Origin of the sequence: Silanimonas sp., from assembly GCF_027531545.1 — a bacterium.
In the GTDB taxonomy this organism is placed as follows: domain Bacteria; phylum Pseudomonadota; class Gammaproteobacteria; order Xanthomonadales; family Xanthomonadaceae; genus Silanimonas.
The window spans coordinates 113,591-171,261 of the sequence record NZ_JAPZSC010000001.1 but is presented as its reverse complement, the minus strand read 5'-3'; the positions used below and the strand labels follow the sequence as shown (position 1 = coordinate 171,261).

The 57,671-nt window shown below is 70.0% G+C and carries 45 protein-coding genes, 1 tRNA gene and 1 pseudogene (2 of these 47 running past the window's edge); 34 read left to right on the top strand and 13 right to left on the bottom strand.

Features of this window, described 5'->3' with window-relative positions:
• Positions 1-3,732: the 5' portion of a glutamate synthase large subunit gene (gene gltB / locus O9280_RS00755; RefSeq protein ID WP_298337575.1), read on the bottom strand. The gene continues 741 nt to the left of window position 1, outside the view; the window shows 3,732 of its 4,473 coding nt (coding positions 1-3,732); it begins with the start codon at positions 3,730-3,732; its stop codon lies beyond the left edge, outside the window.
• A gap of 194 nt (positions 3,733-3,926) precedes the next feature.
• Between gltB and O9280_RS00750 the strand changes: the two genes are divergently transcribed.
• Together O9280_RS00750 and O9280_RS00745 are read left to right on the top strand one after the other, a co-directional pair.
• Complete coding sequence (locus O9280_RS00750; RefSeq protein ID WP_298337572.1) at positions 3,927-4,493, top strand: GNAT family N-acetyltransferase; 567 nt, start codon at positions 3,927-3,929, stop codon at positions 4,491-4,493.
• A 284-nt stretch (positions 4,494-4,777) separates the two neighbouring features.
• Positions 4,778-8,920, top strand: a complete 4,143-nt coding sequence (locus O9280_RS00745; protein WP_298337569.1) for an Ig-like domain-containing protein — start codon at positions 4,778-4,780, stop codon at positions 8,918-8,920.
• Positions 8,921-8,959: 39 nt separating this feature from the next.
• On the opposite strand, the gene O9280_RS00740 is transcribed toward O9280_RS00745, so the two are convergent.
• Positions 8,960-9,574 (bottom strand): GDSL-type esterase/lipase family protein, encoded by a 615-nt coding sequence (locus O9280_RS00740; RefSeq protein ID WP_298337566.1) that lies wholly within the window; start codon positions 9,572-9,574, stop codon positions 8,960-8,962.
• Positions 9,575-9,578: 4 nt separating this feature from the next.
• Positions 9,579-10,823: an aminotransferase class I/II-fold pyridoxal phosphate-dependent enzyme gene (locus O9280_RS00735; RefSeq protein WP_298337563.1), complete on the bottom strand. Its 1,245-nt coding sequence runs from the start codon at positions 10,821-10,823 to the stop codon at positions 9,579-9,581.
• A gap of 227 nt (positions 10,824-11,050) precedes the next feature.
• Here O9280_RS00735 and O9280_RS00730 point away from each other — a divergent pair, with 227 nt between their 5' ends.
• Positions 11,051-11,569 (top strand): hypothetical protein, encoded by a 519-nt coding sequence (locus O9280_RS00730; protein WP_298337560.1) that lies wholly within the window; start codon positions 11,051-11,053, stop codon positions 11,567-11,569.
• Entirely contained in the window at positions 11,560-12,459 is a 900-nt protein-coding gene (locus O9280_RS00725) for a hypothetical protein (protein ID WP_298337558.1), read from the top strand. The genes O9280_RS00730 and O9280_RS00725 overlap by 10 nt, the downstream gene beginning before the upstream one ends.
• Positions 12,460-12,461: 2 nt before the next feature.
• Here the strand turns inward: O9280_RS00725 and O9280_RS00720 are convergent, their stop codons facing one another.
• Positions 12,462-12,878: a DUF4345 domain-containing protein gene (locus O9280_RS00720; protein ID WP_298337555.1), complete on the bottom strand. Its 417-nt coding sequence runs from the start codon at positions 12,876-12,878 to the stop codon at positions 12,462-12,464.
• A 37-nt stretch (positions 12,879-12,915) separates the two neighbouring features.
• On the opposite strand from O9280_RS00720, the gene rsgA reads away from it, so the two are divergent.
• The 9 genes from rsgA (at position 12,916) to ruvA (ending at position 21,676) form a co-directional block, all read left to right on the top strand.
• Positions 12,916-13,998, top strand: a complete 1,083-nt coding sequence (gene rsgA / locus O9280_RS00715) for a ribosome small subunit-dependent GTPase A (RefSeq protein ID WP_298337552.1) — start codon at positions 12,916-12,918, stop codon at positions 13,996-13,998.
• A 36-nt stretch (positions 13,999-14,034) separates the two neighbouring features.
• Positions 14,035-15,957: an ABC-F family ATP-binding cassette domain-containing protein gene (locus O9280_RS00710; RefSeq protein ID WP_298337549.1), complete on the top strand. Its 1,923-nt coding sequence runs from the start codon at positions 14,035-14,037 to the stop codon at positions 15,955-15,957.
• Between the two features lie 80 nt (positions 15,958-16,037).
• A complete protein-coding gene (locus tag O9280_RS00705) occupies positions 16,038-16,322 on the top strand; it encodes a zinc ribbon domain-containing protein (RefSeq protein WP_298337546.1) in 285 nt (94 codons plus the stop codon).
• Positions 16,319-16,873, top strand: a complete 555-nt coding sequence (locus O9280_RS00700) for a hypothetical protein (protein ID WP_298337543.1) — start codon at positions 16,319-16,321, stop codon at positions 16,871-16,873. The genes O9280_RS00705 and O9280_RS00700 overlap by 4 nt, the downstream gene beginning before the upstream one ends.
• Positions 16,874-16,941: 68 nt before the next feature.
• Positions 16,942-18,708: an aspartate--tRNA ligase gene (gene aspS / locus O9280_RS00695; protein ID WP_298337540.1), complete on the top strand. Its 1,767-nt coding sequence runs from the start codon at positions 16,942-16,944 to the stop codon at positions 18,706-18,708.
• A gap of 19 nt (positions 18,709-18,727) precedes the next feature.
• Positions 18,728-19,351 carry an alpha/beta fold hydrolase gene (locus O9280_RS00690; RefSeq protein ID WP_298337537.1) on the top strand — a complete coding sequence of 208 codons (624 nt, stop codon included), beginning with the start codon at positions 18,728-18,730 and terminating at the stop codon, positions 19,349-19,351.
• Between the two features lie 421 nt (positions 19,352-19,772).
• On the top strand, positions 19,773-20,501 hold the full coding sequence (locus O9280_RS00685) for a YebC/PmpR family DNA-binding transcriptional regulator (protein WP_298337534.1): 729 nt from the start codon (positions 19,773-19,775) through the stop codon (positions 20,499-20,501).
• Between the two features lie 10 nt (positions 20,502-20,511).
• On the top strand, positions 20,512-21,039 hold the full coding sequence (gene ruvC, locus O9280_RS00680) for a crossover junction endodeoxyribonuclease RuvC (RefSeq protein ID WP_297876638.1): 528 nt from the start codon (positions 20,512-20,514) through the stop codon (positions 21,037-21,039).
• 40 nt (positions 21,040-21,079) lie between these two features.
• Positions 21,080-21,676 (top strand): Holliday junction branch migration protein RuvA, encoded by a 597-nt coding sequence (ruvA, locus tag O9280_RS00675; RefSeq protein ID WP_298337531.1) that lies wholly within the window; start codon positions 21,080-21,082, stop codon positions 21,674-21,676.
• A 4-nt stretch (positions 21,677-21,680) separates the two neighbouring features.
• Here the strand turns inward: ruvA and O9280_RS00670 are convergent, their stop codons facing one another.
• Entirely contained in the window at positions 21,681-22,508 is an 828-nt protein-coding gene (locus tag O9280_RS00670; RefSeq protein WP_298337525.1) for a hypothetical protein, read from the bottom strand.
• Positions 22,509-22,573: 65 nt separating this feature from the next.
• Here O9280_RS00670 and ruvB point away from each other — a divergent pair, with 65 nt between their 5' ends.
• From ruvB to O9280_RS00615, 11 genes are all read left to right on the top strand, one after another.
• Positions 22,574-23,611 carry a Holliday junction branch migration DNA helicase RuvB gene (gene ruvB, locus O9280_RS00665; protein WP_298337522.1) on the top strand — a complete coding sequence of 346 codons (1,038 nt, stop codon included), beginning with the start codon at positions 22,574-22,576 and terminating at the stop codon, positions 23,609-23,611.
• Positions 23,601-24,029 (top strand): tol-pal system-associated acyl-CoA thioesterase, encoded by a 429-nt coding sequence (gene ybgC / locus O9280_RS00660; RefSeq protein ID WP_298337519.1) that lies wholly within the window; start codon positions 23,601-23,603, stop codon positions 24,027-24,029. The genes ruvB and ybgC overlap by 11 nt, the downstream gene beginning before the upstream one ends.
• Positions 24,023-24,802, top strand: a complete 780-nt coding sequence (tolQ, locus tag O9280_RS00655; RefSeq protein WP_297865816.1) for a protein TolQ — start codon at positions 24,023-24,025, stop codon at positions 24,800-24,802. Before ybgC ends, tolQ begins: the two co-directional genes overlap by 7 nt.
• 33 nt (positions 24,803-24,835) lie before the next feature.
• The gene (gene tolR / locus O9280_RS00650) at positions 24,836-25,273 is read left to right on the top strand and encodes a protein TolR (RefSeq protein ID WP_297865817.1); all 438 of its coding nucleotides are present in this window, start codon (positions 24,836-24,838) and stop codon (positions 25,271-25,273) included.
• Complete coding sequence (locus O9280_RS00645; RefSeq protein WP_298337514.1) at positions 25,273-26,229, top strand: protein TolA; 957 nt, start codon at positions 25,273-25,275, stop codon at positions 26,227-26,229. Before tolR ends, O9280_RS00645 begins: the two co-directional genes overlap by 1 nt.
• A gap of 92 nt (positions 26,230-26,321) precedes the next feature.
• The gene (tolB, locus tag O9280_RS00640) at positions 26,322-27,638 is read left to right on the top strand and encodes a Tol-Pal system beta propeller repeat protein TolB (RefSeq protein WP_298337511.1); all 1,317 of its coding nucleotides are present in this window, start codon (positions 26,322-26,324) and stop codon (positions 27,636-27,638) included.
• A 71-nt stretch (positions 27,639-27,709) separates the two neighbouring features.
• The gene (gene pal / locus O9280_RS00635; protein ID WP_298337509.1) at positions 27,710-28,216 is read left to right on the top strand and encodes a peptidoglycan-associated lipoprotein Pal; all 507 of its coding nucleotides are present in this window, start codon (positions 27,710-27,712) and stop codon (positions 28,214-28,216) included.
• A gap of 12 nt (positions 28,217-28,228) precedes the next feature.
• Complete coding sequence (gene ybgF / locus O9280_RS00630; protein WP_298337505.1) at positions 28,229-29,083, top strand: tol-pal system protein YbgF; 855 nt, start codon at positions 28,229-28,231, stop codon at positions 29,081-29,083.
• A 7-nt stretch (positions 29,084-29,090) separates the two neighbouring features.
• The gene (queE, locus tag O9280_RS00625; RefSeq protein ID WP_298337502.1) at positions 29,091-29,795 is read left to right on the top strand and encodes a 7-carboxy-7-deazaguanine synthase QueE; all 705 of its coding nucleotides are present in this window, start codon (positions 29,091-29,093) and stop codon (positions 29,793-29,795) included.
• Positions 29,796-29,843: 48 nt separating this feature from the next.
• Entirely contained in the window at positions 29,844-30,533 is a 690-nt protein-coding gene (queC, locus tag O9280_RS00620; protein WP_298338351.1) for a 7-cyano-7-deazaguanine synthase QueC, read from the top strand.
• 82 nt (positions 30,534-30,615) lie between these two features.
• A tRNA-Lys gene (locus O9280_RS00615) sits at positions 30,616-30,691 on the top strand.
• Positions 30,692-31,158: 467 nt separating this feature from the next.
• Here the strand turns inward: O9280_RS00615 and O9280_RS00610 are convergent.
• Positions 31,159-31,899: a DUF4386 family protein gene (locus tag O9280_RS00610; protein ID WP_298337499.1), complete on the bottom strand. Its 741-nt coding sequence runs from the start codon at positions 31,897-31,899 to the stop codon at positions 31,159-31,161.
• A 105-nt stretch (positions 31,900-32,004) separates the two neighbouring features.
• Complete coding sequence (locus O9280_RS00605; RefSeq protein ID WP_298337496.1) at positions 32,005-33,339, bottom strand: alpha/beta fold hydrolase; 1,335 nt, start codon at positions 33,337-33,339, stop codon at positions 32,005-32,007.
• 128 nt (positions 33,340-33,467) lie between these two features.
• Here O9280_RS00605 and O9280_RS00600 point away from each other — a divergent pair, with 128 nt between their 5' ends.
• The 3 genes from O9280_RS00600 to O9280_RS00590 all read left to right on the top strand — a co-directional run bounded on the left by O9280_RS00600 (position 33,468) and on the right by O9280_RS00590 (position 36,297).
• Entirely contained in the window at positions 33,468-34,370 is a 903-nt protein-coding gene (locus O9280_RS00600; RefSeq protein ID WP_298337493.1) for a LysR family transcriptional regulator, read from the top strand.
• Between the two features lie 109 nt (positions 34,371-34,479).
• Positions 34,480-35,298: a DUF3313 family protein gene (locus O9280_RS00595; protein ID WP_298337490.1), complete on the top strand. Its 819-nt coding sequence runs from the start codon at positions 34,480-34,482 to the stop codon at positions 35,296-35,298.
• A 120-nt stretch (positions 35,299-35,418) separates the two neighbouring features.
• On the top strand, positions 35,419-36,297 hold the full coding sequence (locus O9280_RS00590) for a LytTR family DNA-binding domain-containing protein (protein WP_298337487.1): 879 nt from the start codon (positions 35,419-35,421) through the stop codon (positions 36,295-36,297).
• A gap of 33 nt (positions 36,298-36,330) precedes the next feature.
• On the opposite strand, the gene O9280_RS00585 is transcribed toward O9280_RS00590, so the two are convergent.
• Positions 36,331-38,112, bottom strand: a complete 1,782-nt coding sequence (locus tag O9280_RS00585; protein ID WP_298337485.1) for a CocE/NonD family hydrolase — start codon at positions 38,110-38,112, stop codon at positions 36,331-36,333.
• Positions 38,113-38,352: 240 nt separating this feature from the next.
• Between O9280_RS00585 and hrpA the strand changes: the two genes are divergently transcribed.
• Positions 38,353-42,276 (top strand): ATP-dependent RNA helicase HrpA, encoded by a 3,924-nt coding sequence (gene hrpA, locus O9280_RS00580; RefSeq protein ID WP_298337482.1) that lies wholly within the window; start codon positions 38,353-38,355, stop codon positions 42,274-42,276.
• Between the two features lie 3 nt (positions 42,277-42,279).
• Here the strand turns inward: hrpA and O9280_RS00575 are convergent, their stop codons facing one another.
• Positions 42,280-42,723: a hypothetical protein gene (locus O9280_RS00575; RefSeq protein WP_298337479.1), complete on the bottom strand. Its 444-nt coding sequence runs from the start codon at positions 42,721-42,723 to the stop codon at positions 42,280-42,282.
• Between the two features lie 122 nt (positions 42,724-42,845).
• On the opposite strand from O9280_RS00575, the gene O9280_RS00570 reads away from it, so the two are divergent.
• A complete protein-coding gene (locus tag O9280_RS00570; protein ID WP_298337476.1) occupies positions 42,846-44,924 on the top strand; it encodes a bifunctional (p)ppGpp synthetase/guanosine-3',5'-bis(diphosphate) 3'-pyrophosphohydrolase in 2,079 nt (692 codons plus the stop codon).
• Positions 44,924-45,823: a hypothetical protein gene (locus O9280_RS00565; RefSeq protein WP_298337473.1), complete on the top strand. Its 900-nt coding sequence runs from the start codon at positions 44,924-44,926 to the stop codon at positions 45,821-45,823. Before O9280_RS00570 ends, O9280_RS00565 begins: the two co-directional genes overlap by 1 nt.
• A 5-nt stretch (positions 45,824-45,828) precedes the next feature.
• Here O9280_RS00565 and O9280_RS00560 read toward each other — a convergent pair whose 3' ends face one another.
• A complete protein-coding gene (locus O9280_RS00560) occupies positions 45,829-47,907 on the bottom strand; it encodes a glycosyltransferase (protein WP_298338350.1) in 2,079 nt (692 codons plus the stop codon).
• Positions 47,908-48,492: 585 nt separating this feature from the next.
• Positions 48,493-49,497, bottom strand: a pseudogene (locus tag O9280_RS00555) (glycosyltransferase); the annotation flags it as partial.
• Between the two features lie 677 nt (positions 49,498-50,174).
• Here O9280_RS00555 and mrcB point away from each other — a divergent pair.
• Genes mrcB through tsaB form a run of 4 tightly spaced genes read left to right on the top strand, consistent with a single transcriptional unit; the run spans position 50,175 to position 55,852 of the window.
• On the top strand, positions 50,175-52,475 hold the full coding sequence (gene mrcB / locus O9280_RS00550; RefSeq protein ID WP_298337470.1) for a penicillin-binding protein 1B: 2,301 nt from the start codon (positions 50,175-50,177) through the stop codon (positions 52,473-52,475).
• A gap of 8 nt (positions 52,476-52,483) precedes the next feature.
• On the top strand, positions 52,484-53,020 hold the full coding sequence (locus tag O9280_RS00545; RefSeq protein WP_298337467.1) for a hypothetical protein: 537 nt from the start codon (positions 52,484-52,486) through the stop codon (positions 53,018-53,020).
• Positions 53,021-53,061: 41 nt separating this feature from the next.
• The gene (locus O9280_RS00540) at positions 53,062-55,092 is read left to right on the top strand and encodes an ATP-dependent DNA helicase (RefSeq protein WP_298337463.1); all 2,031 of its coding nucleotides are present in this window, start codon (positions 53,062-53,064) and stop codon (positions 55,090-55,092) included.
• Complete coding sequence (gene tsaB / locus O9280_RS00535) at positions 55,082-55,852, top strand: tRNA (adenosine(37)-N6)-threonylcarbamoyltransferase complex dimerization subunit type 1 TsaB (RefSeq protein WP_298337460.1); 771 nt, start codon at positions 55,082-55,084, stop codon at positions 55,850-55,852. Before O9280_RS00540 ends, tsaB begins: the two co-directional genes overlap by 11 nt.
• Here the strand turns inward: tsaB and O9280_RS00530 are convergent.
• A complete protein-coding gene (locus O9280_RS00530) occupies positions 55,849-56,757 on the bottom strand; it encodes an energy transducer TonB (protein ID WP_298337457.1) in 909 nt (302 codons plus the stop codon). The two genes, tsaB and O9280_RS00530, sit on opposite strands and share 4 nt — an antisense overlap.
• A protein-coding gene (gshB, locus tag O9280_RS00525) for a glutathione synthase (RefSeq protein ID WP_298337454.1) crosses the window boundary here: on the bottom strand, positions 56,754-57,671 show its 3' portion. The gene runs 30 nt beyond the window's last position; 918 of the gene's 948 nt are visible here — the last part of the coding sequence; the start codon falls outside the window, past its right edge — the gene reads right to left on this strand; its stop codon occupies positions 56,754-56,756. Before gshB ends, O9280_RS00530 begins: the two co-directional genes overlap by 4 nt.

Here is a 57,671-nt window from a genome sequence, read left to right as displayed (position 1 = left end):
GCGACGCACGCTGCGGCCGGCCTTCAGTTCGGGGAAGGCTTCATCCAGAAGTTGTTGTGCGAGCGGGCTGGGCGGTGCGGCAATCGGCGGTGCGGCACGGTGCGAGGCCGGGCCCGGCAGCAAGGCACTCGCCTTCAAGCGCGAGAGGTCGAGCAGCTGCTGGCGATGCGGAACATCTTCGCGTTCGACCAGCAGGTCGGCGCGGCCGATCAGTTCCTCCAGCGAGCGGGCGCCGAGCGCGGCGAGGTGCCGGCGCACGTCCTCGACGAGATACGTGAAGTAGGCGATGACGCGCTCGGGCAGGCCCTTGAAGTGCTGCGCGCGCAGTCGCGGCTCCTGCGTGGCGACGCCGGTGGCGCAGGTGTTGAGGTGGCAGATGCGCAGGTACTTGCAGCCCAGCGCCATCATCGGGACGGTGCCGAAACCGAAGCTGTCGGCGCCCATCAGCGTGGCCTTGATGACGTCGAGGCCGGTCTTCAAGCCGCCGTCGGTCTGCAGGCGCACGCGCTCGCGCAGGCCGTTGCGGCGCAGCGTCTCCTGCGCTTCCGCCAGGCCCAACTCCCACGGCGAACCGGCGTAGCGGATCGAGCTGATCGGGCTCGCGCCGGTGCCGCCGTCATGGCCGGAGATGGTGATGAAGTCCGCCTGCGCCTTCGCCACGCCGGCCGCGATCGTGCCTACGCCCGCATGCGCGACCAGCTTCACCGAGATCAGCGCCTCGGGGTTGATCTGCTTGAGGTCGTAGATCAGCTGGGCGAGGTCTTCGATCGAATAGATGTCGTGGTGCGGCGGCGGCGAGATCAGGCCGATGCCGGGCTTGGCGTGGCGCAGCCGCGCGATCAGCGCGTCGACCTTGTGGCCGGGCAGCTGGCCGCCTTCGCCGGGCTTCGCGCCCTGCGCCACCTTGATCTGCAGCACTTCGGCATTGACCAGGTAATGCGGCGTCACGCCGAAGCGGCCGGAGGCCACCTGCTTGATTTTGCTGCGCCGCTCGGTGCCGTAGCGCGCGGCGTCTTCGCCACCCTCACCGGAATTGCTGCGGCAGCCGAGGCGGTTCATCGCCGTGGCCAGCGCTTCGTGGGCCTCGGGCGATAGCGCGCCGAGGCTCATGCCCGCGGAGTCGAAGCGCGACAGGATCGCGCTCGCCGGTTCGACCTCGTCCAGCGGCACGGCCGGGCCGAGCGCCTTCAGCGCGAAGAGGTCGCGCAGCGCGGAGGGCGGGCGCTCGTCCACCGCGCGGCGGAAGGCGTCCCAGTCTTCGGGCGCCTCGCTCATCACCGCGCGCTGCAGGGCGATGACCACGTCGGGGTTGGCCATGTGGTACTCGCCGCCGGGGCGGTACTGCATCAGTCCACCGATCTCGAGCGGTGCCGCGTCGTCGTCGGCCAGTTCGGCGAACTCCGCGGCGTCGGCATCGAGCTCGGCGAAACCGGCGCCGCCGATGCGGCTCGGCGTGCCGGGGAAGCACAGTTCGACGACCTCGGGAGCGAGGCCCACGATCTCGAACAGGCGCGCGCCGCGGTAGCTCGACAGGCAGCTCACGCCCATCTTCGAGAGGATCTTGAGCAGGCCCTTCTTCACGCCACGGCGGAAGCGTCGGCCCGGCTCCTTGGCGTCACCCGGCAGGGTGAGCTGGCCGTGGCGCTGCATGGCGTGCAGCGTCTGGTAGGCGAGGTAGGGGTAGACGAAGGTCGCGCCCACGCCAACGAGGCAGGCCACGTGGTGCGCGTCGCGCACCGTGCCGGTCTCGATGATCAGGTTGCAGGCGCAGCGCAGGCCGGCGTCGACGAGGCCGTGGTGCACGGCGCCGGTGGCGAGCAGGGCGTGGATGGCGCGGGCGCCGTCCGGCGGGTAGCGGTCGGACAGCAGCAGTACCACCGCGCCGCCGCGCACGGCCGCGATGGCTTCGTCGCGCACGCGGCGGATCGCCGCTTCCATGCCTTCGCCGTCGCGGCAGTACAGGTGCAGCAGCGCGTGCTTCTCGGCGTAGTCGGGCAAGGCCAGCAGCTCGCGCAGCTTGCGCTGGCTCAGCAGCGGCGAGTTCAGCTGCACTTGGCGGGCGTGTTCGGGCTTGGCCTCGAAGACGTTCTTCTCGGCGCCGATCTGCGTCACCAGCGACATCACCACCGTCTCGCGCAGCGGGTCGATCGGCGGGTTCGTCACCTGCGCGAAGGCCTGGCGGAAGCTGTCGTATAGCGAACGCAGGCGCTGCGACATCGCCGGCAGCGGCGTGTCGTCGCCCATCGAGCCCACGGCCTCGCCCTCGGTCTCGGCCAGCACCTTGAGGATGCCGTCGCGCTCCTCGCGGGTGAGGCCGAAGCGGCGCTGGAAGCGCGCCAGCACCAGGTCGTCGAAGGGCTCGGCGGCGAGCGCCGGGTCGATCAGGTCGGAAACGAGGTAGCTGACGCCATCCTTCAGCCAGCGCTTGAACGGGTGGCGGCCGGCGTTGATGCGGTCGATGGCGCCGCTGTCGAGCACGCGGCCCGATTCCAGTTCCACGGCGATCATTTCGCCCGGCCCGAGGCGGCCCTTGGCGATGATCTGGTCCTCGGCGATGCGGAAGGCGCCGGCCTCGGAAGCGATCACGAGCGCATCGTCGGTGCGCGCCCAGCGTGCCGGGCGCAGGCCGTTGCGGTCGAGCAGGCAGCCGGCGTAGCGCCCGTCGTTGAACGACACGGCGGCCGGGCCGTCCCACGGCTCGGTGTGCAGCGCGTAGTACTCGTAGAAGGCAGCGAGGTCCGGGTCCAGCGTCGACAGCGTGTGCGCCGCCGGCGGGATCAGGATGCGCAGCGCGGCCAGCGCGTCGAAGCCGCCGGCCAGCATCACCTCGAGCATGTCGTCGAGGCTCTGCGAGTCCGAGCCGTGCTCGCCGACCAGCGGGCCCAGCGTGGCGAAGTCGAGGCCTTCGGCCTTCCACAGCGCGCGGCGCGCGCGCGCCCAACCGCGGTTGCCCGAGATGGTGTTGATCTCGCCGTTGTGCGCGAGGTGGCGGAAGGGCTGGGCCAGCGGCCAGCGCGGCGAGGTGTTGGTGGAGAAACGCTGGTGGACGATGACGCAGGTGCTGGCCATCGCCGGGTGCATCAGGTCCGGGAACAGCTGCGGCAGCCGCTCCGGGATCACCATGGCCTTGAAGCCGAAGCTGTCGGCCGACAGCGTGACGATGTAGCCGGCGTCATCGTTGCCGAGCGCCAGCGCGGCGCGGCGGCGCGCGACGAACAGCGCACGGCGGAACTCGGCGTCGGTGAGCGTGGCGGCCGGCGCGACGAACAGCTGCTCGATGTGCGGACGGCGTGCGTCGGCGATCGGCCCGCAGGCGTCGAGGTTCAGCGGCACGCGGCGCCAGCCGGCGACGATCAGGCCGCTCTCGCGTGCGGCATCGGAAATCTTCTGCCGCGAGGCCTGCGCCTGGCTGACGTCGCGCGGCAGGAACACGAGCCCGGAGGCGAACTGCGGCGGCAGGGCCACGCCGATGTCGGCCGCACACGCCGCGAGCCAGGCGGAGGGCCGCTGCAAGAGCACGCCCGCACCGTCGCCCGACGCGCCGTCGGCGGCGATGGCGCCGCGATGCGACATGCGCTTCAGCGCATCGAGCGCGAGGTCGACGTGGCGGCGTTTCGGCACCCCGTCCAGCGACGCGATCAGGCCGAAGCCGCAGGCGTCATGTTCGAAGGACGGGTCGTGGAGCCCGCGAACCGTGTCGGTTCGCTGGTCCGGCTCCTGTGTCGAAGTCACGCACTCACGCATGCCGTCTGCTCCCCTCGCAGTAGTGGCGTCGATGGTTGGCCCCCGACTTCACCACGCGGGTTTAGAGCCGGGACTTCAATCGCTCGCCGTCACGCGGAACGCTAGCAATGGCGCGGCTGCGCGCGGTTTCCCTGCATTCGTATTCACGTCGCGAGTGCGCGGGATGGTTGCGCGTGCAACGGATGTCCGGCGCTGCTAGCCTCGGTCTCGGACCGAAGCGCGAGGACGCGACCACCGTGATCACCTTGCGCCGCGCCATCGCTGACGACGCCCTCGCGCTGTCGCGCCTCGCTGAAGCGACGTTCCGCGCCGCCTTCTCGGCAGCGAGTACCGAGGCGGAAATGGATCGTCACTGCGCGACGAGGTTCGGCGAGCGCCATCAGGGCGAGGAGATCGCCGCCCGGTCCCTCGAGACGTGGCTGGCGATGGACGGCGAGGCCATCGCGGGGTTCGCCCAGCTGCGGATCCACGTGCGGCCAATGTGTGTCGAGGCGGCGTCAGCCTGTGAGGTGCAGCGTCTGTACGTGGACGCGCGCTTCCACGGCAAGGGCGTGGCCGCCCTGCTGATGGACGCCTGCATCGACTCGGCGCGCGGGCATGGCACGGCGGCGCTCTGGCTCGGCGTGTGGGAGCGGAATCGGCGCGCGATCGCCTTCTATGCGAAGTGCGGCTTCGTCGAAGTGGGCGAACAGGTGTTTCCGTTGGGCCGCGATCTGCATCGCGACCTGGTCATGGCTCGCCCGATTTGAAGTGGATCGGCACTCCGTCCGTCGACGCGATCAGTCGAAACCCGCAGGCGTCGTGCTCGAAGTAGGGGGCGTAGAGCCCGTGAACCGTGCTGGCTGATCCGGCTCGTGGGCCATGGAAGCGCACTCGCGCATGCTTTCTGCCCCCCGCGCCGCAGTAGCGGCTTCGGTTGGTCGAACCCCGACTTCACCACGCAGCTTTGGAGCGCAAGCTCGAAAGGGGGGCCTTTGTTGCGGCGGTCTCGCCACCCCTGCAAACTGTTGGCAGGTTCCCTGGACGTGCAGAAATGGACTTCACCTTTATCCGCAGAGCGGCGTTTCGCGCGACGATTTCGATGGCTGCGGTGCTGGGCGCGGCGCCTGTCTGGGCGCAGCTTTCGGCTGGCGAGCGTCATGTCCTTGCGGCTCCGGTAGCTGGGAGCCCCGAATACGGCGCAACGGTGGCTCTTGACGGCAGGTTCGCCGCAGTAGGCGACCCCGCCGGTGACGCTGTTCACCTTTTCGTACATGAGCCGAGCAGCCGATCTGTCGCGTTTTCCGCCACTTTGCGCCCGCAGGATCGGTGGGATGGTCGCTTCGGGACAGCGTTGGCCCTAGCCGGTGGTCGATTGTTCGTCGGTGCGCCAGAGCCCACCCGCGACCTCGACGGTCAGGACGACTGGCGTGGCGATGTTGTCGTGTTTCGCGAGGCGTCCGGCTTGTGGGTTCGCGAGCGAGAGTTGCGCGGATCGGCGCCTCCCTCCGTCACTGTTGACGGCTTCGGTTCGAGCGTCGCGGCGAACGAGCGTCACGTGCTCGTTGCCGCCCGTGACGAACGCGCGCTGTACGCCTTCGATGCCGTGACGGGCGTGGCGGCTCTGCAGCGCATCGATGTCAACGCACGGGCACCATCGGCACAGGCCTGGGATCAGCTTGCCGGACTGATGAGCCTCCTTCTTGATGGCGACAGCGCTGTCGTGGGACTCAAGTACGACGACTACACCGCGTTTCACGCTCTACGCTGGAGTGGCGCGCGCTGGGAGTGGGAGGCCGAAATCCTCAGGGATGAGCTTCCCGAGTCCGCGTACGGGGGCGGGGCCAGCTTCCGGGCAGGCCGTCTGTTGATTCCGACGCTTCGCGGCGTCCGTCACTTCGAGCGCACCCCTTCGGGGCAATGGGTGGAGCGGGCCGTGGTGGCGTCTGACGCCGCGTTCGCCGCCGACGGCGATTTGCGTCGGGTGTCGCTCGCCGCAGGGGGTGCCTTCGTGCTCGAGCTTTCGGCACTGAAGTTCTATTCGCCGAACGCGGGAACTTGGCAGGTTGGAGGCAGCATCGAAGCCGCGCCCCCGATCGGAACGCCCGAACGGCGCAGTTTCGCGCGCGGGCTCTCCGCGTCCGGCAATGCCGTGCTCGTGGGCTCGCCAGGAAATCGCGAGCCGGCGCTGCTCCTCGGCCCTCCCGGCGATGTCACGGCGACGAACCTGGAAATCACCGGGCCGGCATTTGCAGCAGGTGTCGCCACGATCGGCCAGTCGGTCGTCGTCAGCGTTCGCATGCGCAGCCTTCAGTCGATGCAGGATCTCCCCGTGCACATCCTCGAAGGCGAAACCCTCCGGTGTACGGTGGTTCTCCGGGCAGACGGAACGGGCAGCTGCAGCGCCAGGTTTTCCAATGCCGGTCGCGTGGCTCTGGAGGCGAGATTTGACGGCGTCGCCGGGATGGCGCCGGCGTCGGCTCGCCGCGACGTGCTGATCCAGCCACCACTGAGGTTCCCGGTGTTCGGATCGGATGTCGCGCTCCAGGTGGGCGTCCCCGTGAGCGGCCAGCTGTCGGTTTCCGCCGTCGGCGCGACGCCGCCGTTCCGGTTCACGCCCACGACGTTGGTCAGCGGTGTTTCCCTTGATGCCGAAGGTCGAATCAGCGGTACGCCGACCGGCATCGACAGCGGACGTTCGGTTGCGATCGCTGTGTCCGATTCGTCCGCTACGAATCACGGCTTGGATTTCCGCTGGACGAGTGCAATCCGCGTGAGTGTCGGGAACGGTGTGACGCCGCGAATCAGCCTTTCTTCGCCAACAGTAGAGGCTATCGACGTCGGCGTGCCGCGCGTTCTCCCAGTGGTGGTGATTGGTCCTTCCGACAGCCGCTTTGCCGTGCAATCGTTGACGCCCGACATTTGCCGCGTTGATGCCTCCGCGGAGCTCGTGGTCGAGGGCCTGCGCCTCGGCCTCTGCCGCTTGACGTATGAGGTTGTCGGTACGGGTTATCTGTCCGCGAGTGGCCAATGGGACATCGCGGTGTCGTTGGGTGGTCGCCCGCTGCTCTTTGCGAGACCCGACCGAACAGTGTTGGCGAGACCGCCTTCGAACGTTGTTCCTGCAGGCGAACCCACCAATGCGCTGATCGATGTGCTCGGGAACGATCTTTTCGATTCGCGCGACGTGGAGCTGCCCGCCGGTTTGACCATCGTACGTGCCCCGTCAACGGGCAGCGTGCAAGTCAACCGCAACGGCACGTTGACCTACGTGCCGCGGACGGCATTCACAGCCATCCAGGATTCGTTCCGCTATCGCCTCTGCAATCGCGCCGGAACCGCGTGCTCCGAATCCGATGTGCGGATCGTCGCGCGACCGGGTGTGCCGCCGGGAACGACTCTGCAGGTCGAAGGTCAGAGCGGCTCGCAGATCGTCGACTTCAAGCCATTCAGCACTGTGGGGCCGATTGAGCGCAAGGTTGGCGATCTTGTCGCACCGACTCATTTGAACGTGACGATTGCTCCTTCGGCGGGCGTCGATTCGCCGTTCGACGAGCAGGGGGCCGGTACGCACGTTGAATTCAGAACAGTGCCAGCCAACTCGTCGTCGATCGCGTCCAGCTGGAGAGTCCATGCCGACGCGGCCGTCGTGGGTGGAGCGTCGGTTGCTCTGTACCTTGGGCTGGACACCAATCGCAATGGACGAGCCGACGAAAACGAAGTCGCTTGCGCATCGATGGGTGGGTCGGCCCTGGAGGGCTGCGACGCCTATTTCAGTAGACAAGTCGGTCAGGGTGCGCAGACCTACTGGGTCCTCGCGCACAACCGTGGCGCCTCGACCGCGGGAGCACGCATTGAGATCTTCGAGAGTGACGCCGTCGTCGCTCGCTCTCCGCGTGTCACCGTCATCGGACCGGCGACGGCGCCGAGTTTCGTCCGGCCGTGGCCGACGCGCATCGCGTGGAATGACCCGACGATGCTTGTGGGAGATCGTCGCCTTGTGGATGTCTCGTTCTGGCGGGAGGGGGTGTACCTTGGTGATGCGCCGGTGCGGATCGAGCGCGTGGCAGGGCGAGCCACGCCGATCGCGCTTCGCGACGGTGTCGATCACCCCTTTGCGCTTTCGCCGGGCGAGCGAGCGGGCCGTACCTATTTCGACGTCCCCCGCTCCGCGTCGGCACTGCGTATCGACTTGACTCATGCGGAAGGGGTGTCGCTGGCGGTTATCCGCGCACCAGTGCAGTCCGAAAACGATCCGTCGGAGGCTCCGCCAGCCCCTGTCGTCGCATCGATCCAAGCCGCCGGAGCGACCAAGGCAATTTCGCTGACGTCGAGCCAGTTGCCTCCTGGACGGTGGTATCTGGTGGCGACCAACCATGGCGCAACCGCGGCGATCCCGACCTTGCGCGTCACGACGACCGGAGGCGCGGAACGCGTCGAACCCGTCCCGGGCCACTACTTCAATCCCGAGCGTTCGGGTCATGGCGCCTTCCTCGACTACGCCGGGGGGAGTTGGGTCCTCATCTGGTACACCTATCGCGAAGACGGCTCATCCGTCTGGTACATGACGGACATCGGCGAGCGCAGCGCGACCAGTTGGACGGCGCCGCTGATCGAGTTTGGCTGGCATCTTGGGAAGCGCGTTTCCTCCATCGTTGGGTGGGCTTCCGTCAATGCCCTTGATGGCAGCAGCTTTGCATTTGGCTACACGCTGCACGGCCGTTCCGGCTACGAGCGTTTCGAACGACTCGGCGGGCCGGGCTGCCTCTCCAGTGCGAGCGGTGCTCCTCCATTCGATGTCAGCGGTCTATGGTTTGCGCCCGAGCTCCCGGGATACGGATGGAGCGTGCAGATCGACCGCGGCACGCGTCAGGCGATCATGGCCAGCTATTTCTACGACGACCTCGGCCGTCCGCTCTGGGTATGGTCGCAAACGCCCATCGACCAACTCGGCTCCTCGATCGATCTCACGACCGCACGACTGGACGGCCCCTGTCCATGGTGCGCGTACCGTCCGACGACCGCCCGTGCAGATACCGGAAGCGTGTCCGTGATGCACGATGGCGAGAAGATCCAGCGCATGCGGCTCGAACATTCGGGGAAAGTGCCGGGGATGCCGCATCTTGTGCAATGGTCGTGGCGCGATCCCTCTGCGCGAAGCGTCAGCCAGCTGTCGCAGCCGTCGGGCTGCAGGTAGGAGGCCGTTCGGCGGACATTTTCCAGCGGCGACGTGCAGTCAATGCCGCTCGGCGAAGGGAAATGCCGCCTCCGCCCACAGCGCATACATCGCGCCGGACGGATGCAGCCCATCCTCGGCCAGCATCGCCACCTCGCCGCCGCGCTCGCGGCTCACCGGCGCGGTGTCGACGAAGCGCGCACCGCGGGCTTCGGTCATGCGCTGCGCGGCCAGATTGAAGGCGTCGAGCTGGGTGGCGATCTGCGCGCGGTCGCGGCCGGACTGGGTGGCGAAGGGCGTGACGCCCCAATCGGGGATGGCCAGCACGATCACCCGCGACGCCTCGCCGCCGGCGAACTCGATGGCGCGCTCGAGCAGGCCGGCGAACTGCACCTCGTACTCGGTGAGCGAGCGCCCGCGGTACTGGTTGTTCACGCCGATCAGCAGCGAGACCAGCGCGTGGTCGGTCGGGATCGGCACGGCGGCGTGGGCGGCATCGATACCGGCGTCCAGCTCGTCGGTGGTCCAGCCGGTGGTGGCGATGATCCGCGGCGCGTCCAAGGCGATGCCCCGCGCGCGCAGCAGGTCGGCCAGCTGCACCGGCCAGCGCCCGGCCTCGGGCACGCCCTCGCCGATGGTGTAGCTGTCGCCGAGGGCGAGGAAGCCGCGACGCATGGGCTCAGGCGCTCTGGCGCGCGCCGCCGCGGTCGGCGTACTGCGACAGCGAGCGTTCGATGCGGCGGAACACCTCGCTGATCTCGTCGGCCTGCGGCAGCAGGGTCACGCGGAAGTGGTCGCGGTAGGGCACGTTGAAGCTGCTGCCCGGCACGATCAGCACGTGCTCGGTTTCCAGTAGATCAAGCGCGAAGCGGTAGTCGTCGAACTCCGGCAGGCGCGCGGTGTCGATCTTCGGGAAGGCGTACAGCGCGCCCTGCGGCGCAACGACCGAGAGGAAATCACTCTTCGCCACGGCCTCCAGCACGGCTTGGCGCGAGGCATGCAGGCGACCGCCCGGCGCGGTGAGCGCGGTGATGGTGTCGCCGCCCTTCAACGCGGCTTCGATGGCGAACTGGCCCGGAACGTTGGCGCACAAGCGCAGCGCGCCGAGCAGGTCGAGCGCGTGGTGGTAGTCGCCGGTGCGCAGCGGATCACCGGACAGCACCGCCCAGCCCACGCGCCAGCCGCAGGCGCGGTGCACCTTCGACAGGCCGCTGAAGGTGAGGCAGGGCACGTCGCCAGCCAGCGGCGCGAGCGGTTGGAACACGTGGTCGTCGTAGAGGATGCCGTCGTAGATCTCGTCGGCCATCAGCAGCAGGCGGTACTTCGCCGCGATCGCGACGAGTTTCTCCAGCAGCGGCTTCGGGTAGCTCGCGCCGGTCGGGTTGTTCGGGTTGATCAGCACGAGCGCGCGGGTCTTCGGGCCGATCATCCGCTCGATTTCGTCGGGATCCGGCAGGAAGCCGTTCTCGGCGCGGCAGCTGTAGTAGCGCGGGATGCCGTCGTTGAGGATGGTCGCCGCGCTCCAGAGCGGATAGTCGGGGCTGGGCAGCAGCACCTCGTCGCCGAGGTTCAGCAGCGCGCGCAGGGCGATATCGATCAGCTCGGACACGCCGTTGCCGACGAAGATGCGCTCCGGCGACACGTGCGGCGTGCCACGGGCCTTGTAGTGCGCGGCCAGCGCTTCGCGGGCCTGCGGCAGGCCCTGCTGGTGCGTGTACGGGTCGGTGTCGTGGATGTGGTCGGCGATGGCGCGCTGCAGGTGCTCCGGCGCGCGGAAACCGAAGGCGCCCGGGTTGCCGATGTTCAGCTTGATCAGCTTGTGGCCATGGCCTTCGAGCTCGCGGGCGCGGCGGGCGAGGTCGCCGCGGATCTCGTAACGGACTTCGCGAAGGCGTTCGCGGGTTTGCAGGGTGTTCGACAGCATGGGGCGGGGGCAGCTTAACCAGAGTGGTCGTTAACACTACTTCTAAACGCAGGGCATTGTGTTCTTTGGGTGCGCGAGGTTGCGGCGACCTTTAACTTGAATTAGCTTCGATCTGGCAACAGCCATTCGTAGCTGTTCAGGTCAAGGAGACCAAAGCATGAATTTGATCGGCGCACTCCCCCCCCCCCCCCCAGCGCCCCTCCCCTCTGTGCTCAACGTTTCGACTGTTGATTATAGTCGTCGGGACGCTGGCTCCGAGTTTAGGTCTTGCCCAGGCCTTTAGTTCTGGAGGGAGAACATGTATCCAGAATTATGCGCTCTTCGACTATTACCAGACGACAGGTGGTGAACGTCGATTGATTACTTCCGCCTGGGAGCCGGATGGAGTCAGTTGTTTTGACACTGGCAGCACGGAACTGGGAAGCATCAGGGACTGGTTCATCGATAATGTCGGAGGTTGGTTCGTTGAGCAGATTCTGGTTGTTGTGCCGAACAACCCGAACAACTCGACATCTGCCACATGCCAAGCCGATGTCGGCTCTCGTCACGCGCATGCGCATCAGGACGTTGCTCCGTATGCCGCCCTTCGACTGCTTGGCGGCGAAGGTTTGGCCCCAGGGGATGAGGTGCTCGTCACCTATGATGATGGTGGAACGGAGCGATGGATTGCGGTCGGCGGCCTGCCTAGCGCAACAGCCGATTCCATCGAACAGATTCCAGTTGCGGGATCGTTGAAATGTCCCTGAAGCGGCGAACGCTATTGGTCATTACGTTAATGGCTGTCGCTGGGGTCGCACTCTTCGCGGCTCGCGAAAGCGATTTGGGCATGGCCGAAGCCCTTGCCGACTTTCCTATTGTTGAGTCGCCCCCAATTGCGCCCCGCGCCGACGATTCCGCGCGCGCCCACGCTCCCGTCGAAGGCACGGCCCTTGCTGCAATCAAACAGTCGCCAAACTTCGTAGCTGCCCTAAATGATCTTGCACGAATCTATGGCGTGGATTCGATCGAGTACTCTCACTATTTCGGGCGTCTGACGCAGGCCTGTCGGCGCTCACGTTCGCTGTTGGCAACCAACGTGCGCCTCGAAGCTGGCGTGGGAGCGACACTGGAAGCGGCGAATGCCCTGCAGCCCGCGTGTGCGCCGCTGTTCGATCCGCAGGGCAATGTTCAGAGTCCGACGGGTCATTTTTCGCCGCTTATGGCCGCTGCCACCAACTTCGTGGTCGAGGATTCCGACGGTACGCGAAGGTTGCCGGTGGATTCTCTTCCCGCCCTTGAGGCGCTCGCTAGACTTCAGCAAGGCACCACAAGCGCAGAGATATTGGACGCTGCGCTCGTCTACTGGGATGCTTATCCCGATAGCGTCAGGGCGATAAGGCTGGCTCAGAGGCTTGATGATCGAACATTCAATGAAATGGCGCTGCTTGCCGGGAGGCTGGTTGAATGTGATCTCGCCGGCGGCTGTGCTGCTCGGTCCTTCCCAGTTCTTGAGTTCTGCGTCCAATATGGGTGTCCAGTTAACCAGTCGCTAGGCGAGGCGATGCGCAGTGCTTTGGACGATGCGCGCTTTGGCACAGCCGTAGCCTTGTACTCTGAGTTAACGATTGTGCGCCTTCGCGGCGCGCCGCCGACCTAAAATCAAGATGCGGCTTGTCCACGAATGCTCAGGGGCTCTTCCCGCCGCCCTGATGCTCCAAAGGCCGCCAGCGCGGCGAATCCCGCTTCCCACACCAGCGCGTAGGTGAAGAAGGGCACCCAGACTCCGTCGATGGCCACGCCGAGTAGGCGCCCGGCCGCGATGCCGCCATTGGTGGCGATCACCAGCCACAGGCCCGCGATGCGCCACTCGGGCTTGGTCGCGGCCACCAGCATCAGGGCGCCGAGGCCCACCTCCAGCCCGCCGTAGAAGGCGCGGAACTCGGTCGCCGCCGGCGCGCCGGTGGCGGTGATGCCGATGGCGGCGAGCGGGCCGATGGGGTCGGCGAGGAACCACAGGCCAAAGCCAAGGAAGCCGAGGCCGGCGAGGGCGAGCACAGCGATGCGGAAAGCGTTCATGGCGCGAGGGTCGCAGCGCACGCGTACACTTCGCGCGATGACGTGGACCCCCGACGATTTCGCCGCCGTGCGGCCGATGGGCTGGCGCGACGACGCGCCTGCCGCCCTCGCCCTGACCGGGCGGCCGCGCGCCGCGCTGGCCCGCGTGGTCGGCCAGCACCGGAACGCCTACGTGGTCGCGACCACCCTCGACGAAGCCCGCCGCGTGCAGCCGCCGGCAGCGTGGACGCGCCCGCGCTTCCGCGCCGAGGACCGCGCCGTGGTCGGCGACTGGGTGCTGCTGGACGCCAAGGGCGAGGCCATCACCGACCTGCTGCCACGCCACGCCCTGCTGCGCCGCGCCGCCGCCGGCGAGCACTACCAGCAGCAGCCGATCGCCGCGAACATCGACCACGTGCTGGTGGTCACCGGCCTCGACGGTGACTTCAACCCGCGCCGCATCGAGCGTTACCTGCTGCTGGTGCAGGCCAGCGGTGCGCAGCCGGTGCTGGTGCTGTCGAAGGCCGACCTCGCGGGCGAGCTCGCCGGCGACGCCGCCGAACTGCTGCAGCCGCTGGTCGACGCCGGTTTCCCGCTGCACATCGTCAACGGCAAGGACGCGGCCAGCGCGGCCGTCCTGCAGCCCTACCTCGGCGCGGGCCTCAGCTGCGTCCTGGTGGGCAGCTCCGGCGCCGGCAAGTCCACGCTGACGAACACGCTGCTCGGCCGCGAGAAGATGAAGACGGCCGAAGTGCGCGAGACCGATTCGCGCGGCCGCCACACCACGACCTCGCGCGTGCTGATTCCCCTGCCGCAGGGCGGCTGCCTGATCGACACGCCCGGCATGCGCGAGCTGAAGCTGGTCGGCGAGGAGGACCTGGCCGACAAGGTGTTCGAGGACATCGAGGCCTTGGCCACCCAGTGCCGCTTCCGCGACTGCGCCCACCTCAACGAACCCGGATGCGCCGTGCAGGCGGCGCTCGAGGCCGACGAGCTCGACGAGGCGCGCTGGGCGCACTACGTGAAGCTGCGCGATGAGCGCGACGCCGCGGCGACCACGCTGGCCGCACGCCGGGCCGAGACCAAACAGGCCCACAAGGGCTTCCACGCCCGGCTGAAGGACAAGTACGGCCGGCGCTGAGCCGCCGCTCAGGCGGGCTCCGGTAGACTCCGCGCCATGCTCGCCTTCAAGAACCTGGCCCTGCGTCGCGGGCCGCGCCTCCTTTTCTCCGACGTCGACCTGACCCTGCACGCCGGCTGGCGGGTGGGCGTGATCGGTCGCAACGGTTGCGGCAAGTCCAGCCTGTTCGCCGCGGTGCGGGGCGAGATCGAGCCCGACAAGGGCGACATCGACCGGCCCAACAAGCTGCGCATGGCCTCGGTGGCGCAGGAGACCCCGGCCCTGCCGGACCCGGCGCTGGACTTCGTGCTCTCCGGCGACGTCGCTGTCCATGCGGCCATCCGGATGGAAGCCGAGGCGATGGCGGCCGAGGACTACGAGAAGGTGGCCGAGGCGCACACCCTGCTGGCCGAGCTCAACGGCTACGACGCGCCCTCGCGCGCCGCCAAGCTGCTGCACGGCCTCGGCTTCCCGTCGCACACGCACGACACGCCGGTGGGCGAGTTCTCCGGCGGCTGGCGCGTGCGCCTGAACGTCGCGCGGGCGCTGATGACGCCTTCCGACCTGCTGCTGCTCGACGAACCCACCAACCACCTTGACCTCGACGCCGTGCTCTGGCTCGAAGAGTGGCTGCGCAGCTACCCCGGCACCCTGCTGGTGATCTCGCATGACCGCGAGTTCCTCGACGGCCTGTGCACGCACACGCTGCACCTCCACGAGGGCAAGGCCAAGACCTACGTCGGCGGCTACACCGCCTTCGAGCGCCAGCGCGCCGAGCACCTGCGCCTGCAGCAGATCGCGCACGAGAAGGAGCAGGTCGAGCGCGCGCACCTGCAGGCCTTCATCGACCGCTTCAAGGCCAAGGCCAGCAAGGCCAAGCAGGCGCAGAGCCGCATGAAGCGCCTCGAGAAGCTGGCGGGCACCGAAGCGGTGCGCGCCGAGCGCGAGGTGCGCATCGATTTCCCGGTGCCGCTGAAGCAGCCCACCACGCTCATCCAGATCCGCGACGCCGACTGCGGCTACACGGCGAACGAGAAGGGCGAAGGCGGCGTCACCAAGATCCTCGGCAATGTCGGCCTGTCGATCGAAGCCGGCGACCGCCTCGGCCTGCTCGGCCCGAACGGCGCGGGTAAATCCACGCTGGTGAAGACGCTGGTGGGCGAACTGCCGCTGCTGTCGGGCGAGCGCACCGGCCACCCGGACCTCGTCATCGGCTACTTCGCCCAGCACACGGTCGAATCGCTGCACGAGGGCCAGACGCCGATCGACCACCTGCGGATGATCGCGCCGAACACCGCGACGCAGGATTTCCGCGATTTCCTCGGCAAGTGGAACTTCCCCGGCGATCGCGCCTTCGAGGTGATCGACGGCTTCTCCGGCGGCGAGCGCGCGCGGCTCGCGCTGGCGATGATCGCGTGGCGCAAGCCGAACGTGCTGCTGCTCGACGAACCGACCAACCACCTCGACCTCGAGATGCGCGAAGCGCTGGCCGAGGCGCTGGCCGACTTCGACGGCGCCATCGTGATGGTCTCGCACGACCGGCATCTCATCGGCCTCGTCTGCGACCGCTACGTGCGCGTGGCCGACGGCATCGTCGAGCCCTACGACGAGGACCTCGACGCCTACGCCACCTGGCTCAAGCAGCGCGGCAACAACGCCAATGCCAAGGCCCGCACGGTCGAAGCCAAGCCCGCCGCGAAGGCTGAGCCGGTCGCCGCCGCGAAGCCCGCGGCGAAGCCGGGCAAGCCGGTCGATGGCGCCACGAAGAAGCGCCACGCCGCCGTCGAAGCCAAGCTGGCCTCGCTGGCGGCCGAAGCCGAGGTGCTCGACGCGGAGCTTGCGGCCGCGTCGTCGAAGGGCGGCGCGCAGGCGGCGCACGCGCTGGCCGCGCTGGGCCAGCGGCGCAGTGCCCTGCAAACCGAGCGCGAGACCCTCGAGCTGGAGTGGCTGGAGCTCGCCGAGAGGATCGAGGCGGGCTGAACCCGCCCCGGCCCGACTTGAATTCCGGCCCCGCCAACCCAATCGCTGCCCGCAGCGAACTGCCACGGAACCCGCCCGCCATGCCCATCTACGCCTTCGCCTGCTCGGCCTGCGGCCACGATTTCGAACGCCTGCAGAGGCTTTCCGACGCCGATCCGACCACCTGCCCCGCCTGCGGCGCGGAAGGAACGATCGGCCGCCAGCTGACGGCGCCGCAGTTCCGGCTGGCCGGCGGCGGCTGGTACGAGACCGACTTCAAGAAGGACGGCGACAAGAAGCGCAACCTCGCCGACAGCGGTTCCGGCGGTGGCGCCTCGACGACGCCGAGCCCGAGCCCCGCGCCGGCGAAGGCGAGCGGCGAATGACGGCGTCCGCCTTCTTCACGGGCCTGCTGGCCCTGTGCGGCCAGGCCTTCGAAGGCCGCATGACCACCAACGACCCGGCCGATGCCGCCATGGGCGCCCAGCGCCTGGTGATGCACGTGCGCGAATGCAAGGACGACGAGATCCGCATTCCGTTCCACGTCGGCGCCGACCGCTCGCGCACCTGGGTCGTCACCCGCACTGCCTCGGGCCTGCGCCTGAAGCACGACCACCGGCACGACGACGGCTCGTCCGACGTGCTGACCATGTACGGCGGTGACACCGCGGCCCCGGGCAGCGCCACCCGCCAGGACTTCCCGGTCGATGCCGAGTCCATCGCCCTGTTCATCCGCGAGGGTCGTGCGGTCTCGACCACGAACACGTGGACCCTCGAATACCGCGCGGGCCGCGAGTTCGCCTATGGGCTCTCGCGCCCGGCCGCCGGCAACAACCCGGCCCGCCGCTTCCGCGTCGAGTTCGACCTGTCCCGCCCCGTGCCGGCCCCGCCGGCCCCCTGGGGCTCGGAAACGCCGGCCACGGCCGCCGCCCGCTAAAGCCCCGGTACAATGGCCGGCTTGCCACCGCGGCACCGCGGCGGCCCCAAGATTCCTGTGGAGTTCCCATGCGTAGCCACTACTGCGGCCAGCTCGGCGAAGCGCTGATCGGCCAGACCGTCACCCTTTGCGGCTGGGCCGATGTCGCCCGCAACCTCGGCGGCGTCTGCTTCATCGACCTGCGCGACCACGAGGGCATCGTGCAGGTGGTGGCCGAGCCGGACAACGCCGCTTACGCGATGGCTGCCCAGGTGGGCTACGAGGATTGCCTCAAGGTGACGGGCGTCGTGCGCGCCCGCCACAGCGTCAACGACAAGCTGAAGACCGGCCGCATCGAAGTGGTGGCCGAGCGCATCGAGATCCTCAACAAGGCCGAGACGCTGCCCTTCTACCTGCACGAGACGCCCGGCGAAGACGTGCGGTTGAAGTACCGCTACCTCGACCTGCGTCGCCCGGCGATGCAGCGCACGATGCGCACCCGCGTGGCGCTGGTGCAGGCCCTGCGTCGCTACCTCGATGCGAAGGGCTTCCAAGACATCGAGACCCCGATCCTCACCAAGGCCACGCCGGAAGGCGCGCGCGACTACCTCGTGCCGAGCCGCGTGCATCCGGGCGAATTCTTCGCCCTGCCGCAGTCGCCGCAGCTGTTCAAGCAGCTGCTGATGATGGCGGGCTTCGATCGCTACTATCAGATCGCGCGCTGCTTCCGCGACGAGGACCTCCGCGCCGACCGCCAGCCGGAATTCACCCAGCTCGACATGGAGTTCGCCTTCATCACTGAAGCCGACATCCAGGATTTCGTGGAAGGGATGATCCGCCAGGTGCTGAAGGAAGTCGGCGACATCGAGCTGGCGAGCCCCTTCCCGCGCATGACCTATGCCGAGGCCATGCGCCTCTACGGCTCGGACAAGCCGGACCTGCGGATTTCGTGGGAATTCAGCGACATCGCCGAGCTGGTGAAGGGCTGCGAGTTCAAGGTCTTCACCGATTGGGCGAACCACGCCGAGGGCCGCGTCGTCGCGCTGCGCGTGCCGGGCGGTGCGTCGCTCTCGCGCAAGCAGATCGACGACTACGGCGTTTACTGCGCCAAGTACGGTGCCAAGGGCCTCGCCTGGATGAAGGTCGAGGCGCGCTCGAAGGGCCGCGAGGGCATCAACTCGCCGATCGCCAAGTTCCTCGACGACGCCACGTTGAATGCGGTGCTCGACGCCGCGCAGGCCGTCGACGGCGACCTGCTGTTCTTCGGCGCCGGCACGTACAAGACCGTGTGCGACTTCATGGGCGCCCTGCGCCTGAAGGCCGCCAAGGACCTCGGCCAGGTCGCGAACGTCTGGGCCCCGCTGTGGGTCACCGACTTCCCGATGTTCGAGTGGGACGACGAGGCGCAGCGCTACGTCGCTCTGCACCACCCGTTCACCGCGCCGAAGATCGACGACATCGCCGACCTCGCGGCCAACGCCCGCATCGCCGTGTCGCGCGGTTACGACATGGTGCTCAACGGCAACGAGATCGGCGGCGGCTCGGTGCGCATCCACAACAGCGCCATGCAGGCCAAGGTGTTCGAACTGCTCGGCATCGGCGCCGAAGAGGCGGAAGCGAAGTTCGGCTTCCTGCTCGAAGCGCTGCGCTACGGCGCCCCGCCGCACGGCGGCATCGCCTTCGGCATCGACCGCATCTCGGCCCTGATGGCCGGCAGCGACTCGATCCGCGACGTCATCGCCTTCCCGAAGACCGCCAGCGCGCAGTGCCTGCTGACCAACGCCCCGTCGCCCATCGACGACAAGCAGTTGGCCGAGCTGCACGTGCAGGTGCGTCCGGCTACCCCGAAGGCCTGAGGCGACGCAGGGCAGGGCGATGGCCGACCGCGTCGTCCTGCTGCACGGCATCTGGAACAACCGCCCGGTGCTGTGGCCGCTCGCGGCCCGGCTCCGCGCCGCCGGCTTCGAAACCGAGACCTTCGGCTACCCCAGCGTGTTCGGCGGAGCCGAAGCGGCGGCGCAGCAACTCGCGGGCAAGCTGCGCCTCGATGCGCGCAAGCGCAAAGCCCCGGCCCACCTCGTGGGTCACAGCCTCGGCGGGCTGGTCTCTTTGCTGGCGGCCCAGGACCCGGAGCTGCCGGTGCAGCGCATCGTCTGCCTCGGCAGCCCGCTCACGGGCAGCGGTGCGGCGCGCGCCGTGCACGGCCGCGGTCTCGGCTTTGGCATGGGCCGCAGCGCCCGCGTGCTGCTGAAGGGCCTCGAACACGCCCCGCAGCATCGCGAGGTCGGTGCGATTGCCGGCACGCTGGAAGCGGGCTTGGGCCGCGTCTTCGGCACCTTCGACGGCCCGCACGACGGCACCGTGGCCGTCGACGAAACCCGGCTGCCGGGCCTCGTGGACCACTTCGAGGTCCGTGCCAGCCACATGGGCTTGCTGGTGTCGCGGGTCGCGGCGGAGGCGGTGGCGAGCTTCCTGCGAACGGGGCGGTTCGCGGGGTAGCTCGCAGTCGTCCGGCGCGAGGCCCGCGGATTCGGCTGGCCCGCCCCGTCACCTTCCCGGCAATCTGCCCGGCGGTCCGCTCGAAGGGGGCGTCCTGCCCCTCGAGCGGACGGCTCATCCATGAGCCGCCCTTCGGGCTCGCGCCTGGGCCCCGCGCCGGGGCTCCTTAACTCGCCGCATCCGCGGGCCTCGCGCCGTCGCTGCAACACCGCCGCGCCCGCGTGGCGATGGGCCAGCGACAAGCGAGCCAGGGATGGCGAGCGCGCGGCTCGGGGCAGGACAGCCCCGAGTCCGCGGAGAGCGGCCCAGCGCTCACGCGAGGCAGGCGCGACGGCGGGACAGCCTCGCCGACAAGCCACCCCGCCCGTGGACGCATCACTCGGCGATAATCCCGCCATCGCACACACCACCGAGGCACCCCATGGGTCGATTGATGGCCATCGAAGGCCGCAAGAACGCGCAGGCCGCCAAGCGCGGCGCGGTCTTCACCAAGCTGGTCCGCGAGATCTCCGTCGCGGCGCGGATGGGCGGCGGCGACCCCGCCGGTAACCCGCGCCTGCGTCTCGCCGTCGACCGCGCGCTTGGCGCTTCGATGCCGAAGGACAACATCGAGCGCGCGATCAAGAAGGCCACCGGCGAGCTGGAAGGCGTGAGCTACGAGGAAGTGCGCTACGAGGGCTACGCCCCGGGCGGCATCGCGGTGATCGTCGAGTGCCTCACTGACAACCGCGTGCGCACCGTCGCGGACGTGCGCCATGCCTTCTCGAAGTACGGCGGCAACCTCGGCACGGAGGGCTCGGTCGCCTTCATGTTCAAGAAGGTTGGCGTGCTGGCCTACGCGGCCGGTGCCGACGAGGAAAAGATCACCGAAGCGGCCATCGAAGCCGGTGCCGACGACATCAAGAGCTACGACGACGGCGCGGTGGAAGTGATCACGTCGCCCGAGGCCTTCGAGGCCGTGAAGAAGGCGATGGAGGCAGCTAACCTCGCGCCGGCCGAAGCCAACGTGACGATGCGCGCCGACAACGACGTGGCCGTCGACGGCGAGACGGCGCAGCAGGTGGTGAAGCTGCTCGACAAGCTGGAAGACCTCGACGACGTGCAGAACGTGCACCACAACGCCGAGCTGCCGGACAGCGCGTACCAGTGACGAGGCGCGCGTGACGACCCGCCTGCTCGGCATCGACCCCGGCTCCCGCCGCACGGGCCTCGGGGTCATCGACGTCGACGCTTATGGCCATTACACGTTCGTGCACTGCGAAGTGCTGAACCTGCTGATCGACACCGACAACTTCCCCGAGCGCCTCGGGCGCCTCGCGGAAGGCATCGACGCGATCATCGACCAGTGGCAGCCGCAGCAGGTGGCCATCGAAACCGTGTTCATGGACAAGAGCGCCACCTCGGCGCTGAAGCTGGGCCACGCCCGCGGGGCGGCCATCGCCACCGTGGTGCGCCGCGGCCTGCCGCTGGCCGAGTACGCGCCGCGCGTCATCAAGCAGTCGCTGGTGGGGAAGGGCGCCGCCGACAAGGACCAGGTGCAGCACATGGTCAAGATCCTGCTGAACCTGCAGGGCGAGCGCTTGTTCGCCGACGCCGCCGACGCGCTGGCCGTGGCGCTCACGCACGCCCACATGTCCGCCACCGCAGCGCGCGCCGGGGTCGGCGTGGCGGCGCTGCGGCGACGCTGACTCGGGCAGACTGCCCGCACCCTTCCAGAGCGATCCACGAATGATCGGACGCCTCCGCGGCACCCTCATCCAGAAAGCCCCGCCCGCGCTGATGGTCGAAGTGGGCGGCGTCGGCTATGAGCTCGACGCGCCGATGTCGACTTTCTACGACCTGCCCGAGCTCGGCCGCGAGGTCACGCTGTTCACGCACTACGCGGTGAAGGAAGACAGCGTCGCGCTGTACGGCTTCCTCACCGAGCGCGAGCGCCGGCTGTTCCGCGACGTGCAGAAGGTGACCGGCATCGGCGCGAAGATCGCGCTGGCCATTCTCTCCGGCGTCAGCGTCGATGATTTCGCGCGGCTCGTCTCCACCAGCGACGTCACTGCGCTCACCCGCATCCCGGGCATCGGCAAGAAGACCGCGGAGCGCATCGTCGTGGAATTGAGGGATCGCGCGGCGGAGCTGGGCGGCGTGGGTGGCCCGATCGCCAAGGGCCAGCCGATCCCGGCCGACCCGCAGTCCGAGGCCGTCATCGCGCTCCAGCAGCTCGGCTACAAGCCGGCCGAGGCCGCGAAGATGGCCAAGGACGCGTTCGAGGCCGGCGACACGGCCGAAGCGGTCATCCGCAAGGCGCTGAAGGCCTCGCTGAGAACCTGAGCCGTCAGTTCGCCCGGCCCTGCCGCTGGCAGTCCGGCGTGAGCATCGGCTCGCGCGCCACGTCGGGGCTCAGGAAGCGTTGCCGCAGTTGACGGTCGCGCAGCGGCCAGTCGAAGCCCGCCAGCGCCCGGCGCAGGGCGTTGCCGTGCATCGGCTCGGCGTCCGGCGTGAGGCGGTAATGGAGCTCGTAGCTGCCGAGGCGCCGCGTGTGGGAACGCAGGGTGCGTGCCCCCCAACCGCGGCGCATCAGGGCCACGTAGACCACTTCGCGGCCGCCGACCAGAACGTCGAGGCGCCCCGCGGCGAAGTCGTCGGCCAGGGCGCCGTCCACGCTGCCTGCCACGATCTGGGACTCGGCGAAGCCGAGCGATTCGGCAAGGCGCACCGTGCGGGCGCCCACCTTCAGCGTGGAGTGCGGGACCGTCGAAGCGGTCGCCCAGGGGCCCTGGTAGACGGCGATCCGGTCGATCGTGTGACCGAAAGGCAGCTCGAGCGTGTCTTCGAGCCCGGTGCTCAATTTCGGATCACCGAGGAAGAGGGCGACGTCGCCCGCCTTGCGCGCGTCCGCGCCGGCATCGAGGGGGAGCGGCACGGCGACGAAGCGCCGTCCGGCGTGCTCCGCCAGTCGGCGCAGGTTCTCCACTGCGATGCCCGTGAGGTGGCAGTCCGCGTCGTGGAAGGCCCACGGCGGCAGGTGGGGCACGCCCACGCGCAACTCGACGGTGGGCGTCGCGGCGGGTGCGGCATCGGCGTCCGCACCGGGCACGGGCCAAGCGGCGAGGGCGGCGATCGCGAAGACCGCTCCCCACCTCCGGACGCTGCGACGGACCATGCCTGCCTCCCTGCGTTGGGGGTGCCGAGCCCGGGTGGTCTCGCGCGCCGTGCGAATATACGCCCATGAGTACCCGCACCATCTCGCCCGGCGCCACCGCCGAGGATGAAGCCCTCGAAGCCAGCATCCGCCCGAAGTCGCTCGCCGAGTACCTCGGCCAGGAAGCCGTCCGCGAGCAGATGCAGATCTACATCCAGGCGGCCAAGCAGCGCGGCGAGGCGCTTGACCACGTGCTGATCTTCGGGCCGCCGGGCCTCGGCAAGACCACGCTCTCGCACGTCATCGCCAACGAGTTGGGCGTGAACCTCCGCCAGACCTCGGGCCCGGTGATCGAGAAGGCCGGCGACCTCGCGGCCCTGCTCACCAACCTGCAGCCGCACGATGTGCTGTTCGTCGACGAGATCCACCGCCTGTCGCCGATGGTCGAGGAAGTGCTTTATCCGGCGATGGAGGACTACCAGATCGACATCATGATCGGCGAAGGCCCCGCGGCCCGTTCGATCAAGCTCGACCTGCCGCCCTTCACCCTGATCGGCGCCACCACCCGCGCCGGCCTGCTCACCGCGCCGCTGCGCGACCGCTTCGGCATCGTGCAGCGCCTCGAGTTCTACACGGCTGAAGAGCTCACCCGCATCGCGCGGCGCTCCGCGCAGATCCTCGGGATCGCGTGTGATGCGGAGGGCGCAGCCGAGATCGCCAAGCGCTCGCGCGGCACGCCGCGGATCGCCAACCGCCTGCTGCGCCGCGTGCGCGACTACGCGCAGGTGAAGGGCGAGGGCGTGATCACCAAGCCCATCGCCGATGCGGCGATGAAGATGCTGAAGGTCGACCCGGAAGGCTTCGACGACCTCGACCGCCGCCTGCTGCAGACGATCGCCGAGAGCTTCGCCGGCGGCCCGGTGGGCGTCGAATCGCTGGCCGCCGCGCTGTCGGAAGAGCGTGGCACCCTCGAGGACGTCGTCGAGCCCTTCCTGATCCAGCAGGGCTTCCTGGTCCGCACGGCCCGCGGCCGCATGCTCGCCCCGAAGGCCTGGACCTGGCTGGGCCTGAAGCCGCCGCGTGGTGCCGCCACGCCCGATCTGTTCGACGCCGATGCCGGCTGATCGGTCCGCGTTCAGCCTGACCTTAAGGGTCTATTGGGAAGATACCGACGCCGGTGGGGTCGTCTACCACGCCAGCTACGTCCGGTTTCTCGAGCGGGCGCGCACCGAATGGTTGCGCGCCGCCGGGTACGACCAGACCACGCTGCGTGGCGAGAACGGCCTGCTGCTGGTGGTGCGCGCGATGCGGCTCGATTTCCTCGGCCCGGCGCGGCTCGATGACCTGCTCACCGTGACCGTCACCCCGGTCGAGGCGAAAGGGGCGAGCCTGCGCTGCCGGCAGTCGGTGCTGCTTGGCGAGCGCCCTTTGCTCACCGCCGAGGTCGAAGTCGCCTGCCTGCGTGCCGCCGATTTCCGCCCCATCCGAATCCCCGCCGGCCTGCTGGCCGACCTGATGCCGAACCCTGGTGCCCCATGCTGACGACCGTTTTCCTCGCTGCTGCCACCGCTGCCACGCCGCTTGCTCCGGAGGCCGCCGCGGCCGCCGCGGAAGTCGCGACCGAAGCCGCCGTGTCGGGGGGCATCAACTACTTCACGCTGATCCTCAAGGCGAGCGTGCCAGTGCAGCTCGTGCTGCTGCTGCTCGTCGCCGCCTCGGTGCTGAGTTGGGTGATCATTTTCCGCAAGCAGCGCGTCTACAAGCGCGCCGACGCCGAAGCCAACGAGTTCGAGAATCGCTTCTGGTCGGGCGCCGACCTCAACCAGCTGTACCGCGCGGCCACCGACCGCAACCGCGTGGTCGAGGGGCTGGAAGCCATCTTCGAGGCGGGCTTCCGCGAATTCACCCGTCTGCGCCAGAAGAAGGGCATGGACGCGCGCGCCCAGCTTGAGGGCGCCCAGCGCGCCATGCGCGCCACGCTGGCCCGCGAGACCGGCGAGCTCGAGCGCAACCTCGAGCTGCTGGCGAACATCGGCTCCACCTCGCCGTACGTCGGCCTCGTCGGCACCGTGTGGGGAATCATGATCGCCTTCCACGAGCTGGGTAACGTCAAGCAGGCGACGATGGCGCAGGTCGCGCCGCACATCTCCGAAGCGCTGATCGCCACCGCGATCGGCCTGTTCGCCGCCATCCCGGCCGTGTGGGCCTACAACCGCTACGCCTCGCGCGTCGAGCGCCTGACCGTGCGCTACGAGGCCTTCGCCGAAGACTTCAGCTCGATCCTCGCCCGCCAGGGCGGCAGCGACGAGCCCTGACCCCAAGCCCCCGCCTCATCCGTTGGAGGGCCCATGGCCGCGTTCAGCAACCGCCACAAGAAGCGCAAGCTCAAGGCAGAGATCAACGTCGTTCCGTACATCGACGTGATGCTCGTGCTGCTCGTCATCTTCATGATCACCGCCTCGGTGATGAACCTGGGCGTCGAGGTCAACCTGCCGCAGTCGAATGCCCGGCCGGTCGAACAGGCGCAGGACCCGGTGGTCGTCTCGATCGCCCGCGACGGCAGCTATTCGCTGAAGCTCGGCGACGGCGCCGACACGCCGATGTCGCGCGAGGAGCTCGGCAACCGCATCCGCGCCTTCGTCGCGCAAAACCCGCAGACGCCGGTCTTCGTTGCCGCGCATCGTGAGCTCCAGTACCAGACGGTGATGGAGGCCATGGAGCTGCTGCAGGGCGCCGGTGTCTCCAAGGCCGCGCTGATGAGCGAGCCGCGGGCCACGGAGCGCTGATGCGCGAGCGTCCCGAAGACACGGGCATTGCGGTCGGCCTGGCGGTCGGCCTGCACCTGCTCGTCGTCGTCCTGATGTTCGTCGCATGGCTGTGGACCCCGGCACCCGAGGTGCTGTCCGTCGCCGGCCCGCCGATCGAAGTCGAACTGGTGCAGGCCGCGCCGGTGCGCGACCGCGAGCGCCCGAGCGCCGCCACGCCGCCGCCGGCCGCACCGGAGCCGGTCGAAGAAGAGGCCGCCCCGCCGCCGCAGCCGGAGCCCGAGCCCGCCCCGCAGGACGCCGTGGTCGAACCGCAGCCCACGCCGCAGACGCCGCAGGCCGTGCCCGACACCCGCGACCAGGACCGCGCCTCCCGCGACGCCGTGTCGCCCGAGCCGCCGGCCCCGCGCGAACAGGAAGAGCGCCGTCGCGAAGAGCAGGTCGACCTGACCGAGCGCCCGCCGCAGACCACGCCCGAGGAGCGGCAGCGCCTCTCGGCGCAGCAGCTCGAGCGCCTGAAGCGCTTGGCCGCCCTGCGCACCCAGCGCGAGCAAGCCGCCAACCAGACCCGCATGGAAGAGCAGCGCGACCAGCAGTTGCAGGACCTCGCGGCCCGCCAGCCGCCGTCGCCGCTGCCCGCCGCCTCGCCCACGGACGCCACGCCGACGCCGATGGCTGGCAACAACGGCGTGGATACCAGCTTGCGGGCCGCCTACGTGCTGGCGATCCAGAACGCCGTCGAGCGCAACTGGCGCCGCCCCGAGACCATCCCCGCCGGGCAGCGCTGCCGCATCGTCATCGTCCAGATTCCTGGCGGCGAGGTGATCAGCGCCGACGTCGATCCGACCTGCCCCTACGACGCGCTGGGCCGTGATTCGCTCGAGCGCGCCGTGTTCGCCGCCTCGCCGCTGCCCTACGCCGGTTTCGAGGACGTGTTCGAGCGTCGCCTCGGCCTCAACTTCCAGCCGGCGGACTGAGGCTGCACCGGCGTTCAGCCACCAGCGGCTATCTCTTTCCCCGACCCCGTACACTCCGCGCGCGCCGCCCGACGGCTTTTGGAACCCCAGCCATGACGCGAACCCTTGCTTCCCTCGTCCTGCTCGCCTTCGCCCTGCTGACGCTGCCCTTCGCGTCGCGCGCGCAGACGCTGGAAATCGACATCGTCGGCGGCAACGCCGCGGCCCTGCCGATCACCGTCGTGCCGATGCCCTACCTGGGCACGAACGTGGCCCCGGACACCGACGTCGCCGCGGTCATCGCCGCCGACCTCAACCGCTCGGGCCAGTTCCGCACCCTGCCGGACGCCAACATCATCGAGAAGCCGATCCGCGGCAGCGAGATCCAGTTCCCGACCTGGCGCGTGCTGAAGCAGGACTTCATCGTCGTCGGCCGCGTGCTGGACGCCCCGGACGGCGGCTACCGCGTCGAGTACGAGCTGTACGACGTGGCCAAGCAGGAGCGCCTGCTGGGCTTGGCCATGAGCGGCCGGGTGCGCGGCATGCGCGACATCGCCCACCAGATCGCCGACCAGGTGTACGAGAAGATCCTCGGCGTCCGCGGCGCCTTCTGGACCCGCATCGCCTACGTGACCGCCTCGGGCCGCCACCCGAACCAGCAGTACGCCCTGATGGTCGCCGATGCCGACGGTTTCAACCCGCAGACGGTCGTCCGCTCGCGCGAGCCGCTGATGTCGCCGGCCTGGGCCCCCGACGGCCGCCGCCTCGCCTACGTGAGCTTCGAGCGCGGCAACTCGACCATCTATATCCAGGAGCTGACCACCGGCGCCCGCGAGGTGGTGGCGAGCTTCCGGGGCATCAACGGCGCCCCCAGCTTCAGCCCGGACGGCACCAAGCTGGCCCTGACCCTGTCGCGGACCGGCAACCCCGAGATCTACGTGATGGATCTGGCCACCAAGGCCCTGACCCAGATCACCCGCCATTTCTCGATCGATACCGAGGCCGTCTGGACCCCGGACGGCCAGAGCCTGGTCTTCACGTCCGACCGTGCCGGCCGCCCCCAGCTCTACCAAGTGCCCGCTAACGGGGGGGAGCCGACCCGCCTGACCTTCGAGGGGGACTACAACGCCAAGGCGTCGGTGTCCTTCGATGGTAAAAAATTCGCTATGGCGCAGGGAAACAGGAACGTTTATCGTATTGCGGTACTGGACCGCAGCCTCGCCCAGCCCCGTTGGCAGACCCTGTCGCCGGGCAACCTGGACGAGTCTCCCAGCTTCGCGCCCAACGCCAGCATGCTTCTGTACGCCACGAAAGAGGGCGGCCGGGGCGTGCTGTATGCGGTGTCGGCCGATGCGCGTGTCCGGCAGCGTTTGGTTTTGACCGACGGTGACGTCCGGGAGCCCGCCTGGTCGCCGTACCGGCAACGATAAACAGGACGGGCCTGCCGCACCCCCGCTCACGCTCCACTTTTTTGCTACTCACTGCCAACGAGGTTCCACCCATGAACAACACCACCCGCGTCCTGCTGGTCGCTGCCATCGCCGTCGGCCTCGCCGCCTGCACCAAGAAGACCGTTCCGGAAGCCCCGGCCGCCCAGCCGGCGCAGCCGACCACGCAGGCCGCCGTCGACGACGGCAAGTACGGCCCGGAAGACCTGGACACGGACGCCTGCCTGAAGCAGCGCACCGTGTACTTCGATTTCGACCAGGACGCCGTCAAGCCGGAGTTCCAGGCCATCATGGCGTGCCACGCCAAGTACCTGCAGGACCGTCCGGAATCGCGCATCACGCTGGAAGGCAACGCTGACGAGCGCGGCTCGCGCGAGTACAACCTCGGCCTCGGCGAGCGCCGTGGCAACGCCGTCTCGGGCGCCCTGCAGGCGGCCGGTGGTTCGGCTGGCCAGCTGACCGTCGTCTCGTACGGCGAAGAGCGTCCGGTCGACACCGCGTCGACGGAAGAGGCGTGGGCGAAGAACCGCCGCGTCGAGATCGTCTACACCGCCCGCTAAGCGGAGCCGGTCTTGCGTGCCTTGAAGCTCGCAGTCGTGGCGGCGGCCCTCGTGGCCGCCGCTTCGGTTTCGGCGCAACGCGCCAGCCTTGCCGAGCGCGTCGAGCGCCTCGAGGCCCAGGCGGCGTCGCAGAACAACGCGCAAGCCAACATCGAGGCGCTGAACCGCCTCAACGCCCTGCAGCAGGAAATCGCCTCGCTGCGCGGCCTCGTCGAACAACTGCAGAACGAGAACGCCCAGCTCAAGCAGGCGGCTCGCGAGCAGTACATCGACCTCGATTCCCGGTTGGGTCGCCTCGAAGGCGGCTCGGCCCCCGCGGCTGGAACGGCTGCCACGCCGACCGGTGCTGACGGCGCTGCTCCCGCGCTCGCCGAGACCCCTGCCGCCCCGGTGGAGGCCGCCCCCGGCACCGCCGCCCCCGCTGCGCCGCGTGGCGTGGTCGCCGATGTCGCGACCGGCGCGCCGGCCCCGGCAGATCCGGCCGGCGAGCGGCCGATGTACGACAGCGCCTTCCAAGCCCTGCGCGACGGCGAGTACGCCGAGGCCTCGCGCCGCTTCCAGGCCTACCTCGAGACCTACCCGGCCGGCACGCTGGCGCCGAACGCCTGGTACTGGCTTGGCGAGAGCTATTACGTCACCCAGAACTACGACGTCGCCCTGACGGCCTTCGAGAGCCTGCTGCAGGCCTTCCCGGATTCGGCCAAGGCGCCCGACGCGCTGCTGAAGCTCGGCTACTGCCAGTTCGAGCTCGGGCGCGCGCCGCTGGGCGAAGCGACGCTGCGCGACGTGATCGCGCGCTACCCGGGCAGCGACGCCGCGCGTCTCGCCCAAAGCCGTCTGCGCTCTCTCGCGCTGGACGCCGGCTGAGGCCCCGATGACCGCTCCGCGCCTGCGCGAGCAGCCAGGCGATCGCGAGCGGCCCTCCGAGATCGTCCAGGCCGAGCGCCTGAAGATCACCGAGGTCTTTCTTTCCCTGCAGGGCGAATCGCGTTCGGTCGGCTGGCCGACGGTGTTCATCCGCTTGACGGGCTGCCCGCTGCGCTGCACCTATTGCGACAGCGCCTACGCCTTTCACGGCGGCGAGTGGCGATCGATCCCGGACCTCGTCGAGGAAGCCCGCGCTCAGGGCGTGCGCCATGTCTGCGTGACCGGTGGCGAACCGCTCGCCCAGAAGCGCTGCCTGCTGCTGTTGAAGGCCCTCTGCGACGCCGGTTTCGAGGTGTCGCTGGAGACCTCGGGCGCCCTCGATATCTCGGAGGTCGACCCGCGCGTGTCCATCGTGCTCGACCTGAAGACCCCGGATTCCGGCGAGGCGAAGCGCAACCGGCTGCCGAACCTGCCGCTGCTGCAGGCCAAGGACCAGGTGAAGTTCGTGCTCTGCAGCCGCGCCGACTACGACTGGGCGAAGGCGATGGTTTCCGAGCACGGCCTGGCCGAACGCTGCGAGGTGCTGTTCTCGCCGAGCTTCGAGCAACTGGCACCGCGCGATCTGGCCGACTGGATCGTGGCCGACCGGCTGCCGGTGCGTTTCCAGCTGCAGTTGCACAAGCAGCTCTGGGGCGACGAGCCCGGGCGCTGAGGACGAGGAATCATGGCGATGAATCAAGGTGCGGAGGGTGCCGGCGCGATGGCGCAGGACGGTCGCGGCAAGCGTGCCGTGGTGCTGGTTTCCGGCGGGATGGATTCGGCTGTGGTGCTGGCCATCGCCCGTGCGCGCGGCTTCGAGACGTATGCGCTGTCGGTGCGTTACGGCCAGCGGCATTCCGCGGAACTCGACGCAGCAGCGCGCAACGCCGCCAGCCTGGGCGCGGTGGCGCACAAGGTGGTCGAGGTCGACCTGCGCAGCATCGGCGGTTCGGCGCTGACGGCGGACATCGACGTGCCAGAGAGCCCCAGCGAGGGCATTCCCCTCACCTACGTGCCCGCGCGCAACACGATCATGCTGTCGGTGGCGCTCGGCTGGGCCGAGGTGCTGGGCGCCCGCGACCTGTTCTGCGGCGTGAATGCCGTGGATTACTCCGGTTATCCGGACTGCCGCCCCGAGTTCATCGCCGCCTTCGAGCGCCTCGCCAACCTCGCCACCAAGGCCGGGGTGGAAGAGGGCGGCTTGAAGGTGCACGCGCCGTTGATCGCGATGTCAAAGGCCGACATCGTCGTCGAGGGCCTGCGCCTCGGCGTGGATTTCGCCCAGACCGTCAGCTGCTACCAGGCCGACGCCGAGGGCCGTGCTTGTGGCCGCTGCGACGCCTGCCGGCTTCGGGCCGAGGGTTTCGTGAAGGCCGGGGCCCCGGACACGACGCGCTACCAGCCGCGCTGAACGAGGAAGCCCGCCGCGCTGCCAAGCGCCCGGGCTTGCGGTAGACTTCGCGCCCCGTCGCGATGACGGGACAGGTTTCGGTGGGCCGTTAGCTCAGTCGGTAGAGCAGCTGGCTTTTAACTAGTTGGTCGATGGTTCGAATCCATCACGGCCCACCAATCGCTTCAGGCATACCTGCGGTCTATGGTCAGGCCTGTCGCCTTTCTGCTTCTCGCCCCTGGCATTGCATCGGCCGGCAGCGCCTCGACGGCGCGACTTCCGGATCCGGTGCGTCGGGCCGAGATCGTGATGCCGTTGTTCGATATGCCGCCATGGGCCTGTTTCGATGGGCACTGCCAACCGCAGGGCTTGGCGGTGGGTGTGGTGCGCGCCCTCGCTCGACGCTTTTCTGCGCACCTGCCCACGGGCGCGGACGTCGGTCGTTTCCATCTATGTGCAGCGATGCGAAGGCCACCAGCCCGGACTTCCTCGGGGGCGTGATCTCCCCGGACCGCGCCATCAAGTGGGAGGCGCTGCTTCCGTTCGTCCTGTCGCAGTCACTCGACAGCAGCGAGGACCACGTGGCTCGCTTGGATCTCGTGGGGCCTCTCGGCCTCCGAGTGGGGGAGCAGCATGGCGGCCGCCCTCAAGCGGTCCGGCGCAGGGCGCGCCAGAGGAACAGCAGCCCGAGGGCCATGAACCAGAGCTGGATGCCCGTCGTGGAGATCACGATCGAGACCGGTGGTGCGATGCCGAAGAGTTCGAGTGCCGGCAAGGCGACGAGGACGCCCGCCACGAGCCCCGCCAGCCCCGCCCACGCGGGCAGCTGCCGGTCGCGCAGGATCACCAGACTCGTCGCGATGGCCCAGATCGCGGCGAAGGCCGCGACGCCCAAGGCCTCGCCGATCGCGCCGCCCCAAGCATTGAGGGCGGCCTGCATCGCCTCGATCGCGGCGCGGCCCTCCGCCGACAGGCCGGGGGCGGCATGCGCGTCGGCCAGCGCGACGCTGCCGGTCAGCCAGCGCAGGATGCCGATCCCTCGCGCCAAGGCCGAGACCGCGGCGGCGGCGACGGCGATGAGCGCCAGCGTGCCGAGCGGGCCGGGGCGCGCCGCCAGTCGCACTGTCACCGCGCCGGTCACGAGGAACAGCAGCGAATACCCGAGGTAGAGCCCGTACCCCAGCCGCACGGCATCGAGTTGCTCCCGAAGCAGCGGAAGCATCTGCGATGGTGGGAAGTCGAGGCTGTCCGGCCACTGGATCGCGCCGCCGAGGACGGCCATCGGGGCGAAGATGCTAAAGCCCTGGAGCAGCAGGATCGACCCTGCGATCAGGAGGAGGCTTCGGGACGGCGCCTCGGGGACGCTGGAAGGATCATGGCTCGACATGGAGACTCCGATGCTCGGGCTTGGCGCGCGTGCGGAAAAGAAGCAAACCGGAAAGGCGTGGGCCGGGTCGACCGATCGTCGACGGCGACGCGCTCCCGCCTTGGACTAGCGCCGTCGCGTCGACGACTGGGCGTGGCTGCCAAGCCCCGTCCCTTCCTGCAGGGACGCCGAGCGATCGGCATGACGGCCATCGATCTCCGCCAGGAATCCGCCGATCCGGCGCTCCAGATCCGGGTAATGGGGATTGAACGTCGCCCGCGCGCCGGCCTCGCCGGGTGGGGGAGACTGCCGTCCGGTGCCGTACCAGACCTGTTCCGCCTGCCTGCAGGCTTGAACTTCACTTTCTTCCCGGAACGGCGCGCTGCCGCAGTTCCGATAGGCGCCTTCGAGCCCGTAGTGCGGGTTCCCCGGAGCGATGTGGAGCGCGAGGTGCGAAAGTCCCGCCACCCGCGAGCCCGGGTCGGCTGCGGGCAGCCAGGTCACGCGCTCATCGGCCCGGTCCTCGCTCGGCTCGGAAACATAGTTGAGGAAGACGCTTCGGGGATCGTCGGCCTTGGATGCGAAGAATCGCCGGTTCCCGGTGACATCGATCACCTCGTCGTCCTCGCTCTGCACCACCATCCACGGCACCTGCACGCCCCCCTGAGCCCTCACCCGGGCATTCATCCGGTCGAGCAGGGCCATGGTGGAGGCGATGCCGCGCGCCGGCATCGCTTCGTATCGTGCGAACTCTTCCCTCGGCCCCGAATCGAGCCAGGGGCGGAACACGCCAAGCCAACGGGCTTGGCGGGCGAGAAGGGACGAACTGATCCGATAGGCCGGCGACACGCCGATCACCGCGTCGACGCTGCCCGGGGCCTCGGCGGCGACGGTGACCGCGAGCGCCGCGCCGAGCGAGAAGCCGGCCACCACGACGACATCGCTGTCCCGCCGTGCCTGCAGAACGGCGGCCTGGACATGCCTGAGCCAGTCGTTTTCGTCGACGACCATCAGGTCCGCCGGCCGCGTGCCATGCCCGGGCAGCAACAGCGCGCGCGCTTCGAAGCATTGCCGGGCCAGCGAGTTCGCGAGGTCGCGCATGGCGAACGCGGTGTCGGACAAGCCGTGGACGAGGATGGCGATGCCCCGTGGCTTTCCGGGCCCGCATCGCGGGTGCGGTGGCATGCGGAAGGGCGCCACCGACGCGAGCTCGGCCTCGGCCTTCGATGGGTCGAAGGGGACCCGATGGACGCGAAGCTCCGTCGTGACCGCCGCCACGTACGCATCGAAACCGCCGACGGGCGCCAGGGCGGAGGGGTCGCTCCAGCCGCTGCTCACGAGTTCCGATGCCGGCGCCACGGCTCCGTCCGAAGCGCATCCGGACAACAGCGCGAAGAGCAGGATGCCGGCGGCGGTCGTGGACCGGCGTCCCCGACCGTTTCCTGCGCGAGACATGGACATGCGTCATTCCCCAAGGCTTTGATGGCAACGAGCGTCACTTGGGCGATCGATGTGGATCAAGACGCAAACGTGCATGGCTGGATTGCAATGTATGCTCGCCTCTCGCGAAGAGTTCGGGGCTTTTTCCGGTGGGTGAGTCAGACTTCGATTGGACTCTGATCCGTTCGTTCCTCGCCGTGATGGAGGCCGGGAGCCTGCTGGGCGCGTCCAAGCGCCTCAGCGCGACCCAGCCCACCATCGGCAGGCACATCGCGCAGCTGGAGTCGCAGTTGGGATGCGCGCTGTTCGAGCGGACCGGTCGCGGTCTTTCCCCCACGCGGCTGGCCTACCGGATCGCCGAGGACGCGCAGCGGATGGCAGAGGGCGCGCACGGCGTCGCCCGCGTGATCGCCGGCAGCCGCCAGGACGTCTCCGGGTCGGTGCGCATCAGCGCCAGCCAGACGATGGCCGTCGCCGTCCTGCCGGGGATCATCGGCAGGCTGAGGGCCGCGAACCCGCAGATTCAGGTGGAGCTCCAGGCCACCGACGCCGTGGCGAACCTGCTGCGTCGCGAGGCGGACATCGCGGTCCGGATGGTGATGCCCGAGCAGGGCAGCGTGATCGCCCGCAGGCTCGGGGCGTCCAAGATTGGCGCCTATGCCTCCCGCGACTACGTCGAGCGTCGCGGCCAGCCGGCTTCGCCGGCGGAACTGCTCCAGCACGACCTGATCGGGCTGATCGACGACGATGTGATCCTCCGGGGATTCGCGGAGGGAGGCATCCCGGCGACACGCGAGAGCTTCGCGGTGAGGACCGACGACTCCCTGGTGGTGTGGCAGCTGGTCCTCGCGGGACTGGGGATCGGCTTCCTCCCCGACACCGTCGCGAGGAGGGATCCGTCGCTGGTTCAACTGCTTCCCGAGGTGGGGCCGACGATGCCGGTCTGGCTCGTCGTCCACAGCGAGATCCGCGGCAATCCCGCAATCAAGGTGGTCTTCGACTTCCTCGCGTCCGAGTTGGAGTGCGAACTGGGATCTGGGCGGGCCGGCTGATGCGCGTCGTCCCGGAAGGCAAGGTCGCATAGCTGGGTTGCAGCTGTCGGCAATGGCGGACCGCGCGGGGCCCGATGAAGCTGGGCCATCCCCTAGCAAGGCCAGTGCCATGACCAGCCCTACCCCGATACGTGTGCTCGCGCTCATCGTCTCGATCGCCGCGATCCTTTCCGGCTGCGCCACGGCCCCGAAAGGCGTATCAGGCAGCCTGATCGCCTCGGATGCCCAGCTTGAGCTCGAGCGGGACCGCCCCCAGTCGTCGCGGCAGCAACGTATCGACCGCGCCTCGATCGCCCAAGCGAAGACCCTCCACGTCGCGCCGCCTCGCTTCGCGGACGGCGCCGACGCGGCCCTCTCGCCCCGCGAGCGCGAGGTGATCCTGGCGGGCGTGGGTCGCGCCCTGTGCACGACGACCTCGGAATTCTTCGAGGTCGTCGCCGCGGAGCAGCCGGCGGACATCGTGCTCAGGAGCGAAGTCACCGGCGTCGGCTTGACGAACCGTGGCGTGGCGGGAGCCTCGTTGGTTGTAGGGGCGCTCTCCCCGATCCCGTTCACCCCGAGGTTGCCCGCGGGCATGGGTGGGCTCAGCGCGGATGTCGTCGCCAGCGCGGCGGATGGGGCCCGCGTTCTCGAGTTCCGCTGGGCGCAGGGCGCCAATGCCTTCACCACCGATTCAACGCCATCGCGGCTCGGTGATGCCTATGCGCTCACCGACGTGCTTGCACGCGATGTGAGGCGCCTCCTCCGTGACGAGGGCGACGGACGGCGCCGCGAGCGCGTCGATGCGCCCGTACGCCGCCGAAGCAAGGAGGCTTGTCTCGCCTCCTTCGGCCGCATCGAGGCCGGTAAGCGGTTGGCGCGTCTTGCGCTGCCGCTCACCCCGGAGTTCGTGGAAGCCAAGTCCGGCGGGGGCGACTCGGGAAGGTGAGATCCTGCGGTTCATGGACGTCGTGCCGAGGCGCACGGAACAAGGGACGAGGCCCGGTGCCCCTTCCGCGTGCGCCTATACTGTCGCCCCTGCGATGCGAGGGGCTTTGACATGCCGCGATTGAAGGTCTGGGTCTGGTGGATCGCGGTGTCCTGCGTCCTCGCCCTCCTGCTCATGCGGACCGACTCGGACGTCGCCCCGGGCCTTCCGCCGGTCGCCGCGTTCCTGGTGTGGTTCGTGCAAGTCGCGCTGGGTCTGGGCGTCGCCATTGCGGCCACGTGGTGGCTGGGCGGCTTCCGCTCGATCGCCGCCCGGCCACCGCTGATCCAGCTGCTTGTCGGGGGGCTCATCGGCAGCCTGGCGTTCGCGCCCTTGTCGCTGGGGCTGGAGGCGGTTTTCCCGTCGCCCGGTGAAGATCCCGCGGACGGATGGCTGGATGCCCTCGAGCAGAGCGGTGGCGTGTTAGCGCTGGTTGCCGAGTGGCTGCAGCTCGCGCCGGCCTATCTGACGAGCTGGGCGATCCTCAATGTGCCACCGACCTTCGCCGCCGTCGGTGCGCGGGACCCGGTCGCCGATCCCCCGCCCGCATCCGCTGCGTCCGAGCCCGAGCCGCAGCCCGAGCCGCAGCCCGAGGCCACGTCCGGCACGCTGTCGGCCCTTTCGAAACCGCTGCTGGCGCGGATTCCTGCCGCGATCGGGACCGATCTGGTCTTCGCGCGGTCCGACCTGCACTACCTCCAGCTGCGGACCACGCTCGGCAGCACCACCCTGCTCGGCACGATCGCCGAAATCGAAGCCGAGATGGGCGACCGCGGCCTTCGCGTGCACCGCTCGTTCTGGGTTGCCCTGGGGCACGTCCGGCGCGTGCGGCGTTCGGCCAGCGGCTGGTACTGCCTGATGTCCGACCAGACCAAGGTGCCGATCAGCCGGCGACGGCTGTCGGTCGTGAAAGACAAGCTCGGTGTTGATTTCGTGCGGGATAGCCCGTCCGGCGATTGACGGGCGGCCATCGCCGCCCGTCGTTCGCGTTGTTCAGGGCGTCGGGCAGCCCGCGTCGCGTTGCTCGCGAGCGCGCTGTTCATCGCCCGTCACCGTCTCGCAGCGCCGCTGCGGGCGCGGAAGGCGTGCCAACGAGGCATCCGGCATGACCAGCCGTGCTCCGGCGACGTCCACGGTCCCGGTGGCGGGTCGCTCGAAGATCCATGCGGGGAAGCTGCTTCCCGCGATCATCAGGCTGGGCCTGCTGCCGGCGTCGAAACGATAGGCGATCGGCGAGAAGCGCACGTCGATGACCCGCCCGTGGGCCCGTGTGACCGGCGTTTCGCGCACCAGCCGGACCTCGCCGTCGGGCCGAACGTCGACGAGTTTCACCACCAGTGGGCCGCTGTAGATGCTCTTGAGGCGGATCGTGGCCTGGATCGGCCCGGCGATCGGCAGCGTCCTCGACAGGGGTGCGCCCTGCAGCAGCCCGATGTCCGTGCGATCGAGCAACGGTGACTGGTCCAGCATCCCGGCCGGGGCGATGAGGTGGTTGCCGCCGAGTGTCGGCACCGGCTTCGCCGGGTCGATCTGGATCGTGGCCGTCGGCGCCTGCAGTTCCGCGATGAGGGGCCGCGCCGGGATCGGCCAAAGCGCGCTTCCCACCACCGACTCCGCACCTTCACCGGCCCAGGCGAACTGCACCTTCGGCCACCGCGTCACGTCGTTCCAGCGCTGCTTCAGCCAGAAGTCGAACCAGGTGAACATCGGGCGGATCGGCCAGAGTTCCGGGTCGTCCACGTCGTAGTGGGTGCCGTCGAGCATGATCAGCCGATCGTTCCGGCCGAAGCCGGAGATGCTCCGCTGGTTCCACGCCTCGATCGCGCTGTCGTGGAAGAAGTCGTGCCATAGCCCGACCTGGAGCACCGGCGCCCGGAGCCGGCGGGTCACATTCCCCGCCTCCAGCAGTGGCGTCCTGGTGCGGGCGGCCAGCAGGTCCGGCCAACGCGGCTGGAGGTCGCTGACGATCGGGAAATCGGCGACCGGAGGCGCGGTCCACCACTCGGAGGCGGAGGCGTCGCCGTCCTCGAGAGCCCCGAACATGTCGCCCAGCGCCTCGCCCGCCATCTCCTTCAGTTCATCCAGCGAGGCCTCGTCGAGGCCCAAGCGAGCCTCGTGGTCCTCGCTGCTGTCGAGCGACTGCGAGAGCACGAACGGGAGCAACGCCTCCCACTTGATGGCGCGGTCCGGGAAGATCACGCCGCCGAGGAAGTCCGGGCTGGTGGCCTGCGCATAGATCGCACGGACCGAGGGCCTGCCACTGGCGGCAGCCTGCAGCGAGGCCACGCCGCTCGCCGAGTCGCCGAAGACTCCCAGGCGATCGTTGGACCACGGTTGTGCCTCGACCCAGCGCAGCAGGGCATCACCATCGGCGCGCTCATCGAGGAACAGGCTGAACGTGCCATCTGATTCGTTGCGGCCGCGGACGAACTGGACCACGAGGGCGTACCCCCGGTCGGTGGCTTCCGTCCAGCCGATGTCCTTCTCGTCGGCCTCGATCTCCGCATTCGGGTGCTCTTCCGGAAAGCCGCTCACCGGCGTGAGCGGCAGGTCATAGGGACTGCGGGTGACCAGGGTCGGCCAAGGCCCGGCGCCCGTTCCCGGCAGGTACACCAGGGTCTGCAAGGTGGTTCCGTCAGGCGCGGGGACCCGGAATTCACCCACCAGGTGGCCCGCCGCGGCGCGGTGAAAGCCTGGGGGCAGGGCCATGGCCGCCGAGGCGGGAAGGCAGGCCAGGAGAAGGGCGGTGACCGCCCTTCGGATCGTGAGGTTCATCGTTGTTGTCCTCGTTGTGCACCCGCCGTGGGTGCTGACGTCCCGGTGGAGGTCGCCGGGCGGGGGAATGCTCGGCGGCTGGCCCGACCGCTGGTGCAGGCCGGAGCGCCGTTCTGCATGTGCGGTGCGCTGGGCGCAGCAGCGGTCGTTGACGATGCTTCCGCACCGCGTCGACGCCGTGGGCCGCGTTACGTCCGTGGCGCGGTCCGATCGGAATGCAGGCGCTACACTGCGCGCCCCATGCGCGAGCCCGCCGAAACCCCTGCCGCGCCTGCGCCCCGCGCCGCGCGCCCCGACCCGCTGGACCGCGTCCTCGCCAAGGACCGCGGCGCGCTGTTGCGCCTGCAGAAGCGGTTGGCCGAGGCCAAGGGCGAGGCGAGGGCGGCGGCGCAGCAGGCGCTGGAACAGGCGCTGGCCCGCTCGCGCGAGGCCTTCGCGGCCCGCGAGGCGCGACTTCCCGACCCGCGCATCGACACCGAACTGCCGATCGGCCGCGAGGCCGAGGCGATCGTCGAGCTGATCCACAAGCACCAGGTCGTGGTCATTGCCGGCGAGACCGGCTCGGGCAAGACCACCCAGTTGCCGAAGCTCTGCCTGGCAGCCGGGCGCGGGGCCGCCGGCCTGATCGGCTGCACGCAGCCGCGCCGCATCGCCGCGCGCGCGGTGGCGAAGCGCGTGGCCGAGGAGCTGCAGGTGCCGCTGGGCAAGGAGGTCGGTTGGCAGGTGCGCTTCACCGAGCAGGTGGGCGAGGACACGCTGGTCAAGTTCATGACCGACGGCATCCTGCTGGCCGAGATCCAGAAGGATCGCTACCTCTCGGCCTACGACACGATCATCGTCGACGAGGCGCACGAGCGTTCGCTCAACATCGATTTCCTCTTGGGGTATCTGAAGGGCCTGCTGCGCAAGCGCCGCGACCTCAAGCTGATCGTGACCTCGGCGACGATCGACACCGAGCGCTTCGCGATGCACTTCGACGGCGCACCGGTGATCAGCGTCGAAGGCCGCAGCTACCCGGTGGAAGTGCGCTATCGGCCGCTCGAAGACACGAACGCCGACGTCGCCTCGAAGCCCGATGCCGAGAAGTCGCTGTACGAGGGACTGCTGGCGGCGTGCGACGAGATGACGCGGGAAGATGCGCGCGGCGACGTGCTCTTGTTCCTGCCGGGCGAGCGCGAGATCCGCGAGGTGCACCACCTGCTGGAGCGGCGCAAGTACCGCGAAACCGAAGTGCTGCCGCTGTACGCGCGGCTCTCGGCCAAGGACCAGGACCGCGTGTTCAACCCGGGGCCGAAGCGGCGGATCGTGCTGGCCACGAACGTGGCCGAGACCTCGCTGACGGTGCCGCGCATCCGCTACGTGGTCGATCCGGGCACCGCGCGCGTGAAGCGCTACAGCCCGCGCATGAAGCTCGACCGCCTGCACATCGAGGACATCGCGCAGGCCAGCGCCGACCAGCGCAAGGGCCGCTGCGGGCGCGTGTCGTCGGGCATCTGCTACCGCCTCTTCAGCGAGCAGGATTTCAATGCGCGCCCGCGCTACACCGACCCGGAACTGCTGCGCTCCTCGCTGGCCGGCGTGATCCTGCGGATGCTTTCGCTGGGCTTGGGCCGCGTCGAGGACTTCCCCTTCATCGATGCCCCGGACCCGCGCGCCGTGGCCGACGGCTGGCAGCAGCTCACCGAGCTCGGCGCCGTCGACAAGCACCGCCAGCTGACGCCGGTCGGCAAGCAGATGGCGGCCTTTGCCGTCGACGTGAAGCTGGCCCGCATGCTCATCGCCGCGAAGGAGCGCGGGAGCCTGCGTGAGATGATCGTCATCGCCAGCTTCCTCGGCCTGCAGGACCCGCGCGAGCGCCCGCCGGAAGCGCGCGAGGCCGCCGATCGTGCGCATGCCGCTTTCGCCGACGAGCGCTCGGAGTTCGTCAGCATCCTCAAGCTTTGGGACGCCTACCGCGCCGCGCACGAAGACCTCTCGCAGTCGAAGCTGCGCGACTGGTGCGGCCAGCGTTTCCTGAACTTCCTGCGCCTGCGCGAGTGGCGCGAGCTGCACCGGCAGCTGATCCTCAACTGCGAGGCCTTGGGCTGGGCGCAGAACGAGGCGCCGGCCGACTACGCCGACCTGCATCGCGCGTTGCTCGCCGGCCTCGCGCTGCAGACCGGGCATCGCTCGGAGAAGGGCCTGTTTGATGCGCCGCGCAGCCGCAAGTTCGGACTCTTCCCGGCTTCGACGCTGGCTTCGAGGCCACCGCCGTGGGTGCTGTGCGCGACCCTGCTCGACACCGCCAAGGTCTGGGGCATCACCGCGGCGAAGATCGAACCGGAGTGGGTGATCGACGCCGTGCCGCACCTGCTCTCGCGCCGGCATTTCGACCCGCACTGGTCGCGGCGGCAGGGCCGGGTGCAGGGCTCGGAGCAGATCGGACTGTTCGGCCTCGTGCTGCTGCCAAAGAAACCGGTGCACTACGGCGGCCTGTATCCCGACGAGGCCCGCGAGATCTTCGTGCGCCAGGGGCTGGTGACGGGCGAGATCGACACCCGCATCCCCCTAGTGAAACGCAATCTCGCGACGCTCGAGCGCGCGCAGGAAGAGGAAGCCAAGCAGCGTCGCGCCGGGCTCGTCGTCGACGAGGACTGGCAGGTGCGCTGGTACCTCGACCGCCTGCCGTCCGACGTGCACAACACCGCGGCGCTGGAGGCCTGGTACGGCAGGTTGGACCCTGCGGCGAAGAAGTCGCTGGAGTGGTCGCTCGCCGAGCTGATGTCGGTGGAAGGCAGCGGTATCGAGCGCTTCCCGAAGTTCCTGCCGCTCGGCGATGCGCGGCTGGCGCTGCACTACCGCTTCGAACCCGGCCACGCCGAGGACGGCGTGACGCTGGACGTGCCGCTGCACCTGCTGCCCGCGCTCGACGCCGCGCGGCTCTCGTGGCTGGTGCCGGGCCTCGTGGAGGAGAAGGCGACCGAGCTGATCCGCGGCCTGCCGAAGGCCCTGCGCCGCAACTTCGTGCCGGCGCCCGATTTCGCGCGGGCTTTCGCACTGGCCTACCCGAACGGCGATGCCGACAGCGTGGCGGGCGCGCTCGGTCGCTTCCTCGCCAAGGCGACAGGCGTCGACGTGGCCGCGCTCGATTTCGACGAGGCGGCGCTGGAGCCGCACCTGCGCATGAACCTGCGGGTTGGCGAGGCGGAAGGCCGAGGCTTCCGCGTCCTCGGCCAATCGCGTTCGCTCGACGAACTGAAGGCGCGTTTCGGTGCGGAGGCGGAGAAGGCCTTCGCCGCGCGCGCCGGCGAGCGTCTCGCGCGCGAGGGGCTGCGCGAGTTTCCCGCCGAGCCGGTTCCGCTCGAGATCGCCGGTGCGGGTGGGTTGCCGGCCTTCCCGGCACTGGTGCTCGACGGCGAGGACGTGGCGCTGCGCGTGCTGGCCGACCGCGAGGCGGCCTTGCAGGCCCATGGCGGCGGCGTGGTGCGCCTCGCCGAGATCGCGCTCGCCGATGCGGTGAAATCGGCGCGCAAGCAGCTGCCGCTGAACCCGAAGACCGCGATGGTCTACACCGCCGTGGCGACGGCCGAACAGCTGCGCGCTGATCTGGTCGCCAAGGCGCTGGCGGCGCTTCTGGACGGCGGCCAGGGCGGCGTGACGCTCGCCGCGATCCGCGACCGCGAGGCCTTCAACCGGGCGATCGGCGCGGTGAAGCAGAAGCTGTTCGGTGAAGCGATGGCCCGCCTCAAGATCGCCGAGGCCGCGCTGAGCCAGTACGCCGAGATCCGGCCCAAGCTCGAAGCCCCGGTGATGGGTTGGGCGAAAGCGAACCTCGACGACCTGCGGGCGCAGTTGGCGGGCCTCGTTCATCCGGGCTTCGTTCGCGAAACGCCGCCCGAGGCCTTCAACGAACTGCCGCGCTACCTGAAGGCACTAGCGCTGCGCGCGGAGCGCGCGTTGCGCGACCCGACCCGCGACCAGCAGCGCATGCTGGAGGTGCAGCCTTTCGCGAAGGCGCTCGACGAGGCGCGTCGGCGCGGCATTGCCCTCGAAGCGGGATGGCAGGCCCTGCGCTGGGACCTCGAGGAGCTGCGCGTTTCGCTGTTCGCGCAGGAACTGGGCACGAAGCGCCCGGTGTCCGCGAAGCGCCTCGCCAAGCAGCTCGAGGCGCTGAACGCGCGTTGAGGCTTACTTGACGCGCTCGACCTGCGCGCTCGTGTTGTAGTCGCCGAACTTCAGGCGCCAGTTGCCCATGATGCCCTGGCGAATTTCCACCGACGGATTGGTCAGGCGTACGCCGGCCAGGGTGCTTTCCCGATCGACCGACCGCCAGACCTGACCGTTCTCCAGGCGGAAGACGGTGCCGTACGACCAGCCGGTCGACTCACCGATGAGCCGGGTGTTGATGGGGCCTCGCGACTGCGAGCTCGGAGCTTCCCGCAAACCGCGGCGATCGTCCTGGGGGGGCGCCGCGCTGCCGCTGCCGCTGGTCCCGTTGTTCGACAGCCACGCGTTCAGTGCCGCCAGTTCCTCCGCGCTGAGCTTCTCCAGGCCGGCGCTGCGGAACTCCGCGGCGCTCATCCGCTCCTCCAGCGTGGAAAACGGCGTGGCCTGCAGCGTGCTGGCAGGCACGATGGACGCTGCAATGACGAGGGCGAGAAAGGAACGCCTCATGGCATGGACCTCGGGAATGGTTGTGGGCTGACAAGCCCCAAGTCTACCCTCGGGGCATCGTGAAGCCCGCATCCCCTGCCATGCCCAACGCTGCGCACGCCCTGGCCGAATGGCCGGCCCTGGCGTCGGCGGCTGCGGGTGATTCGCCGGGCGCCGTGTTCTGCCGCCGCGCGCTCGAGGTACTGGCGGCGTTGTCGCCTGACCGCGAGATGATCTGGGCGACCGCGCTGGTGGCCCTCGGGGCCGAGGCCCTCGAGACGACGCAGGCGCCCATGCCCGGCCGGCTGCCGGCCATGCTGGACGGCGTCCGCGCCGCGGAGCAGGTGTGGGCGCTGCATGCGCGGGCGGAGGGTCGTGCCGATGCCGAGGGCCTTCGGCGGCTGCTGCTCTCCATCGTCCGCGACCTGCGGGTGGTGCCGGTGCTGCTGGCCCTGCAGCTGGCCCGGCTGCGCCACGCCTCGGCCCTGCCCGAGGCCGAGCGCACCGAACTCGCGCGGCTCGCCGCCGACATCCTCGCGCCGCTGGCGAACCGCCTCGGCATCTGGCAGCTGAAGTGGGAGATCGAGGACCTCGCCTTCCGCTTCCAGCAGCCCGAGACCTACCAGCGCATCGCCCGACTGCTCGACGAGAAGCGCGGTGCGCGAGAGCAGTACATCGAGGACGTCAAGGCGCAGTTGCGCGCGGCCCTGAAGGAGTCCGGCATCGATGGCGACGTGGCGGGGCGGCCGAAGCACATCTACAGCATCTGGAAGAAGATGCAGCGCAAGGACGTCCCGTTCGGCGAGCTCTACGACATCCGCGCCGTGCGCGTGCTGGTCGGAGATGTCGCCGCCTGTTACGCGGCGCTCGGCGCCGTGCACCAGGTGTGGACGCCGATAGCGAAGGAGTTCGACGACTACATCGCCCGCCCGAAAGCGAACGGCTATCGCAGCCTGCACACGGCGGTGGTCGGCCCCGAGGGCCGCGCGCTCGAGGTGCAGATCCGCACCCGCGAGATGCACGAGCAGGCCGAGCTCGGTGTGGCCGCGCACTGGCGCTACAAGGAAGGCGGCGGTGCCGATGCGAGCTTCGAGCGCAAGATCGCGTGGATGCGCCAGCTGCTCGATTCGAGCGAGGGCGACGAGCAGAAGCTGCAGGAAGGGCTGAAGGCCGACCTCGTCGAAGACCGCGTCTACGTGCTGACGCCGCAGGGCAAGGTGGTCGACCTGCCGCGTGGCGCGACCGTGCTCGATTTCGCCTACGCCGTGCACACGGAAGTGGGGCACCGCTGCCGGGGCGCGAAGATCAACGGCCGCATCGTCACCCTCGATTCAAAGCCGGCCACCGGCGACGCCGTGGAGATCCTGACGGCGAAGGCTGGCGCGCCGCGCCGCGACTGGCTGCAGCCGGCGAGCGGCTTCCTCGTCACCGGCCGCGCCCGCGACAAGGTGCGCGCGTGGTTCCACAAGCTCGATCGCGCGCAGAACCTCGTCGAAGGGCGCGAGTTGCTCGACAAAGAACTCCGTCGCCTCGGCCTGCTCGGTGCCGACCTCGCGCCGGTGCTGCCGCGCTTGCGCCTGGCGACGCAGGACGACCTGCTGGTCGCGCTGTCGCTCGGTGATGTCAGCCCGGCGCAGGTGAGCCGCGCGCTGCACGAGGCGCAGCAGCCGAAGGAGGCCCCGGCGATGCCGCCCATCCCGGCCGCGGCGTCGCGCGACAAGGTCGGTGCGCGCAGCGACAGCTTCGTGGTCGACGGCGTCGGCAACCTGCTGATGCAGCTCGCGCGCTGCTGCCAGCCGGTGCCGGGCGACGCCATCGCCGGCTACCTGACGCGTGGCCGTGGCATCAGCGTGCATCGCGCCGACTGCGTGGCGCTGTCGCGCTTGGTCGCGCGTGATCCCGACCGCGCCATGCCCGTCTCCTGGGGGCGCGCCGGTGGCACCTACGCGGTCGATGTCGCCATCCATGGCCTCGACCGCAAGTCGCTGCTGAAGGACATCACGACGCTGATCGCTCAGGAGGGCATCCACATCAATGCGGTGGCCTCTCGCAGCGACGACAGCCGCGGCCTCGCCGACCTCAAGCTCACCTTGAAGGTCAGCGATTTCGAACAGCTCTCGAAGCTGTTGGCGCGACTGACCGCCGTGCCCGGCGTGCGCGACGCGCGGCGGGTGGGTTGATGGCTGTGCGGCCCTCGCGCTGGGCGGTACTCGCCGCCGCCGCCGCCTCGCTGCTGGTGGGCGTGCTGCTGCTGCGCGAGCCGATCGGCCGCGCCGTGTTCCCCGATGCCGCGCTGGCCGGTCTCGTCTCGCAGGCCGAACAGGCGCTCACGGCGGGTGACCTCGACACCGCGGCGTCGCGCTTCGAAGCGGCGCAGGCGCGGGCGCCGGACCATCCGCGCGTGGTGGAAGGTTTGGCCGCGACCGGCGAGCGGTCCCTGGTCCAGGCGGCGACGGCCGTCGCGGCGGGCGATTCGGCGAAGGCGGAACAGGCGCTGGCCCGGGCGGTTCGTCTTGGGATGCCGGGTGAGCGCATCGAGACGCTTCGGCAGTCCCTGCTGGCGCATGCGGAGCCTTCGGTGGAGGCGGTGCTTCAGCGGGCGACCGCCCTGGAGGGCGCCGATCCCACGGCGGCCCTCGCGCTCTACCGGCAGGCACTGCAACGAGAGCCCGACAACGCGCTGGCGCGAGCTGGCCGCAGTCGCTTGCTATCCATGACCCTGGCGAATGCCATGGCGGCACTCGACCGCGGCGAAGCGGACACGGCGCTGGCGCTGGTGGCCGAAGTTCGGGCCATCGATCCGGCGCACCTGCAATTGCCCGAACTCGAAGCCCGGCTCGGCGCGTCCGGCGTAGCCCGCGCGGGAGGCCCGGTTTCGCCAACCACGCCCTCTTCGGCTGACAGTGCCGAAGCCATCCGCTGGCGTGGGCTCGCCGATGAAGCCATCGGCCGCGGGGCCTTCGACCAGGCCCGCCGCGCGCTCGCCGAAGCGGAGCGCCTTGCCCCGCAGGCGCCGGAGCTGGCGGTGCTTTCCCAGCGGCTGCAGCGTGCCGAAACGGCTCGCCCCGAAGCGCGCTGAGGCCGTCAGCGCAGCTGGTTGAAGATGGTGCGCAGCGTGGTGCGGGCGCGCTCGGGAGAGAACTCGCGCTCGGTGTTGGCGAGGCCGCCGTCGACCAGACGCTGCCACAGCGTCGCGTCGTCGTAGGCGGCGAGGATGGTCGCCGCGAGCGACTCCGCGTCGTCCGCCACGAGGGCGTCGATGCCATGGGTCAGGCCCATGCCTTCGACGGCGCAACGCGTCGCCACCACCGGCAGGCCATGGGCCAGCGCCTGGTTGATCTTGCCCTTCACGCCGGCGCCGTAGCGCAGCGGCGCGACCGAGAAGCGATGCGCGTCGATCAGCGGCTCGAGATCGGGCACATGGCCATGCACGGTGATGCCTGGCCTTTCGCCAAGGGCAAGCACGGAGGCCGGCGCGTCGCTCCCGACCAGTGAGAGCGTGATCTCCGGCCGCTGCGCACGGATGCGCGGCAGGATCTCGTCGGCCAGCCACTGCGCGGCATCGACGTTCGGCGGATGGCGGAAGCCACCGACGAAGAGCAGGCCTTGCCGCGCGGCCATCGCCGGGCCGGCGCCGCGCACGCGATGGATGTTCGACACCACGTCCACCACCGCGCCGGGCGCGCTCTCCGCCAGCAGGGTCTTTTCCACCGGGCTCACCACCCAGGTGCGGTCGACGCTGCCGATCAGCGCCAGCTCGTCGGCACGGGTTCGCGCCGCGGCGCGCAGCAGGGTGGCGTCGTTGCGTTCTTCCGCTTCGCGTTGCTCGCGCAGGTGGTGCAGGTCGACGGTGTCGAAGACGATGCGCGCCTGCGGCGCATGGCGGCGCAACAGCGGCAGCAGGGGCGAGAGGATGTAGTGGCGGCTGACGATGACCAGCTGGAAGCGCGGGCCGTGCTTCGCCAGCCAGTCGGGGATCGCGCCAAGCCAAGGGTGCGTCCAGGCCTCGACGCCGAGATCGCGAAGCGCCTGCGTGTAGCGCCCGTCGTCCAGCCCGTTCTCCGGGAAGAAAGTGACGGCGCAGCCCTCGTCGACGAGCAGGCGCAGCAGTTCGAACAGACGCACCGAGCCGGAGTCGCGATCCGGCATCGGCGTGGTGGCGTCGATGACGAGTACGCGGGCACGGGCGCGATGCTGCGCCGCGTAGTGCACGGCCTGGGTCGGCGCCGGATGGCGGCGCACCAGCGTGTCGCGCCAGCGCTCGAGGAAACGCTGCTGGTTGCGCACCTGGTAGGCCTTCACGCCGCTGCTGGTGTCGGTGCCGGCGGTGATGCCCTCGTGGTGCACCACCATCGACGCCGGCTGCACGCGCACCTTGAGTCCCGCCTCGCGCACCTTCATTGCGAGGTCGGTGTCTTCGTAATAGGCGGGGGCGTAACGCTCGTCGAATCCGCCGAGGCGATTGAACAGCGCACTCGGCAGGGCGATCGCCGCCCCGGAGCAGTAGTCGGCCTCGCGGACAAAGGTGTACGCCGGATGCCGAGGGTCTTCGAAGCGCCCGAAGTTCCAGCCCGAGCCGTCCGAGAAGACGATGCCGCCGGATTCCTGCAGGCGCCCGTCCGGGTACACGAGTTGTGCGCCGGCGAGGCCGGTGTCCGGGTGTGTCTCGAACGTGCCAAGCAGGGCATCGAGCCAGCCGGGCGTCAGCGTGGTGTCGTTGTTGAGGAACACCACGAACTCGCCTCGCGCCATGGCCGCGCCGGCATTGCAGCTGCCGACGAAGCCGAGGTTGGCGGTATTGCGGTGGTAGCGCAGGCCGGGGATGGCGGGCAGCACCCTGCCCGAGTCGTCCGGCGACGCGTCGTCGATGACGATCACTTCGACATCGGACGGCAGGCGGGTTTGCGCGAGGCTTCGCAGGCAGGCCAGCGTGTAGTCCAGCTTGCCGTGCACCGGGATGACCACGCTGGCGCGCACCGTTTGCGGCGTCGCAAAGGCGAGCGGGGCTTCGGGGGCATCGTCGGCGCCCGGTGCCGCGGCCTTCGTCCTCGAGAAACGGCGCAGCACCGCCGCCCACGTCGCGGCGGCGCCTCGCGTACGCAGGCTTCGCAGCCCGCGAAGGGCGAGGTCGATGCCGCGGCGGGTTCGATAGCGCGCCGCCACCCAGGCATCGCCGACATGCCGGCGCAAGCGCAGGACGATGCGCAGCAGCGGGTGGCCGAGGGTGCGTCGCGCTTCGGCGAGCTGGTCCATGGCGGCGTCGCGCTGGCTGAGGGCGATATCGCGCTGGCGGATCAGGTCGGCGGTGTCGCGCTCGTAGTAGTCATAGGCCGAGTCGCGCTCGCTCTTCAGCTCGAGCGTCGATTCGCGGAGCGATGCGGCCTCGCGCTCAAGGCCGTCCAGCTCGGCTTGCACGGCAGCGATGTGTTCCGCGACGCGATCGCGCTCCTGTGCCTGCTCGCGCCGGAGTTCCTCGATCCGCTCCATCGCGGCGTTGCGCTGTCCGGCCAGATCCGCGGTGTCGCGGTCGTAGGCCCGGTAGGCGTCGTCGCGCTCCTGCGCCAGGGTGTCGGACGCGGCGCGCAGCAGGCCGTCGACGTGACGCTTCACCAGGGCAACCGCGGCCTCGCCGGTGCCGAGCAGGCGAGGGCGGGCCGGCCGCAGCGGGTGGAGCAGGCGCCAGCCGGCGCGCGACTCCGCCATCGATGCTGGAACGGGGTTCGGACGCGGTTGGCGTTCGGGCTCGGCGGCGCGTTCGGCGAGTGCGGCGGCGATCGCCGTCGCGGTGCCGGGAACGACCGACAGGCCGGGTTCGCCAGCGGCCGCACGCTCCGCGTACGCGCCGAGCCCCGCCGCCAGCACGGGCACGCCGAGCGCCTGCATTTCCGAAAGCACGTACCCGAAGGTCTCGGGCAGCAGCGACGGCAGCAGGGCGAGGTCCGGGTCGAATGCTTCGACCAGCTGCGGCAGTTCGTCCGGCACGTACTCCTCGATCGCCCGGCCGCCCAGCGCCTGCGCGTAGCGCGCCGCCGCCGCGCCGCCGCCGGCGAAACACCACTCGATGCCGCCCGGGCCGAGCGCAACGAGCGCGTCGAGCAGCCATTCGCCCTTGCCGCCCTTCAATCGTCCGGGAACCAGCACGCGCAGCGGGCCGGGGCGACGCGTCGCGTCACGCGCCGGAACCTCGCCCGCGAAGGGCGGCAGGCCGTGCGGCAGGACCGTCGCGGCCGGCAGCGTCGGCGCCACGCTCCGCAGCCGTTCCGCGGCGAACGCCGAGGGCGCGACGATGCGGATCGGTTCCACGCCCAGCGCCGCGATGGCGGCGGCGGCGCGCGTTTGCCAGGCCTCCGGATGACGCTCGCTGAAGGCGAAGCCTGGCTGTTCGGCGAACTCGGCGAGACGGGCCGCGTCCCACTGCGGCCGGGGTTCGACGTCGTCGAGCGCCGGCCAGAACGGAAACAGGTCGTGCACGACGAAGGTGGTCGGCAATCCGGTGCGCAGCACGTCGAGCGTGGTGCCGATCAGCGACGAGACACGCACTGCCGAGACGCCGAAGCTGGCGATGCTTTCGGCGAGGGCCGCGCGCACGGCGGGGTGGGTGTCGCCGGTGTCGCCGACGGCCGGGGTGCAGGCCCAGGCCCGGATGGGACAGGTGTCGAGGCCGAGGTGCAAGGCGATCCGCTGGCCGTGGCCGCGTCGCGCGTCGCCGTGGCTGACGAGGGCGAGATGGTCGGCGTCCGGGTCGTCGCGCATCTGGTCGGCAACGAAGCGGGCGACGCCGCCGCCCCAGTCGTGGAGCACGTGCAGCACGACTGGGCGGCCGCCGCGGCCTGCGGCGGTCGGTGCTGGGCGGCGGACCGCGAGGCGGTTCGGGCGCCACTCGGGGTCGATCCGGAACGGTGTTCCGTCCTGGTCTTCGGCGGTGGTATCGCCCAGCGCGACGGCGAGGTGCGGCAGGCGGGCGCCCTGGATCGCTGGCGTGGTGGCAGGACCGGCACGCAGGACGCGCTCGGCCGCTTCGCGGCGCCACAGCGCGCAGCGCGCATCGGGCGCCGCGGGCAGCGCCACGTGCGGGGCCCAGGTCCAGGCTTCGCGCACCGCGTCGTCGTGGTCGTCGAGGGCCCACGCGGTCGCGATGTCGCGCACGCCCACGGGACTCACGGCATCGAGGCCGGCCGATTCGGCCAAGGCCCCGGCCATCTGCGCGAGTGTGAAGGCGTCCGGCGCCACGCCGGGCGCCACGAGCAGGAGCAGGGCGGCGTCGCTCGCCGCCAGCGCCGCGCGCAGGCGGCCGTCCCAACCCTGCCCCGGATCGCCTTCGATCGTCCCGATCAGGTCATGTCGTGCCGTCGGCAACGTCGCGGTGTTCAAGCGGGGGTCAAGGGGGGCTGCGCTAGACTGCGGGACCCGGATTATCGCTTGGTTGACGCTTGGTTTCGCGCCCATCCCCCAATACCACCGCCCGCTTCAAGCCGCTGCTGCGCTACGGGCTGTGGGGCGCCCTGTTCCTGCTGGCCCTCGGCCTTGGGTTCGGCATCCCGATCGCAGTGGTGCTCGACCGTGAAGTCCGCGCCGAATTCGAGGCGCTGACCTGGCAGATCCCGACGCGCGTGTTCGCCCGTCCGCTGGCCCTCGTCGAAGGGGAGCCGATGAGCGTGGCCGCGCTGCAGCAGGAGCTGGAGGCGGCAGCCTTCAGTGAAGGCGATGGCCGGACGCCCGGCACGTTCAATCGCGACGGCGGCGTGTTCCGCATCGCGACGCGGGGCTTCAGTGATGTCGATGGCGCGGTCGACCCGGCGCGCGCCGAGGTGCGTCTCGCCAACGGCCGCGTCGCCGGCCTGCGCCGCAGCGACGGTGGCGGACCCGGCTTCATGCTCGACCCGGCGCGCATCGCGACGCTATACGGCGCAAAGCAGGAGGAACGCGAGCTGATTCGCCTCGACGATGCGCCGCCGCTGCTGGTGGCCGGCCTGCAGGCCGTCGAGGACCGCAACTTCAAGCACCACATCGGCATCGACCCCTGGGGCGTGCTCCGCGCGATGTTCGTCAACTTCAAGGAAGGCGAACTCGAACAGGGCGGCAGCACGCTGACCCAGCAACTCGTGCGCAGCCTGTTCCTGAGCAATGCCAAGACCGCGACGCGCAAGGCCAAGGAAGCGGCGTACGCGCTGATCATCGAGGCGCGCTTCGACAAGCGCCGCATCCTCGAGACCTACCTCAACCAGGTCTATCTCGGGCAGCAGGGCGGGCAGAGCATCCACGGGGTCGGCGCCGCCTCGCGCTTCTGGTTCGGCCGCGACGTCGCCGACCTGAAGGCGCAAGAGATCGCGCTGCTGGTGGCGATGGTGCAGGGCCCGTCACACCATGACCCGCGCCGCTACCCGGAGCGCGCGAAGGCGCGTCGCGACCTCGTGCTCGGCGTCTTCCACGACACCGGCCTGCTCACCGAAGCCCAACGCGATGCCGCTCGGCGCCAGCCGCTGGGCGTGCTCGCGCGCCCCGGTCTTGCGCGCAACCGCTATCCCGGCTTCCTTGACCTCGTGCGCCGCCAGCTCGCGAGTGATTACGACGCGGATGCGCTCACCGGCGCCGGGCTCACCGTGCACACCACCCTCGCGCCGTCGGCGCAGCGCGATGCGGAGGCCTCCGTCGCGCGTTCGCTGGGCGCTCTCGACAAGGCGGACCGCCCGGCGCTGCAGGCCGCGCTGGTGCTCACCGACGCGCAGACCGGCGACGTGCGCGCCATCGTCGGCGATCGCAATGCCAACCAGCCCGCCTTCAACCGCGCACTCGATGCCCGGCGTCCGGTGGGCTCGCTGCTCAAGCCCATGGTCTACCTGCTGGCCCTCGCCCAGCCGGGCCGCTGGTCGCTGGCTTCGCCGATCGACGATGGCCCGGTGTCGATGCGCCTGCCCAACGGGCAGGAGTGGGCGCCGAAGAACTCCGATGGCCGCAGCCACGGCATGCTGCCGCTCGAAGACGCGCTGATCTACAGCTACAACCAGGCCACGGTTCGGTTGGGCATGGACGTCGGCCCGGAGCGGCTCGTCGCGCTGTTGAAGGCGCTGGCGGAAATCGATGCCGAGCCGAACCCCTCGCTGATCCTCGGCAGCGTCGATCTTTCGCCGTATGCGATGGCGCAGGCCTACCAGTTCCTCGCCTCCGGCGGTCGCATCCAGCCGCTGCGCGCGGTGCGCGGCGTGCTCTCGCCAGAGGGCGAACCGGTAGCCCGCTACGACGGCCGCAAGGACGAAGCGCAGGAGGGCGATGCCGTGGCCGCGCGCCTTGTCACCCTCGTGCTGCAGGACGCCGCCCGCCGCGGCACCGCCCGCGCGCTGGCCAGTGGCGAAACCGCGGGCCTCGCCGCCGCCGGCAAGACCGGCACCAGCAACGACGGCCGCGATTCGTGGTTCGCCGGCTACACCGGCAGCCACCTCGCCGTGGTGTGGGTGGGCAACGACCGCAACGAGGCCACGGGCCTGTACGGCGCCACCGGCGCGATGCGGGTCTGGCAGGGCCTGTTCTCGACGCTGCCCAGCGCGCCGCTGCAGCCGGGCGAGCAGGGCATTGAATGGGCTTACGTCGCGCAGGGGCAATTCGCCACGACGGAATCCGAATGCACCGGTGCCCGCCGCTATCCTTTTGTCGCAGGCTTCCTGCCTGCCGAGCACCTCAGCTGCGTCGAACGCGGCCTGCTCGATTTCTTCGGTTTTGGAGCGGACGGCGAGTGAAGGACTGGATGAACCCGATGCATGCCACGGCGCTTCGCGGCCTGGCGATCTTGGGCGGCACGCTGCTGCTGGCCAGCTGCGCCACGCCGCCGCCGGCGCCCGTGGTCCCGGCCGGCCCGCCGCCGCTCACCGACGCCCAGATCGTCGAGGCCACCCGCGCCGCCGGGCGCGATGGCGTGGAGCTGGTGGTCACGCCGCTCGTCGACCCGCATGTCGAGGACCTGCGCGAGCGCGCCGAGAAGGCGCAGGCGGCGAATCGCCCGCAGCGCGCCGACCGCGAGTTGCTGAAAGCCCTCGAGATCACGCCCGATGACCCCGATCTCCTGCAGTGGCGCGCGGAGCTTGCCGTGCTGCGCCAGGCCCGCGACGAAGCCGAGGTCCTGGCCAAGCGCAGCATCGCCCTGGGCCCGAAGTCGGGCCCGCTGTGCCGCCGTAACTGGACGCTGGTGAAGCTGCTGCGGGAGTCGCGTGGCGAGGCCGAGAACGCCACATCCGCCGCGGCGATGCTTGAACGCTGCACCATCGCGCCGCCGGTGCGGATGTGAGTACGGAGGCCGCCCCCTCCGGCGGCCGCGGGGTGCTGCCGATGCTGACCGCCCGCGCGCTCGACGAGGGCGGCGCGCTGGCGAACGCGATTCCCGGCTACGCGCCGCGGCCGGCGCAGCAGCGGCTGGGCGTGGCCATCGCCGAGACCATGGCCGATCGCGGCGCGCTGGTGGCCGAGGCCGGCACCGGCACCGGCAAGACCTACGCCTACCTCGTGCCCGCGCTGCTGTCCGGCCAGCGCGTGATCGTCTCGACCGGCACCAAGGCGCTGCAGGACCAGCTCTACCACCGCGACCTGCCGAAAGTGCGCGAGGCGCTCGGCCTCGGCCTGCGCACCGCGCTGCTGAAGGGCCGCAGCAACTACCTTTGCCTGCAGCGCACCGAGCTCGCCAAGGGCGCGCCGGTGTTCAGTGGGCGCGAGCAGATCGCCCAGTTCGAGCGCATCGTGCAGTGGAGCAAGCGCACGCGGCGCGGCGACCTCGCCGAGATCGAGGACCTGCCCGAGGATTCGCCGCTGCGCGGCCTCGTCACCTCGACGGTCGAGAACTGCCTCGGAAGCGAGTGCCCGTTCTGGCAGGACTGCTTCGTCGTGAAGGCGCGCGCCGAGGCGCAGGCCGCCGACCTCGTCGTCATCAACCACCACCTGTTGCTGGCCGACCTCGCCATCAAGGAAGAGGGCTTCGGCGAAATCCTGCCGGGCGCTTCGGCTTTCGTGCTCGACGAAGCGCACCAGTTGCCCGACCTTGCCTCGCAGTTCTTCGGCGAATCGGTGTCGGCGCGCATGCTTATCGACCTCACGCGCGACGCCATCGGCGCCTGCGGCAAGGTCGCGGGCAGCCTCGCCGCGGTGTCGCCCGCGGTGCGCGAACTGGAGGCGGCGATCCGCCTGCTGCGCGCGCAGTGCGAAGGCCTGCCCCAGCGCGGCACGCTGGCCCTGCTGCTCGATCACCACGCCGACATGCCCGCGCTGGTGCGCACGCTCGACGCGGCGATGGCCGGACTGGTGGCGGCCGTCACCCCGCTGAAAGAGGCCGCGCCGGAGTTCGCCGCCGTGCTCACGCGCTTGGAACTGTTCCAAACGCGGCTGCGCGCGTGGGCCCAAGGGGCGCCAGGCCTGCTCGAAACGGATGATGGCGACGACGCGGCGAACGCTTGCTCTGACGCGGCCGATGGCGCGCAGGACGAGGATCGCGCCGACACCGCCTCGCACGGCGAGGTGCGCTGGTTCGAACTCACGCAGCGCGGTTTCGCCTTCTCGATCACGCCACTCGACGTCGCCGGCCCGCTGCGCCGCTACCGCGAGCAGAGCAAGGCGGCGTGGATCTTCACCTCGGCCACGTTGGCCGTCGGCGGCGACCTCAAGCACATCGCGTGGAAGCTCGGCCTGCACGAGCCGCGCACCCTGCTCGAGCAGAGCCCCTTCGACTGGAAGACGCAGTCGCTCGCCTACTTCCCGCCTGGCCTGCCGGAACCCTCGTCGCGCGACTACACCGAGCGCGTGGTCGCGGCGGTGCGGCCGGTGCTCGAGGCCTCGAAGGGCCGCGCCTTCCTGCTGTTTACCTCGCACCGTGCGCTGCGCGAGGCGGCGGCCCTATTGGCCGGCGGGCCCTGGCCGCTGTTCGTGCAGGGCACCGCGCCGCGCCTGCAGCTGATCGAGCAGTTCCGCGCCAGCGGCAACGGCGTGTTGCTCGGCGCCGCGAGTTTCTGGGAGGGCGTTGACGTCGCCGGTGATGCCTTGAGCGTCGTCGTCATCGACAAGCTGCCCTTCGCCGCGCCGGACGATCCGGTGCTCGAAGCACGGCTCGAAGCCGTGCGCCGCCGCGGCGGCAACCCCTTCCTTGCCGAGCAGGTGCCCACCGCCGCCATCGCGCTGAAGCAGGGCGTGGGACGCCTGATCCGCCGCCACGACGACCGCGGCGTGCTGGTGCTCTGCGATCCGCGCCTGGTCAGCAAGCCCTACGGCCGCGTGTTCATGGCCAGCCTGCCGCCACTGACGCGCACGAAAGCGCTGGCCGACGTGCAGGCCTTCTTCGATCCCTCCTACGCCTCGGAGCCCGTCGATGCCGGCTGACGCCCCATCGCGCCCCGGCCGCGCGACCCTGCTCGCGTTCGAACTGGCCACCGAAGCCTGCTCGGTCGCGCTCTGGCAAGACGGCCGCCTGCTGGCGCGCCATGAGGTCGCGCCGCGCCGCCATGCCGAGCTCGCTTTGCCTTGGGCGGAGGCGCTGCTGGCGGAAGCGGGTGTCGCCAAGTCGCAGCTGGATGCGCTGGCGGTCGGCGTCGGCCCGGGCGCCTTCACCGGCGTGCGCTTGGCCATCAGCCTCGTGCAGGGCATCGCGCTCGGGCTGGACAGGCCAGTCGTGCCGGTGTCCACGCTGGCCGCGCTGGCCCAGCCCTTCCTCGCCGAGGGACCGGTGCTGGCCGCCATCGACGCCCGGATGGGCGAGCTCTACGTCGGCGAGTTTGCTGCCGACGCCGAGGGTTTGCCCAAGGCGCTCGCGGAGGAAGCCCTCCTGCCCGTCGGTGCGGCCGCTGCGGCGCTCCTGGCCCGTTGGCCCGCGACTGATCTTGGGCGGGTCGGCGTCGGTACCGGCTTCGCCGCGGGTGGTGGTGTGTGGTGCGCCGCGCTCGCCGACCGACTGGCGCGGGTCGAGGCCGAAGCCCTGCCCACGGCTTCGGCCGTGGCCCGGATTGCGGCGCCCGCGTGGGCCCGAGGTATGGCGGTGGCACCGGAGCGCTTGGAGCCGACCTACCTCCGCGACAAGGTTGCCCTGACCTCGGCCGAGCAGGCCGCGGCCCGCGCGGCGAAGGCCGGCGCTGGCGGGGCCTAGTCCTCGCTGCTCACCGCACCGTTGCGGAAGTGCCAGGTGCGGGTGATGTGCAACACATCAACGCGTTCCCCGGTCTGCGGCAAGGGTGGGTAGGGGGCGGCCAGTTCGACGATGCGGCGGGCCGCCTGGTTCAGCACCTCATGGCGGCTCGGCGTGTTCAACACCACCGATTCGACGCTGCCGTTGCGGCGCACGGCCACCGTCATCACCAGCCGGCCCTCAAGACGGTCGGCGCGGGCGCGCTCCGGGTAGTTGGCGTTGCCGACCCGTTCGACCCGCTCCACCCAGGCCTTCAGGTACTGCGCGTAGGCGTACTCCTGCGTGCTCGCCGAGACGAACTTGCGCTTCGGCCGCCGCGCGTACTGCGCCTCGCGGCGCTCCACCTCGGCCGCCAGCCGGGCCATTTCCAACTGCTGCTCCAGCAGTTGCTCGCCCAAAGGCAGCGGCGTTGGTGGGGTTTCCGGGGTAGGGCGTTCGCGAGGCGCGGGCTCGGCACCCGTGGCTACGGTCGTCACCACGGGCATCGGCGTCGCGTCCTGCGGGCGCGGTGACTGCGCGCGGATCGGGATCGGCGCGATGCCCTCGTCGAGCTTGGGGACCGGTGCGCTCACCGTATCGCGGGGGCGCTGGCTTTCCTCGCTGTCGCCGCCGCCCTGGTGGCTGGCCTGGGCGAGGAAGTCGGCCTTTTCCGGCGGCGTGCGGCTGGCCGTCTCGGTGAGGATCACGTCCAGCGTGGGGGTCACCGGGGCCGCGTCGTCGCGGCCGAAGCTGATGCCGAGCACGACGATCCCGATCACCACCGTCGCCAGCAGGGTGGTCGCGGTCAGGCGCTGGGCCGGGCCGACGCCGTCCGGCGGGGGCGCGGCGTCGCGCTCCGCGGCAGGCGGGGTGCTGCGGGCGCTCACGTCGGGCCGCGCTCCAGGGCGTCGAACAGGGTGCCGGCGATGTTCAGCCCGGCGCCGGCGTCGATCTCGCGGATGCAGGTCGGGCTGGTCACGTTCACTTCCGTGAGGTGCCCGCCGATCACGTCGAGGCCGACGAAGCGCATGCCGCGGCGCTTCATCTCCGGCCCGACGATGGCGGCGATCTCGCGGTCGCGCTCGGTCAGCGGCCGCACTTCGCCCCGCCCGCCCGCTGCGAGGTTGCCGCGGAACTCGGTGCCCTGCGGGATGCGCGCCAGGCAGTGCGAGACCGGTTCGCCATCCACCAGCAGCACGCGCTTGTCGCCGTCGGCGATCTCCGGTAGGAAGCGCTGCGCCATGGCCAGGTGCCGGCCGTCGGCGGTCAGGGTCTCGAGGATCACATTGAAGTTGGGGTCGCCGTGGCGGCTGCGGAAGATCGAGCGCCCGCCCATGCCGTCCAGCGTCTTCAGCACCACCTCGCCGTGTTCTGCAGCGAACGCCTTGAATTCGGCGGCTTCGCGGCTCACCAGGGTGGGCGGGACGCAGGCGGGGAACATCAGGGCCGCCAGCTTCTCGTTGAGTTCCAGCAGGCCCGCTGGGTCGTTGGTGACGGCCGCTCCCTGCCTCTGGGCCGCCGCCAGCACCTGGGTGTCGTGAAGGAAGTCGGCATCCACCGGCGGGTCCTTGCGCATCAGCACCTGGTCCATTTCGGCCAAAGGGCGCCAAGTGGCCTCGCCGAGCTGGAACCAGCCGGCCTTGTCATCCTGCACCGACAGGGCGGCGAGCCGCCCTCCCGCCACGCCACCTCGGAACCCGAGGCTGCCCGGAACGACGTAATGCAACGCCCACCCGCGACGCTGGGCCTCGAGCAGCATCGCAAATGTGGAGTCCTTCACGATTTTGATGGACTCGATCGG

What these genes read in the sequence shown, in the direction of transcription:
- O9280_RS00750 (WP_298337572.1), top strand. Translation starts at nt 3,927, where the DNA reads ATGTCCGGCGCTGCTAGCCTCGGTCTCGGACCGAAGCGCGAGGACGCG.
- O9280_RS00745 (WP_298337569.1), top strand. Translation starts at nt 4,778, where the DNA reads ATGGACTTCACCTTTATCCGCAGAGCGGCGTTTCGCGCGACGATTTCG.
- O9280_RS00740 (WP_298337566.1), bottom strand. Translation starts at nt 9,574, where the DNA reads ATGCGTCGCGGCTTCCTCGCCCTCGGCGACAGCTACACCATCGGCGAG.
- O9280_RS00735 (WP_298337563.1), bottom strand. Translation starts at nt 10,823, where the DNA reads ATGCTGTCGAACACCCTGCAAACCCGCGAACGCCTTCGCGAAGTCCGT.
- O9280_RS00725 (WP_298337558.1), top strand. Translation starts at nt 11,560, where the DNA reads ATGTCCCTGAAGCGGCGAACGCTATTGGTCATTACGTTAATGGCTGTC.
- O9280_RS00720 (WP_298337555.1), bottom strand. Translation starts at nt 12,878, where the DNA reads ATGAACGCTTTCCGCATCGCTGTGCTCGCCCTCGCCGGCCTCGGCTTC.
- rsgA (WP_298337552.1), top strand. Translation starts at nt 12,916, where the DNA reads ATGACGTGGACCCCCGACGATTTCGCCGCCGTGCGGCCGATGGGCTGG.
- O9280_RS00710 (WP_298337549.1), top strand. Translation starts at nt 14,035, where the DNA reads ATGCTCGCCTTCAAGAACCTGGCCCTGCGTCGCGGGCCGCGCCTCCTT.
- O9280_RS00705 (WP_298337546.1), top strand. Translation starts at nt 16,038, where the DNA reads ATGCCCATCTACGCCTTCGCCTGCTCGGCCTGCGGCCACGATTTCGAA.
- O9280_RS00700 (WP_298337543.1), top strand. Translation starts at nt 16,319, where the DNA reads ATGACGGCGTCCGCCTTCTTCACGGGCCTGCTGGCCCTGTGCGGCCAG.
- aspS (WP_298337540.1), top strand. Translation starts at nt 16,942, where the DNA reads ATGCGTAGCCACTACTGCGGCCAGCTCGGCGAAGCGCTGATCGGCCAG.
- O9280_RS00690 (WP_298337537.1), top strand. Translation starts at nt 18,728, where the DNA reads ATGGCCGACCGCGTCGTCCTGCTGCACGGCATCTGGAACAACCGCCCG.
- O9280_RS00685 (WP_298337534.1), top strand. Translation starts at nt 19,773, where the DNA reads ATGGGTCGATTGATGGCCATCGAAGGCCGCAAGAACGCGCAGGCCGCC.
- ruvA (WP_298337531.1), top strand. Translation starts at nt 21,080, where the DNA reads ATGATCGGACGCCTCCGCGGCACCCTCATCCAGAAAGCCCCGCCCGCG.
- O9280_RS00670 (WP_298337525.1), bottom strand. Translation starts at nt 22,508, where the DNA reads ATGGTCCGTCGCAGCGTCCGGAGGTGGGGAGCGGTCTTCGCGATCGCC.
- ruvB (WP_298337522.1), top strand. Translation starts at nt 22,574, where the DNA reads ATGAGTACCCGCACCATCTCGCCCGGCGCCACCGCCGAGGATGAAGCC.
- ybgC (WP_298337519.1), top strand. Translation starts at nt 23,601, where the DNA reads ATGCCGGCTGATCGGTCCGCGTTCAGCCTGACCTTAAGGGTCTATTGG.
- tolQ (WP_297865816.1), top strand. Translation starts at nt 24,023, where the DNA reads ATGCTGACGACCGTTTTCCTCGCTGCTGCCACCGCTGCCACGCCGCTT.
- tolR (WP_297865817.1), top strand. Translation starts at nt 24,836, where the DNA reads ATGGCCGCGTTCAGCAACCGCCACAAGAAGCGCAAGCTCAAGGCAGAG.
- O9280_RS00645 (WP_298337514.1), top strand. Translation starts at nt 25,273, where the DNA reads ATGCGCGAGCGTCCCGAAGACACGGGCATTGCGGTCGGCCTGGCGGTC.
- tolB (WP_298337511.1), top strand. Translation starts at nt 26,322, where the DNA reads ATGACGCGAACCCTTGCTTCCCTCGTCCTGCTCGCCTTCGCCCTGCTG.
- pal (WP_298337509.1), top strand. Translation starts at nt 27,710, where the DNA reads ATGAACAACACCACCCGCGTCCTGCTGGTCGCTGCCATCGCCGTCGGC.
- queE (WP_298337502.1), top strand. Translation starts at nt 29,091, where the DNA reads ATGACCGCTCCGCGCCTGCGCGAGCAGCCAGGCGATCGCGAGCGGCCC.
- queC (WP_298338351.1), top strand. Translation starts at nt 29,844, where the DNA reads ATGGCGCAGGACGGTCGCGGCAAGCGTGCCGTGGTGCTGGTTTCCGGC.
- O9280_RS00610 (WP_298337499.1), bottom strand. Translation starts at nt 31,899, where the DNA reads ATGTCGAGCCATGATCCTTCCAGCGTCCCCGAGGCGCCGTCCCGAAGC.
- O9280_RS00605 (WP_298337496.1), bottom strand. Translation starts at nt 33,339, where the DNA reads ATGTCCATGTCTCGCGCAGGAAACGGTCGGGGACGCCGGTCCACGACC.
- O9280_RS00595 (WP_298337490.1), top strand. Translation starts at nt 34,480, where the DNA reads ATGACCAGCCCTACCCCGATACGTGTGCTCGCGCTCATCGTCTCGATC.
- O9280_RS00585 (WP_298337485.1), bottom strand. Translation starts at nt 38,112, where the DNA reads ATGAACCTCACGATCCGAAGGGCGGTCACCGCCCTTCTCCTGGCCTGC.
- hrpA (WP_298337482.1), top strand. Translation starts at nt 38,353, where the DNA reads ATGCGCGAGCCCGCCGAAACCCCTGCCGCGCCTGCGCCCCGCGCCGCG.
- O9280_RS00570 (WP_298337476.1), top strand. Translation starts at nt 42,846, where the DNA reads ATGCCCAACGCTGCGCACGCCCTGGCCGAATGGCCGGCCCTGGCGTCG.
- O9280_RS00565 (WP_298337473.1), top strand. Translation starts at nt 44,924, where the DNA reads ATGGCTGTGCGGCCCTCGCGCTGGGCGGTACTCGCCGCCGCCGCCGCC.
- O9280_RS00545 (WP_298337467.1), top strand. Translation starts at nt 52,484, where the DNA reads ATGAACCCGATGCATGCCACGGCGCTTCGCGGCCTGGCGATCTTGGGC.
- O9280_RS00540 (WP_298337463.1), top strand. Translation starts at nt 53,062, where the DNA reads ATGCTGACCGCCCGCGCGCTCGACGAGGGCGGCGCGCTGGCGAACGCG.
- tsaB (WP_298337460.1), top strand. Translation starts at nt 55,082, where the DNA reads ATGCCGGCTGACGCCCCATCGCGCCCCGGCCGCGCGACCCTGCTCGCG.